This is a genomic window from Vibrio sp. OPT46 (genome assembly GCF_015163535.1).
GTDB lineage: Bacteria > Pseudomonadota > Gammaproteobacteria > Enterobacterales > Vibrionaceae > Vibrio > Vibrio alginolyticus.
Window position 1 is genome coordinate 25419 of record NZ_JADDYG010000842.1, and the last position, 42890, is coordinate 68308.

Here is a 42890-nt window from a genome sequence, read left to right on the forward strand (position 1 = left end):
TATCGGCTTTTAGCGCTTGGAGCTGGATAAAGTTTTTAGCGATGTTATTTCTCTGGTGATAGTCATCACCTACAGCGAGTACCAGATAGTCACCAGCTTTTAAGGTAACTTCACCGAGCTTTCCGGAAACCGTGTGGCCATCGCGTCGGATCGCGACAACTGCAGCGTTGAACATAGCGCGAAAGCCAATTTGTTTTAAGGTCTTATTTACTAAAGCACTTTCAGGGCGTAATACGACCTCTTTGAGATCATGACTTAGTCTTTCGCCTTTATGAGCAAAGAGTGATAAGCCCGGGAAGTGATTCAGTTGAGTTACTTTTCTAATCTCTCCACAGAATAATAGGCGATCATTTTCCTCTATTAACTCATGTGGTGATACTGGTGAAATAGTTCTTCCTTGGCGATGAATCTCGACTAAAAACAGAGAGTTTAGATTTCTCAGCCCGTTGCGCTGAATAGTTTTACCGATAAGTGGGGAGTTTGGTTCTACCTCAGCGTCAATGAAGTATTGAGCTTGAGTATCTGCTCGTTCAATGTTGCTAGGTAGCCAATGGCTAAGTAAAAACAGGGTGAGCCCGCACCCAAGTACAACAATGCTGCCAACAAGTGAAAAATCAAAAAAGGAGAGACTAGGTAGCCCAGCATCGAGCACCATACTATTGACGATTAAATTCGTCGAAGTGCCGATCAGCGTTAGTGTTCCGCCAAGGATGGCAGCAAAAGATAGGGGAAGTAGCAGTTTGCTGGCTGGGTGAAGGGCATTGGCACGTATTGGGGCGATCATGGTAGAGACCACCGCTGTGTTGTTTAGAAATGCTGAAGACAATGTGGTTATCGAGAACAGTCGAACCCAGGTAGATTTATAGCTAGGTTTGATGACTAATTGCGAGATTCTACGAAGTAGTGAGGTCTTTTCTAAAGCTAGCGAGCAGATGATAAGTAGTACCAGCGTAAGTACGCCAGGATTGGCAATACTGCTAATGAGTTGCTCTGTCGATACGGATCTGCTGCTATATAAAACAAGCAAAACTACTCCAAAAACCTTTTCAGGTTTGTTTTGATACCTTGTGACAAGGGCAATTATTGCAATCACAAAAACGGTAATGACAAAGTAGGCTGAATGGGTCTGTGACATTATTTAATTGCTTCAATTGTTTTTTGAGTCGAGTTTAAATAGCCTTGAATAAAATCACTCATTTGCTGAGAGTTACTATGTTGAAAGCGCTCTAGTACTTTACTCGCTAGCTGAGTTTTATCGGTAATGTCTATAATATTCAGAGCAATCATGTCTTCTACAATCGCTTTGAAGTTGAAGTAACTAGGACCTGATATCACTGGAACGTTGAGTGCGACTGGTTCAAGCACATTATGTCCACCAACTTTATCCCCAAGCAAACTCCCAGCCATAAAGCAAACATCACTGGCACCAAGGAGAATCAGCATTTCACCCATAGTATCAGCAAGGTATACCTGTGTATCGGCGTTAACTATTGCAGCATTGGTTCTTCTGGTGCTATTAAAGCCGGAATTTTGGCAAAGCGCAAACACATCATCAAATCGTTCCGGATGGCGAGGAACCAAAATAAGTAATGCATTTGGATGAGATTTTAAAACTTGTCTATGTGCATCTAATACCTGTTCGTCCTCGCCTTTGTGGGTGCTAGCTGCAATCCAAATCGGACGATCGTTTCCAAGTTGGGCTCGAAGCTGCTGTCCTTGCTGTTTCACTTGCTCTGATATTTGAATATCGAACTTAATCGAGCCAGTAACGGATAGTTTCTTTTTCTCAACGCCTAAGCGTTCGAAGCGCTCTGCATCTGAATCCGTTTGGCAGAGTACTTGAGTTAGGCATGGATGAAGCTGGTTAAAAAGCCGCTGTATTTTGGCGTAGTTCTGACACGATTTTTCAGATAGGCGCGCATTCACGACAGTTATAGGGATACCCGCTTTGTGAACATTGTGAAGCGTGTTTGGCCACAGCTCAGTCTCAATGATCAACATCTGTTTTGGCTGCACTGCTTTAAGAAAACCTTTGATAGCGAACCCAAAGTCAATTGGCATATAGCGGTGTTCAATTAAATCACCCAACTTAGCAATCTGTTCAGCTCCCGTACTTGTTGTTGTTGTAACTAGAATAGATTGTTCGGGGTTTTGTTCCTTAAGGGCTTTGATTAAAGGTGTTGCTGCTATGCTTTCACCAACAGATACGGCATGTATCCAAATAGGTTTGTCGTTGCTTTTTAGCTTGGGGGTTATGCCAAAGTGCTCTTTCCAGCGAGAGCCGAACTTAGGCTTATTTGGTTTGCTCTTGTACAAACCAAATAAAAGCAGCGGTGACGCTAGGGCGAGTAGTAAGGTATAAACAATACGAACTAACATGAGCTTATCGTAATGGCGTCAAGTTTTTGGATGCTATCTAGCACTTGCTTAGGCGAAAGTTCTGTCAAGCACTTAAGGTGTTTGTATTGACATTCACGCTGGAAACAAGGGCGACAATCAATATCGGTATGAACAATCTCCACTTTTTCTGCGAGTGGGGGGGTGTACTTCGGTGAAGTTGAGCCATACACGGCAACAACATTACAACCAACCGCAGCTGCCACATGCATTAAGCCTGAGTCATTCGCGACAACTGTCTTGCATGCAGCAAGTAGGTCGACCGCTTCAATTAAGCTGGTTTGTCCTGCTAGAACATGAATGTTCTTATGGAATTGCGTCGGGACAAGTGCGCGGATATTGTTACAAGTCTCTAAGTCCTTTTGAGAACCAAACAACCAGATTTGATGCCCAGATCGAGCCATTTGCGTCGCAACTTCAGCGTAGTGTGTTTCGGGCCATTTTTTGGCAGGACCAAACTCTGCTCCTGGGCACAGTCCAATGGTTGGTTGGTCTTGCGTTAAGTTGAATTTTTGGATCGTGGCTTTTTGCTCTACTTCGTTGATTGCGAGGCGTGGGCGAGGTAAGGTTTCAAGCCCGCCAAGAGAGTTAGAATCCACCATTTCTGCTTTTGGATAAGCTAACGCTACATAGCGCTCTACCATGTACTGAAAAGACTTCATGTTAGGGCGTAAGTCATTCAATAAGCCATAGCGCATTTCTCCTTTCCAGCCAGTACGAAGAGGAATGTTGGCAAACCATGGGATCAGTGCTGATTTCGCTGATTTAGGCAAGATATAGGCGTGGTCATATTGCTTTTCACGTAATGATTTACCAATTTCCCTGCGGCCTAATAAGTTAAACTCACCATGACCGATAGGCATTTCAATCGCTTGGTGGATTTCTGGCATACGCTCAAGAATCGGTTTACACCATCCTGGAGCGATCACGTCAATTTGGCTATCTGGATGGCGTTGCTTTAATACGATATATAACGATTGCGACATTACCATATCGCCGACCCACGCAGGGCCAATGACTAAAATCTTCATGCTTTGTTTTTCCAGTATAGGAATTTCAAAATTGACTCATAAGTTCTAAAAAGTTCAGCGTATATTTTATTCGCAAGAGTCATTTTGGATTTATCTTTTCTTTTACCACCAATCGTCGAAGCAATCTCTGCTCTAGTAAAGAGATCTGGAGACACGCTGTAAACTTGAACACCATGTCTCCATGGTTTTTCCATGTAGTCATCGACTGGTTCAATAAACTCTTGAGCATGCATAACAAACTTTGAGGCTGCTTTAGGTGTAACGATATAAGCGGTGGTACCACAAGTGCCTGCTGAGTATCCCCCTAGCATATGATTATCATCAATCGGTACGATTGGGGTGAATACACGCTTCTGAGTGGCAGACAACTTGATGTAGTCATAATTAGAAGTCAATGGAAGGGTATGTTCGAGTACTTGCTTCAGCCCTTCTACGGGGTCGACGTTGTCTTCTAAGATGACGATCGGTTCATCAAGCTCAACACAGCGAACCCACAACTCGTAATGGCTTGCAAAACAGGCGACTTCACTGGTTTTTAATTGATACCCTTTGCGGCGTAGAGTAATGGTAGGACGACTTTTTTCTGAATGAAGAAAACGGTCAACAGAGCCATCTACTGCATCAAAAAATTCAAACGTAATGTCTTGTTGTTTTAACTTTTCTTCAATACGTTCTCGGCGATCTAGCGATCGAGCCAAGCTTACGACAAATACTTTCACTGCACTTTCCAGTCGCTGTTATATCTTGGTTTAAACAAATTGTAATAGTTATTGCCGTCTTCTTGAGAGTGCAGCAACTGTAGTACCCACATATATTGTTCGGGTTTATCACCGACAAAATATTCAATGGCTTCATTACAGGTACGAGCGTCTTGCTCTTCGCCTTTATCCAGCTCAAACGCTGGTAAAATCTCAATATCAAACGTACCATCTTCAGTGTTCATCGACGCAAATAGAGGCAGTACTTTTGAGCGTGATAGTTTCGCAATTTTGCCTAAACCAGGTAGCGTTGCTTTACGTGTTGCAAAAAAATCCACAAACACACTATGCTCTGGGCCGTGATCTTGATCAGGTAGATAATACCCTACATAGCCATCTCGAATGGATTTCAGAAAAGGCTTAATGCCACCTGAGCGTTCATAAACACGACCACCGTATTGGACCCTTTGCTTGTGCATCAGCCAGTCAGCAACATCATTCTTTTGCTTCTTCGCCATTGCAGAAACTGGCATTCCCATTGAAGCGAGCAAGATAGCAGGCACATCAATAGCCCAAGAGTGGGGAACCATTAAAATTACATTTTCGTTGCTATCAATGTGCTGTCGTAAAATGTCTAGGCCGCGAATTTGGCAACGGTTCTGAAGCCATTTTGGTGAGCGTAAACTTAGTAACCCGAAGCGAAAAAAGAACATGGCCGCTGTGTAGAGTGTTTTTTCTATCAAAGCTTCACGTTCTTGGAACGACTTTTCCGGAAAACACAGCTCAAAGTTAACCCTCGCTCGGTGAGCTGGACCTTTGTGGGATTTACACAGTTTTTTGGCTATGGTTTTCGCCAACCACTTTTGTAAACCCAGTGGCATTAATGATAACGGTAAAAATAAGATAACACCTAACCACGTGCCCCAGTACTTAGGCGACAGAAAGTGGCGCTTAAACTCAGGGTTATATGCTTTGGGGTCGAAGTCATCACGTTTTATTGTCATGGCGTGTCTAGTTACCTATTCGTGTACGGGCGAAGTGGTTTAAATGAGAAAAAGATAGTTAGGAATGATACAGGCTATTGCACTTGAGTAAAGGTGGCAGGTTATGGTTCTACCACCTTGTGGTGCTTAACTGTTTTGGATAGTTAAGTATTCGGCAACGCCTTCTGCAACTGTCTTGAATTCAACATCACAACCTGCGGTGCGCAGTTTGGTCAGATCCGCTTGTGTGAATTCTTGGTAAGCGCCTTTTAGGTGCTCAGGGAATGGGATGGTTTCAATTTGGCCTTTGCCATGATGCTTGATAACTGCTTTTGCTACCTCTTCAAAAGATTCAGCACGGCCAGTACCACAGTTAAAAATGCCTGATACGCCGTTTTCTAAGAACCACAGGTTTACTTTACATACATCACCAACGTAAACGAAGTCGCGTTTGAATGATTCGCTGCCCGCGAACAATTTAGGATTTTCACCTGCGTTAAGTTGGTTGTTTAGGTGGAATGCAACTGATGCCATGCTACCTTTGTGGTCTTCACGTGGGCCATATACGTTGAAGTAGCGGAAGCCGGTGATTTGAGAAAGGGTCTCACCATGTTCTTCAGCATCTTGCCATAGGCGACGAACGTAGTTATCAAACTGCTGTTTCGAGTAACCGTATACATTCAGTGCGCCTTCGTATTCGCGTTCTTCAACGAAAGTCTCTGTATCGCCGTAAGTGGCTGCTGAAGAAGCGTATAGGAATGGAATCTCGCGATCTAAACAGTAATGCAGCAGCTCTTTAGAGTACTCGTAATTGTTTAGCATCATGTACTTACCATCCCACTCAGTCGTTGCAGAGCAAGCACCTTCGTGGAAAATTGCCTCAATCGGACCAAAATCATCGCCCGCCATAATTTGGGTCAGAAAGTCGTCACGATCCATGTAATCTGTGATGTCCAGATCAACTAAGTTCTTAAACTTTTTGCCATTTTTTAGGTTGTCGACAACCAGGATATCGTTAATACCAGCTTCGTTTAGTGCTTTAACAATGTTGCTGCCGATCATGCCAGCGCCACCAGTTACGATGATCATAGAACTTCCACCATAGATTAAAATTTTCTCAGGAATTCTAGCAAGAAACGAAAAGTAGCGCTATTGGAAGCAGGAAGATAGGTTTGAGTCTTCTATGACTTAGTATCTAGATATGAAAAAGGGAGCCTTAGCTCCCTCAAGTAGGCAGTTATTTAGCATTTGACGTATTTGGGCGTTGATACCAAGGGTTACGCTCATCCGTCAGCTCAATCAAGCTGTACTTACGACCTAGCTTCTGACCGCCATCGCGAGTCAATGGTTGCCAGTTAAAGAACGCACGGTTGTTGCTTGGCTTAACGGTCATGATGTCGAATGGAATCGAAATGTAGAAGCCTTTAGTAAAGCTACCTTCACCGAATTCGTCAGCCGACAAATCACTGATTGATGCGAATGCACCTGCAATGACACCACTCTTGAACTGTTTAGATACATTCACTTGTGTACCGATATCACCCGCTAGGAACTGACCAACATCAACTTGAATCATCAAATCTTGTAGGAAATCCCATTGAGGGTAGTAATAACCCGACACAAAACCAGTAAAGCCTTTATCTACAACTTGGAACGGGCGTCCATATTCTGGCACATTTTGCCATTTCTCATCGTAAACACCGAAGTAACTTTGTGGATCACGTTGAGAAATTAAGTTGACGTCAGCGCCAATCGCCCAGTTAGCTCCTTGTGGTCGGTAAAGAAACTCGGTACCCACACCCGCGAACATACTTTCTAGATAACCAGCGTAGAACTGCTGGTCCATGGTATCTGAATACTCTTGGAACCAAGTTAACTGCAGGTTGGACATGGTTACAGCATGTTCATTTTGATAAGCACGGAACATGGTACGTACCCGAGGAATCGAAGTGCCATCCGGTGGGGTTACGTAGTTAAACTTGTCGTAGTTGTTGTACCAATCCCAGTATAGCGAGCCACCAATTTCTAGGTTATCTGTCAGCCAGTAAGAGGCGCTGCCACTTAGACCAACACTGAACAGGTAGAACTCTTCTGGGTTGCCCAAGGTCTGAGCCAGTTTTGGTGAGAAGCCCCAATCAAAGCGCTCAAAACCATCGTAAGCAGGTTTGCCTTGCGGTTTATCACTTGAGGTTGATGTTGCATCTTCGATATTTGGATTGATGTAGTTAACTTCTGCAAAGTCACGGTATTTCTCTTTGGAGATAACCGTTTGATCGCCGATCAGACCACGACTGCGTTCATTGATAGTAAAGGTATCAATGTTGTCTGGCATTTCGTTATAAAGGACTGCCGCCGCTTTTTCATGAGCTTCATTGCGATCACGATACTTTTTCTGCTCGCCGACAACCGAAATGGTATTGTCTTTAACATAGAGTTGGGTATTTTGGTAGCCAGCAATTTTATCCAGCTCCTCGGTAACACGTTCCCAATCTACATCAGACAGTTGCTCTGGTTGCTTGTCTTCAACTTCTGGTGTTGGTGTATCACGCCAGAAAGATGGCATATCATTGAAGTTAGTGTAAAGACTCACGCCAGCAACTAACGTATCTCCGCGCTCGTAGCTCAAGCGCAAATCTGCCATATGTCCTAAACGATATAGAACACCAAAGTTCCAAGGCGTATGAGGTGTCATGTCTACACCACCACGTACCACAGGGAAATCTTCGCTGTAATCGTTGCTGTCGTATTCAAGCTTAAATCGCAGTGGCGCGTGCAAAGTTTGGTACTCGACACCACCAAAGAGTGCAGCAGAACCTTTGAACCAACGTTCAAAATCCACACTACCACCATTACCTTTGTAATCAGAAGGGCGCTCACAGAAACTATCGGACAGCTTACAAGCTGGGTTGCTGATGTTGTCGCGCGTACCTAAGTAGCCCCAGCCCATACCTAAAGTGAAATCAAAGGTACCAAGGTTTGGGTTAGAATAACGTTTTGTCGCAGCAACAAACTCACCATCAAAAAGACCGGTGCCTGCAAAGTCACGCACACCAATCGAAAGCTCTGGCAGGTACTCGGATTCTTCTAACAAGCGAACTTTAAAGTCGATTCCCTTGTCGGTGTACTTGGTATCACCCGAAAAGCTCGGATCGTTACTGTAGAAAAGATCGTTCACCATGGTGTAACGAATGGTCGTTTCTAGCCATGGCATCACTTGCAAAGTCACATTGTAAAATAGGTACTCGTCGCTACCGGTAATAGCAAAGTTAAACTCGCCTTCAGGTGCCATACGACCTGTAGGCATCTGCATTAAGCCGACACCACCAAAGTCCATTTGTGATGGTTGCAATGGCGGCACTTCAAAAGGTATGTCTTGAGCCCACACCAACGCTGGACCCATTAAAGAAAGGGATAAACTGGTTCTGATCAGGTTCATGTTTAGTTCTTCGATGAGGTTGGTTTACGTTGTGCAAGCAGAGCGACAATGTCTTTATCCATTTGTGATTTTTCGAACTCATCAAATGGGATATACACAATGGTAAGTGGCGGCAAGTAATATTGAGTGGTTAACCAACTGCCATGGTGAGGATGAATAACCTTGCCATCCGGGTAAATTAGAATTGGCGGATAGGCGAGCTCACCAATATCACCTGAACGTAGATTATCGACCTGTTCATGCAGAGCGATACCCGCTTGGTTTTCTACCGCGTAGACTTTTTCCAAGTTACCCACATACAACACTTTTTCTTCACGTTTTGGTGCACTTAACGCAAGTTGACCTTGTAAAAGAGGGTTATCAAATTTATCTAGACGGATGCGATCAACATCAATGGCCGACAGCACGCGAGGTGCAAACTGGCTTCGTTGGATAAACTTGTAAAATGGGTGCGCAACTAAATTATGTTGAATCATTTGGTTTAACACCGAATTCTTTAAGGCAGTACTTCTTTGCACTGCTGATTCGGAATTATCAAATAGAGTCACAGCTAAAGGGTATTGCAGGGCGATTTGTTGTTCTTGTGCATGCTTAAGTACGCTCTCTAAACGTGCCGCTTGTTGGAACTGCAATGTTTTGTCCGTTCCGACAAGTTCTATATTGAGCGGTGGTAAGGTGTGATTTTGAGCTTGAACGGTAGTCGGTGTCGCCAGAATCGTTGCCGTTAAACTTAGGCTTAATAAAGATAGCAGTCGCTTATTCATGATTTTCTGTACCCTTTCAGAATCGTCAATTCAACAGGCACCATGTTTGGACCTAAGTGTTGACGTGTTTTCACTACTTCTCCTTTACCGTTTACCCAGTATTGGTTCTCTACAGTTTTTTCTAAGCTGGTAAACGTTACAACCTCGGTATAAACATCAGTAGAGGTAGAAGAAATAGGGGTTATGACGGTTTCTTTACCTTGACGAGAACGTTGGACTTTAGCCGGGAACCCATAACGGTATTTGTCAGCCCAATCGTAAGAAAGAGAATATTGCACAGAGGGCGCTGAGTAGGCAGGAACGTTGCCATAAATACCTGCTAAATTGGTGGTTTGCAAACCAATAGTTTTAACGATATGACCGTTCTCTGTTACTACCATTGCCTTGTCTGCGCTTACCCACTTTAATTGGGTATTACCAGTTAATGGGTTTTGCTCAGCAAAGGCCAACACTACGAAGACCTGTTTTTGGTCACCAATTTTTAAGTAAGCACTGGCATAAGGTACCGCTTCAATCTCTTCTGGCGTTAGTTCAACATCGATGTAGTTACCATAAGCTTCTTGGACGGTAGCGGATACGTCATTGAATTTTTGTGTACAGCCAAAGATTGAGCTCAGTAATGGTAGGGCAATAAGTAAGCGCATCCATTTTTGCGATAGAAGAGTGTTCATCATTCCCTCATTACAAATAAAATCGCCCTGAATAGATCAGGGCGATTGTTTCAATATCTACAACACTAAAAAATTATTTAGTTACTGAAGTAGAAGTAGAAGTAGAAGTAGAAGTAGACGTTGAATCGCTGTCTGACGCTGCAACTGCTACTACAGTTACTGCTGCTGCTGCACCTACTGCTACTGCAGTTGTACCAGTTGCAGATGCTGCTGCTGTACCAGTAGTACCAGCTTCAGTCGCTGCAAATGCAGTTGATGCGCTTAGAGCCATAAGAATAGCTAGAGCTGTGTTCTTCATTATTAATCCTTGTATTTCAGATTTTAAAACATCGATGTTTGGTCTGTTTAGAACATACCATCGTTCATTTTAGTTAAAAAACAATCAGCATGTAAACAGTTTCCTATGTGAATTTGCCTAACGTTAAAGAAAAGTTGTTGCAAGACTGAGAATAGAGAATTGCTTAGGTTTGATAGTTGTACTGAATCAAAATGCGCCTTCGACTGCGTTATTTCCGGTCACCTCTGAATTTACGCAAACGTTCACATTTTTTATTCAATGCATCCGTAGTGGTGTTCTGTTTTAAGCGGCTGGCAGCCAGTGTTTTTCTCATTCGTGAGAATTTACGAACCATAAACGGAAATCTGAGACGTTTTTGCCCCCTTGCCGTTTTGCGCTAATACATGCATAATTTGCCAGCTTTTGTGTTGCGTTTATAAAAGATTGTTTTTTGAACGGTTAGTCGCAAAAGTGAGGCTTAAAAAGAATATTTATATCAATAAACCGAATGGATCGGGAATCAGCGAACAGTGGCTAACGCGTAATGCCGCCGGGCGGTAGCGTGTAAACGCACAAGCGAAATTGACAAAAGTTAACAGACATTCACTGCGCGCGTCGTTCATAATGTGCAGCGGTCAGTCGACACCCAAGGAACACTTACGTGATTAATAAACGACCATGGCTAGGGGCGTTGAGTGCAATCAGCTTAGGCTTGTGCTCATTTTCTGCCTCAGCAGATTTTTATGCTGGTGCGTTAGTAAGTTACTCTAACGCTGAATTTCATCATTCCTCTTCTCCAGTAACCGAGGGAAACCCTTTCCTTCTTCAAGCGCAAGCTGGTTACTTCTTCAATGATTACCTCGCTTTTGAAGCACGTTACGGAACTTCTGTACAACGAGATAGCGGACTTGCACTAGATAGTCTTGCGAGTGGTTTTATTAAGTTGAATATGCCTGTCTCCGAGCGTGTAGCACTTTATGGACTTGCCGGTTATTCTAGTGTCCAGATCGACCAACAAAATGTAGGCTCTAATAAAGATCAAGGTTTTAGCTTTGGCTTGGGTATGCATTATGCTTTGGACAAGCAGAATGCAGTTGTCTTTGAGTTTGTTGATAGCACATCTGAGGACCAGGCACGCTTGAACGCACTTACTCTTGGCTTTCAACACCGATTTTAATTAAAGACCTAGCGCCTAGTTTTGTTGCTAGGATTTTTAACTCCTGACTTTAAATAGCGAATTATCATGCTCAAAGGATATTTCTCGATAGGTGCTTGCATTCTAGCAAGCCTATTTGCGCCGCTTACTAATGCGCAGACTCCAACCCCAGAACAAATTCAGATGTTTCAGAACTTACCAGCAGACCAGCAACAAGCATTAGCGAGTAAGTATGGTATCTCTATTCCTTCCGGCGCTTCTTCTCAGCCAAGTAGTTATCAAAACCCTCAAGTGATTGAGCAACGCCCGGCTGCTAGTAGTGCTATGGAGGCAAAAGCTAACGACTCAGAAGACTCAGAAAAAGGTGAACAAGGTTTAAAGCGTTTTGGTCTAGATTTATTTGCAGGTTCACCGACGACGTTTGCACCAATCAGTGATGTACCTGTGCCTGCTGACTACACGGTAGGAGCTGGTGATGAAATCGTTATCCAACTTTTTGGTAAAGAGAACACAACGCATCGTCTTCGTGTTAATCGTGCAGGCATCATCAACTTCCCTTCCCTTGGTCCTGTTCAAGTGGCCGGCATGACATTCTCTGATGTGCGTGATTCTCTAAACCAGCGAGTAAAAGAGCAAATGATTGGTGTGCGCAGTGACATTTCGCTAGGTGAAATGCGCACCATGCAAGTTTTTGTTATGGGTGATGCCTTCAAGCCAGGAGCTTACACTGTTAGTGCACTAACAACGATCTCTCAAGCCATTTATTACAGTGGTGGTTTTGGTGAGAGTGGCGCATTGCGTAACGTGCAGTTAAAGCGCAATGGTCAGGTGATTCGCAAGCTTGATATGTATGACCTATTGTTGAAAGGCGACGCGCGCAATGATGTTCGACTGTTACCTGGCGATGTCGTCTTCATCGGTGCATTGGGTAACACGATTTCGATTGATGGTGAAGTAAACCGTCCCGCAATCTACGAAATCAAACCAGGTGAAACCTATAAGCAAGCGATTCAAATGGCTGGCGGTTTTACGGCTAACGCTTATAGCGATCAAATCGAAGTGAAGCGTTACGCCACTAAAGGTGCTCGCGATGTATTAACACTGAACTTTAGCCAGTCACATGACCAGCAAACTAAAGTCAAAGATGGTGACGCCGTTAATGTACTGAAGAAGAGTGAAGAACTAACTCGTTACGTGCAAATTGAAGGTGATGTTCGCCATCCCGGCTTTATTGAGTGGAAGAACGGTCTGCGAATCGCAGATTTATTCCAATCTGTTGATACCTCATTTAATTCTACTGCAGATGTAAACTATGCCGTTGTTGTTCGTGAGGTTAACCCACAACGTGACATCGAGGTTTATCAAGTAAATCTTGCGAACGCGATTCTTTCTCCGAGCAGCAAAGATAACCTAAAGCTAAGCTCACGTGACCGAGTGCTGGTATTTAACCGTTTCAACAATGAAGATTTAGATACCCTTGCAGATCAAGATACGGTCACGAAAGCGAAAACGCTTGAGCAAGCACAATTTAAAGCCGAGCTGGATCAACAAAAAGAGCAAGAAGTTATGAGCTCTTCTGTTGCAATATCTTCAGCGACAGGCAATGTGTCGAAGGGGCAATCTTCAACTGAAGAATCAGAACAGCCGAAAATCATATTCCGTGGCAAAGAAATTACCAAAGAAGATTTTGAAGCATTAAAACAAAATACGCGCCGCACGTTACTTGCTCCTGTTCTGCTACAGCTTCAACAGCAATCGCGTTTGGGTTTAGCTCCGCAGATTGCAGAAGTCTTCGGTGAGGTAAAACACCCAGGACGTTACCCAATTACCCCACGTATGACGATTTCTACCTTGATTGAAGCTGCTGGTGGTCTAACTTATGACGCATTCACCATTAACGCCGAGTTAGCTCGTACAGTAATAAACAGTAGAGATGAGCGCGCTTCTATTGATGTTGAGCGTATTGATTTACGCCAAGCTATCAAGGGTAGCTCTGCTGACGATGTCGTTATTGCTGGTCGTGATCGCCTAAACATTCTTGAGAAGCCAAATGTCAAACTGCAAAGCACAGTAACGTTGCAAGGCGAAGTTCGCTTCCCTGGTACTTATACTGTCCGTCAAGGAGAGACCTTAGGCGAGTTACTTGAACGTGCTGGTGGTCTAACCGAATTTGCACATCCGCAAGGGGCTATCTTTACTCGTGAGGCTTTACGCCTTAAAGAGCAAAAGCTATTAAACCAATATGCCGCAGATATGCGAGCAGAAACAGCGAAGAAAACCTTCCGTGCAGACAGCAATATGGCGTCGGTAATCTCAGACCCAGATAAAACATTGAAGTTTGTTGAAGAGGCAAGTCGCAGCAAAGCTCTTGGACGTATGGTAGTACAGCTTAATCGCATTCTTAAAGACGAGCGTTCTGCGGACTTTATGTTAGAAGATGGTGACTTCTTATTTGTACCAACCTTCCGCAATACGGTTTCGATCATGGGTGAAGTTCAAGTTCCAATTACATATCTACTGGATAACAAGCTAGATGTGGATGATTACCTGAACAAAGCTGGTGGCGCGAAAAAACAAGCAGACGAAGACCGTATCTTCGTTGTACGTGCAGACGGCTCGGTTTACAAACCAACGTCAGGTTACTGGTTTGGTAACAACCATGAAGAGCTAAAAGCGGGCGATACTATTGTTGTTCCAATTGATACAGACTACCGCGATGCGTTAAGTACTTGGACGGCTGCAACACAGATTCTTTACCAAACGGGTGTAGCGATCAATGCGTTGAAGTAGAGAGGATGTTTCAACGCGATAATAAAACTCAAAATTATGGCAGCTAGTTAAGTTGCGAAAAGTGTAACTTAACCCACTGTACCATGTCGTTACTTATCCAGTATCAAACTCTAGGCTTTAATGAAACCTAAAGCCTAGAGTTTGGCTACAAGAATTCTAGGACCTTAAATATCAATGGAACCCCAAAAAATTACTGAATATTCTCAATTGACTATACCTCCAGAAGGTGTGGGAAACACTAATGGTGAGTTGAATCTGAATGAGCTACTGAAGGCTATTTGGAGTGGGAAGTGGGTTATTTTACTATCGACACTTATCTTTGCTTTGGGAGCAGTCTTATATTCACTAAGTTTGCCTAATATATATAGAGCTAATGCATTGCTTGCCCCTACAGAAAGTTCCGGTAGTGGCGGACTTTCAAAGATGGCAGGGCAACTTGGAGGGTTAGCTGCTTTAGCTGGTGTAAACCTAGGTGCAAACGAGTCTTCACAAACAGACTTAGCTGTTCAAGTTTTGCAATCTCGTCGATTTGTAGATGCTTTTATCAAAAAGCACGATTTACTTGTACCTTTAATGGCTGCAAAAGACTGGAACTTAAAAAGCAACAAATTGATATTGGATGAGAGAGTATATAACTCTGAAACCCAGCAGTGGTTACGTGAGCCGGAAGGATTAAGGGGAGTGAAACCTAGCTCTCAAGAAGCATTTGACGTGTTCTTGAAAAATGTATTAGTGGTAAACCAAAACAAAGATACTGGTCTATTTAATATTTCGGTAAAATACTACTCTCCTTTTCTCGCTAAACAATGGGTAGATTGGTTGATTGAAGATATTAATGAGGTGATGCGTGAGAGAACGATTAAGGAAACTACACAAAATCTATCATATCTAAATACTCAGCTAGAAAAAACTGCTATTGCTGATATGAGAAGTACGTTCTACAAACTTATAGAAGAACAGACTAAAACTCTAATGTTAGCGGAAGTACAAGAAGAATTTATATTTAAAACAATTGACCCTGCAGTAGTGCCAGAAATTAAAGATTCACCTCAAAGGGCTTTGATCTGTATTCTAATAACAATTATTGGATTTGTACTTGGTCTTGGTATTATATTTGTGAGGTTGTTAATTGCAAAGGATGACATTAATAAAATAAACAACTAGAAAATGTAATTTAACAAATTGGTTTGACTTAATATAAAAAGAGCAGATGTTATGAGAGAGATTTTAAGGGCTTTTAAATATACTTTAAAGTCGATAAGGGTTCATACATATGATTTGATATTATATGTTTCTTCTTCTAATAAGTATCTTAACAATGATAAGTTGACATATATTTATAAACTTAGAAAAGATTTCCACAAAATAGAAAAAGGTCTGACGATGATACCAAGAAGACCTTTCTTTGGCTTCAGAGTTTTAGATAATATAATAGATACTATTGAAAAAATTGATGATAGAAATCATCAAGACGTAATAAGTGCTGTCCATGTGATTGAACATTATATAAGAGAGCATAATAATGACCAAAAATTAATAAAGTACATCGACTTTGTGAGAAAGTTTAATCTTGGGTCTCAGGGTGATAAAGGTGGATATCAAGAAATAAAATTAGAAGAGATATGCACTTCTAATTCGGACTTTAATATATATAAAAATGTAGTGTTAAATAGAAGAACAGTTAGAAGCTTCAGGAAAGAAAAAGTATCACAAATAGATGTGAATGAAGCTGTTAATATAGCTAGACATTCTCCATCCGCATGTAATAGGCAATCGTGGCGAGTTAAAGTCATAGATAGAAAAGAAAAAATAGACGAGATTTTAAAGTTACAAAATGGTAACGACGGTTTTAGAGAGCAAATTTTAAACCTAGCCGTTATAACAGCAGATCTAACATCCTGTATATCACCAGAAGAACGAAAGCAAGTATGGTTTGATAGCGGCCTTTTCTCAATGAATTTTGTTAACTCATTACATGGACTTGGTATTGGTAGTTGTTTCTTGAACTGGTGTGTTGATATAAAAAATGATAAAAAAATAAATAGCTTACTATCACTTGGAAAAGGAGAGGTTGTTACTGTTGTCATAGCATTTGGTTATTACGACGATAGCACTTTAATTTGTACATCTCCAAAGAAAAGCAATGACCAATTAGTTGAGTTTGTTTGTGATTGATATACTTGTACTAATACTGTTTTTTGCAGTCCTATTTTTCTTTTCTAGAACAAAAATATCTTTAATCTATAGTATTGGAGCCGTTCTTTTTTATGGTGGAGTAATTTTACTCTATTTTCATGTGAGTAAGAATGGTGGAAAATTCACTCCTCTTTTTCCTGATGAAAGTACTTATATAAATGGAACTAGCCTTCTTTTATATGCTAAGTTTGTTTCGAGTTTATTTGATGTAACTGGACCTGCTTTTTTCAGGGCTTTGAATTTTTTATCTTATAATATAGCTATGATTATAGTTCTAAATAGGGTGAAAAAAATAGATTATGTCAGTTTGTTTATTGTCTCTTTATTGATTTTTGGTAACTATTGGAACTTCTTTATATTGAAGGAAGGTTTGACTGTATTAGGTATCACATTAATGCTTCTCTCAATTGAGAAACACAAGAAGTTCTTACTATTCATTTCAAGCTTTATATTGGTACTAGCCAGACCTGAAGCTATAGCATTGATAATATATGCCTTTATTTGTTCTCGAGTATATAACACTTCAAAGGCTAAATTTATAATTATTAATGTTATTGCTGCAGCTATAATGATTTACTTTTTTTCGTTAGATATAAGTCAACCTGTAAAACTGAGCTTTATATCAAGGCGAATGGAGGATGTTTATAAAAGTTATGATAAAGAAACACTAGCTGTATCAAATTTGCCGGCTATACAGTTCTTTTTCTCTTCTATATATATCGAAACAGTAGTTGTTAACTTCAAAAGAGCTTTTAGTGTATTCTATAATTCAAAAGGCTTAGCAACGCTATTAGTGTTAATAAATTTTACTGGATTATTTGTTTTCATATTCTCAAAATGGAAAAATAAAGTAAATGTAATCGGATTCTATTTTCTTTTTTGTAATTTAGCGTTAGTACTTTCGCATAACACTTATCGCTATGCCAATGCGATAATTATTCCATATCTATTGATCTACATTTTGGAGAGACACCTTGAAAATACTTATAATGAGAGCAAGTAATACTAAAAACTACGGCTCTTTGATGATGGTTGCTAATTATATCCGAGTATTCAAAAATAAATACCCGAAAAGCACCTTTATTGTTGATAATGTTGAGATTGATGGAGTTGAAAGAATTAAAGCATCTTCTGGTGTAGAAGAAATTGAGAGCTTTCTAGAACTAGGTATTCAATTGAGACCTGACTGCTCAAATGAAAATAGTTTTAATAAACTTATAAAGTATAGTAAATACTCTCTTAGCTTTGGTCGAATGATGAAAGAGATAGGTGTTGATCGCGTTATCCAGCTTGGCGGAGATGATTTTTCTGAGTATTACTCAATAAAAGCCTTATGTATTGAGCTTTTAAAAATAGAAAGCCTTTTAAAAAATAACATCAAAGTCCAACTACTTGGACAAACGATGGGACCATTTTATTCGTGGAGAAAATGGTGGATTAAAAAGCTCTTGAATAAGGTTTCAATTTATTCAAGAGATGAAAATAGTGCTAAGTATCTGATAGAAGAGTTACAACTGGAAAATGTTAAAATTGCGGCAGACTTAGCTTATTTACCATTGTATAAACAAGACACTTCGTATTTTGAAAATTTTCCCGAACATAAACTAGGTAGTTTTAAAGATTACTTTGTTATCGTTCCATCAGGGCTATGGAAGTCTTATACGAGCGATCTTGATTCATATGTTAATTCTTATTTGAGTTTAATTAATCATTTAACCGAACGAGGAGAAAATGTTCTCATTTTATCACATGTTTTAAGTGATACTTCTTCCGATAATAAGATTATAGAAAAAATACAAGAAAGAATTGAACACTCTCCTAAGGTCAAGTTTATTAAAGAAACACTATTACCTGTAGAAGCTAGAGCGCTGATCGCTAAATCAAAATGTGTAGTATCAGGTAGAATGCACGCTTGTGTTTCTGCTTTACAAGTAGGTGTACCTGCCATTCCTCTCTCATATAGTGTAAAGTTTAAGGGAGTTATTGGAGAGCTAAATATTATTGATCGTATCATTGACTCAGTTGGGGATGATTTATGGCGTTTAGACGGTAAAGTTTCACCAATTGTCAATTCAATTTTATCGGAAATTGATAGCTTAGAAAGCACCCATGATAAAACTAGTGTGTTAAGTCAAATCCAAGCGTTAGAACATAAAATATTAACGCAGTTCTAGTAAAGGAGGCCGTAGTTTACGGCCTATTTTATAAATGAAAGCAAGAAACATTTTAACGATAGCTGCAGGTTTGATTTCGAAATTTCTATTGATTATATCTGTTGTTATTATTTCAAGAAATACATCACTGGATTCATTCGGCACCTATGAAATAGCATTGACTTCAATCAACTTACTCTTTCCTTTATTATGTGGAGGTGCAATAGATGGCATATTTCGATTTTGTATAGATAAAGAAGATAAGTCGATAGTTTTTAGTAGGCTATCTCTCTTTGGTCTGGTGTGTTTTTTTGTTCTAGCCCCAATTTCATATTTTGTATTAAGAGTTTATTTTGGGAGCTTATCAATATATTTAATATTACTTGTTTTTTCAAACATTCTTATAGAATTAATCAAACAACTTGAAAAGTCTAATTATAAAGCTTTTGTTGTTACTACGGCGGAGTGTATAAAGAATTTATCTTTCTTAGCGCTTGTTTTTTTATACAGCATGGGGGGGGATAAATTTGGTTTTAAAATTTTAATCTTATATCAACTATTATCTACATTGACTTGTTTATTGTTTTTAGTTATGTATTCCCAAGTTTGGAAGTACATAACTTTTAAGTTAGATGTTATTAAGTTTAATAGAGTGGAGATAAATTATTGTTTATTGATGATGCCAAACACCATTTTATGGTGGGTATTAAATGCTTCAGATAAGTTCATATTAGGTTACTTCATGGGACCTGCATCGGTCGCAATTTATGCTGTTGCTACAAAGTTCCCCTCATTAATTACCGCTCTTAACAGAATTTTTATGCAAATTTGGCATGTTTACGTTGTTGGTAAACAATCAGGAAGTAATAATTCGGGGTGGAAGCCGAATGTTGCGTTGTTAAATGCGGCGTTGGTAATGTTATCTTTGGTTTTTTACTTTTGTTTCGATATTGTTTTCGATTCAAGGTATGATAAAGCGTCCGAATATCTTCAAATTTTACTTATCGGCTCATATTATTCAGTATTGTCTTCTATGATGGGGGGGGTATATATGCGAGAGAAATTAGCCTCTCATGTTTTATTAACCACCCTTATCTCTGCTGTATCTAATATTATTTTGAATTTTATTTTCATACCATACTATGGTGTAATGGCTTGTATAGTATCAACAGTATTCAGTTTGTTTTTATTATTTATCTTGAGGTTGAGATACATTACAAGGAACAAATTAGAAAGTATCGAGTTTTTAAAAAGTCCTATTATTCATGTATGTGTAGTATTCTTCCCGATGTCGTTGATATTTAATATTCATGAAATATCTTTTGTTTTATTTGTTCTATTGTTTTTGATTAATTTCAAGATGTTGAAGGAGAAAATTGCTTGTTAGATATCAGTAATTCCAACACATATTTGGTTTGTGATGTTACCGTCATTATACCTGCCTTTAATGCTGCTAAGTGGATATTAAAAGCACTAGCTAGCATTGAAAATCAGATTTTGAAACCCTCCTCTATTATCATCGTTGATGATGGTTCGACCGACGAAACAAGAAAAATTATCGAATCCTACACAAGTGAAATTACGACTACACTTATCGCTCAGAAAAATAAAGGACCAGCTGCTGCAAGGAACTTAGGAGTTAAGAGCGCCACTACGAAATATGTGGCTTTTTTAGATGCTGATGATGAGTGGGAACTGAACAAACTTGAGACTCAATTTAAATCTATAGATGAAAAATCCTTTTCTACATCAAACTGTTTTTTGATTGATGACAATAGTAAGTTAATTTCCCGTCATATTAATGATTTTGATTATAGTGAGATTTTTCCCTCGATTTTCTTGGGGAAAATATCAATGTTGACACCTGGATTGTTAATTCCTAGAGATGCCTTTATTAAAGTAGGAGGGTTTGATGAAACCCAAAGATATAAAGAAGATCATCTGTTAATATTAGCCTTATTAAGTTCTGGGTTACGAATTAACTACGAAAAAGAGTGTCTTTTTAGTGTGAGAGTCCATGAAGATAGTGGGCGAAATAATTTTGACCCCAAGATAGTTGAGCATTCATTTACGGAATTTAAAAATAAAGCTCTAATTATAAGTCCAAAATTAAAGAAATATGAAAATGAGTTTGATTCGGCACTTTTTTTTATCTTATCCAAAGGATTTTTAGGTAATGATCGCCTTAACTGCTTTAAGTACGCTTGTCGCTCCTTTTCAAGGAAAGTTTCACTTAAAGGCTTTGTTATGATTCTTATCTCGACTTTTCCTGTAAATAAAAAATCTTTAGTGAATTTCAAAAGGAAGATAATGAGCATGAAAAGAGGTTTTAAATGATTTTACTTGCCTATCGAAAATTCATGAAAATATTATTAACTATTTTTTATAAAATTGTCTATTTTAGAAAATTAAAAGTTAATCCTTTTAAATCTTACCTTCATGGATTCATATCGATAAAAAGTGGTAGCTTTTTTGTTAGTAATGGGTTTAGAAATAAAAGAAATGTGAATATATCAATTGATGGTGGAAGCCTAACTTTAGGTAAAAATGTGTTTTTTAATAACGATGTTTCCATTAATTGTCGTGAAATGATAAATATAGGTGACAATTCGTTATTAGGTGAAGGGGTGAAAATATATGACCATGACCATTCAATTTCGGATCCATCTTTATTAATTCGTAATCAAGGCTTCAAAACTAAGCCTGTTAATATTGGGAAAAATGTTTGGCTGGGTTCGAATGTCATTATACTTAAAGGTGTTTCTATCGGTGATAACTCTGTTATAGCTGCCGGATCTATTGTAACTAAAGATATTGATGAAAATTGTATTTATATTCAAAAAAGAAATTCTATAGTGATTAATCGTTATGTGTAGTAAAAAAATACTGTTTTTTGACTCTTATTCTGATGCTTCAGGAGGTGCTCCTAGAAGCATGTTAGATCTTGCGACCCTTTTAAAGAATGAAGGTGACTCTGTTGGCATAATATCTTCAAATAAAGGTTCTTTAGCGGATTTGTCAGAAAAAAATAATATTGACTTCAATTGTATCGGAGTGCCTTCTCCCCTTTTAGTAAGAAGAGGTAATCAAAAGAAAAACATAAAATTCTTATTTCTTTATTTATTGTCATTGATGTTGACCTGGGTTAAATGTTTGATTATTTATCCTAAAATAAAAAATCACATTGTATGTTTTAACGATATTCGTTGTTTTTTATTTTTCCTTCCTATTAGTCTTTTGAGTCGGAATCGTTTAGTTTGGTATGTGCGTATTAATGACCGAGTTAATTTTGTAACACCTTTAGCGATAAGGCTTTCAAAAAAGATTATTTTAATATCATCATCTTGTTATGATATCTTTACGAATGAAGAGTTGACTAAGTATAAACACAAAACGAGTATTGTTCATACTGGATTTTCTATTCCTAAGAATATTTTTTTTGAAAAAAAGAAAAAAATATTGATTGGTTTTGTTGGTGTTCTTTCAAAAAGAAAAAATATCGAGTTGTTAATTGCATCTATTAATTGTTTACCTGTTATTTATCGAAATAAGGTTAAAGTAATTGTAGTAGGCGCATCGAAAAATGATGAAAAAGAGTATGAATTAAGTGTTAAAGACTTAGTCAAGAAGTACTCTTTAGAAGAACAATTTGAATTCGTCGGTCATCAAAATGATGTAGGAAGTTATTATAAACAATTTGACGTTGTCGCTATGACATCCTTTTCCGAAGGTTTACCTAGAACTTTAATTGAAGGGTTATCTCATGGTTGTTATGTTATCAGTACTTTAGTCGATGGTGTTGAGGATATTATAACAAACTCAGAACTTGGTACCATTACTCATGGTTATTGTGAAAAAGATTTCTCAAATGCAATTTGTTTATATGCAGACAATAGGGATAATTTCATTGAACAGAGAGGGTTGAGGGTTGATTATATAAAATCAAACTTCTCAAAAAGTGCATTTTTGAATGGATTTAAATATGTCGTAAAACACATTTGAGTATTAATTGTTTTATCTTTCTATTTTCTTTATGTTTGCATTCTAATGGTTATCAAATGTTTAATGTTGCAATTACTGCTAATACTAGTTGGTATCTTTATAATTTTCGGAAAAACACGATTCTGGCATTGTTAGAAAACGGGTATAATGTAGTCGCTGTTGCTCCAGAAGATTCTTATTCTTCAAAGCTTTCCGAGCTTGGGTGTAAATTTGTTAATATAGATATAGATCAAGGTGGTACTAATCCATTCAGGGATTTAAAAACTCTCTTCCAGTTTTATTATATCTATCAAGCAAATAGTATTGATTGCGTACTTAACTTTACTCCGAAGAATAATATTTATAGTACTTTTTCTGCGTCTTTTTTGAATGTGCCAAGTATAAATAATATTGCAGGACTTGGAGTGTTGTTTATTAACGAAACATTACCATCTAAAATTGCAAGACTTTTATATAAAATTAGTCAAAGAAAAGCATCTAAAATATTTTTCCAAAATGAGGAAGATAGAAAGTTATTCTTGGATAATAATTACGCAAAGGCTTCTGTCACCGAGCGACTTCCTGGTTCTGGAGTTGATTTGTCTCGTTTTAAATATTCCCCATCAGAAAATGACGGAGTTATACGTTTTCTGCTTATAGCTAGAATGCTTTATGATAAAGGTATCGAGCATTATGTGGAGGCAGCACGTCAGTTAAAGCTTATTTATGGAGATTCCGTGGAATTTTGCTTATTAGGTTTTTTAGACGTGAGTAATCCTTCTGCTGTTTCCAAAGAGGAGATGGATTCATGGGTTAATGAAGGAGTTGTTAAGTACCTTGGAACATCTGATAATGTTGAAACCGAAATATCTAAAGTAGATTGTATGGTTTTACCTTCATTTTACAGAGAAGGTGTACCTAAGTCATTACTTGAAGCTGGCGCAATGGGAAAACCTATAGTCACAACTGATAATGTTGGTTGTCGAGAAACAGTCGATAATGGTATAAATGGGTATATTTGTATGCCTAGATCTACTGAAAGTTTAGTAAATTCACTGGAGAAAATAATTAATAAAACCCATGAAGAAAGGCTTTTGATGGGGCGGGCTAGTAGAGATAAAATGTCTAAAGAATTTGATGAAAAGATTGTGGTTGAACAGTACTTAAAAGCTGTCGAAGACTGTTTTTTATCCTGTCAGTCAATGTGAGCGAATTTATATACTTTATCATAAGATTATTTTTAAATAGCCACCTTCGTAAGAGATGGCTATTTAAATTTGCCTCAACTTAAAAATTTGTTGCTTTATTTATATAAAGGATATTATCTCTAGCATCATAATAGTTCATGTTCTTTATTCTGACCTGTCTTTCCTAATTTATTTCTTAATAACCTTGTTATTCTCCATATGTAAGAGAGAATCAGGGCATAAGTAGCAAAGCAACCTATAAATAAACCAAACATAGTTGACTCAGGAATATTGGCGCTTTCCCCATAAATACCAAAAGCAGCAAATATAATTGCTATCGTGCATATTGCAACTAATGTTTGTCGAGAACTTAAGCCAAGACGTTGAAAAATATGATGCAAGTGTTCTCTGTCTGGTTTGAAAGGGGAGTCGCCTCGCCTGATTCTGCGAATCATTATTGCGGTCATGTCCATTAACGGAAGAGCAATTAGCCAAAGTGCTGTTACTGGTCGCATCAAGGGGGTTGACTGGTCAGTCTGACTGACGCCAAGAAGTAGCCAGATAACTGTAAAGCCAATCATCATGCTTCCAGCATCCCCCATAAATATCTTTCGTTCTCGTCCTAAAATACCAAGATTCATGAAAATATAAGGTAACATAGCGACAATAATAACTACGCATAAATACGCTGCGCCGTGCTGACTATCAACCTGTAGTAAATAAGCTAGAGCACCTAAGGTAACTATAGATAGCCCACCCAATAACCCATCAATCCCATCGACCATATTAAATGCATTAATCGCCCCAATTACGGCTGCGATTGTAACGAAACTGCCAAGCCAACCAAGTGAAATTGGTCCTAGTCCAAACATGTCGCCAAGACTATGTAGCTCTAGTCCAGCAACTTTCATCATAACCACAGATAAAACTGCTTGAACCCCCATACGGATCTTAAAGTTAAGATCGAACTTGTCATCAATTGCACCTACTACAGTTAAAGCAGAGATAGATAACAAATACAACCAGCTGTATTCGATAATTTCAGGCTTAAAAGTTAGGTATTGTGCTAAAACCAAGCATATTGATATGCCTCCAACGAGTGGAACGGCACCATTATGCAGTTTTCTTGAGTTGGGTTTGTCTACTAATCCAACTCTTTTTGCTACTTTACGCATAAGGAATAGCGTCGCAAATGATGAGAAAAAAACGAAACTGAGTTCTAAGAACATAAAAAGCCAACTTTATTGTGTATAATCGAGTGATTTTAGCCCAACTTCTAGCTTGGAAAAAGTTGTAATGTAGAAAAACTAAATATTGTTATTGGCTCGTCGCTCTTATGGGGGGGCTAGAACAATAGCGTAATGGTTGTGGGTTTGATATTATCCGGCACAAAAATAAATGAAGGATTAATCCATGAAAATTGCAGTTGCTGGGACCGGCTATGTTGGGCTGTCTAATGCCATGTTGTTAGCTCAAAATCACGAGGTGGTCGCTTTAGATATCATTTCTAAGAAGGTTGATTTACTGAACCAACGTAAGTCACCGATTGTTGATACCGAAATTGAACACTTTTTAGCGCATAAAGAGCTAAATTTTGTTGCAACAACGGATAAGCAGAAAGCTTACCAAAATGCAGAATACGTTGTTATCGCAACCCCTACAGATTATGATCCGCAAACTAATTACTTTAATACATCTTCTGTTGAAGCGGTGATTAAAGATGTTATGTCAATTAACCCTGAAGCAGTGATGGTGATTAAGTCAACTGTTCCTGTTGGCTATACAGCTCGAATCAAAGAAGAGTTGGGGTGTGAGAACGTAATTTTTTCTCCAGAGTTTCTTCGAGAAGGCAAAGCGCTTTATGATAACCTTCACCCATCCCGTATCATTGTGGGTGAACGCAGTGAACGTGCGGAAGAATTTGCTAGCTTGCTAGTGGAAGGGGCAGTAAAAGACGATATTCAAGTTCTTTTTACTGACTCTACAGAAGCTGAAGCAGTAAAACTGTTTTCAAACACCTACCTTGCAATGCGTGTTGCGTACTTTAATGAGCTGGATTCTTACGCAGAAGCTCACGGTTTAGATGCTCGTCAGATCATTGAAGGTGTCGGTTTAGATCCTCGCATTGGTAGTCATTACAACAACCCATCTTTCGGTTACGGCGGCTACTGCTTACCAAAAGATACCAAACAGCTTTTAGCAAACTATCAAGAAGTTCCGAACAATATTATTGGTGCTATCGTTGATGCTAACCGTACGCGAAAAGACTTTATCGCAGATTCAATCATTAGACGTCAGCCAAAAGTAGTAGGCGTGTATCGTTTGATCATGAAAGCTGGCTCAGACAACTTCCGTGCATCTTCAATTCAAGGCATTATGAAGCGTATTAAAGCAAAGGGTATAGAAGTTGTCGTTTATGAACCTGTGCTTCAAGAAGCTGAGTTTTTCCATTCACGTGTTGTGAAAGATCTGAATGAATTCAAAAAATGTTCGGATGTGATTATCTCTAACCGTATGGTCGAAGAGTTAGCAGATGTAGCTGAAAAAGTTTATACACGCGATCTATTTGGTAGTGACTAACCTCACACTTGATTAAGTTAAGCCAGTCTTGTTTGACTGGCTTTTGTTTCTTTAGGAATCGGTTAATTATGAAATACTTAGTAACTGGTGCTGCTGGTTTTATTGGTAGTGCAACAGCAGAGAAGCTAAATGCTGCAGGGCATGAAGTAGTGGGTATCGATAATCTAAATGATTACTACGATGTGAATTTGAAACATGCTCGACTCGCTCGTATTGAAAATCCACTGTTCAAATTTGTAAGTGTGGATATTGCAGATCGTGACGCGATGGAGAGGCTGTTTGCGACTGAGAAGTTTGATCGCGTTATCCATTTGGCTGCCCAAGCTGGAGTACGTTATTCACTAGAAAACCCACATGCTTATGCGGACTCAAACTTAGTTGGGCATCTCAATATTCTTGAGGGATGCCGTCAAAACAAAGTAAGCCATCTGGTATATGCGTCTTCGAGCTCAGTGTATGGGCTTAATGCAAAAGTTCCTTTTGCTACTTCAGATAGTGTTGACCATCCAGTATCACTTTATGCAGCAACGAAAAAGTCTAACGAGTTAATGGCTCATAGCTATTCTCATCTGTATGACATCCCAACAACAGGATTGCGCTTTTTCACAGTGTATGGTTCTTGGGGGCGTCCGGACATGGCCCCATTTATTTTCACTAAGAAAATTCTTGATGGCGATACTATCGATATCAATAATAATGGTGATATGTGGAGAGACTTCACCCATGTAGATGATATTGTTGAAGGTGTAGTTCGTATTGCAGACGTCTTACCAACTCGAAATGAAAGCTGGACTGTAGAATCTGGAACTCCAGCAAGCAGTTCTGCTCCATATTCGGTTTATAACATTGGTCATGGCTCTCCTATCAACTTGATGGACTTCGTTAAAGCGATTGAAGATGAGCTTGGTATAGAAGCGAAGAAAAACTTCCGCGAAATGCAGCCTGGGGATGTTTATCAAACTTATGCTGATACAGAAGATCTATTTACCGCTACTGGTTACAAACCAAGAGTAACAGTTAAAGAAGGCGTTGCAGAGTTTGTTTCTTGGTATAAAGAATTCTATAACAAGTAATACAAAACGAGGCGAAAGCCTCGTTTTTATGTCTAGCTAGGTATAAATCACAATGATTAAAAAATGTCTTTTCCCTGCAGCGGGTTACGGTACTCGTTTTCTACCTGCAACAAAATCTATGCCGAAAGAAATGATGCCGGTAGTTAACAAGCCATTGATTGAATATGGTGTTGAAGAAGCGATTGAAGCTGGCATGAATGGCATGTGCATTGTCACTGGTCGTGGCAAACACTCTTTGATGGACCACTTCGATAAAAACTATGAGTTGGAACATCAAATTTCAGGAACAAGCAAAGAAGCACTGTTGGACGATATCCGTTCTTTGATTGATTCAGCGAGTTACACATATATCCGTCAACGTGAGATGAAAGGTCTTGGGCATGCTATCTTGACTGGTCGTGAGTTGGTGGGTGATGAATCATTTGCTGTTGTACTAGCAGATGACCTCTGTGTGAATGAAGAGCAGGGCGTATTAGCGCAGATGGTTGAGCTGTACAAGCAGTTCCGTTGCTCAATTGTTGCGGTTCAAGAAGTACCAGAAATTGAAACCCATAAATACGGTGTGATCGCAGGTGAGATGATCAAAGATGACATCTTCCGAATCGACAATATGGTAGAAAAGCCAGAACCAGGCACAGCACCAAGTAATTTAGCAATTATTGGTCGCTATATCTTAACGCCAGATATTTTTGAGCTTATCGAAAATACAGAACCAGGCAAAGGTGGAGAAATCCAAATCACTGACGCATTGATGCAACAAGCGCAATCTGGTTGTGTGATTGCTTACAAATTTAAAGGTCAGCGTTTTGACTGCGGCAGTGTAGAAGGTTACATCGAGGCGACAAACTACTGCTACGAGAACCTATACAAAAAAGCGTCTAGTGCTGAGCTTGCTAAAACACCAACCGTAAAGGTTGCTGAACCAGTATAGTTGTTCAGGCTCGCTACCAATGTGCTTTAACATGGCTTTCTGACGTACAAAGCTTAGTTAAAGCACGTTGATATTCAAATTCTTATGCTGTTTTTACTGATTAACAATAAGTAAGAACTAGGTTGTATCGTTCTAATGTCGGCTGATATTAGTTTAATAAACCACCTCAATTCCTTCTGCTTCCAACTTCTCTCCTAACTCTTTTTTTGCTTCTTTCTCTCCATGTATCAAATGCACGGCTTTTGGTTGTGTTGGAATCCCAGTAACAAACTTCAATAAATCGCTTTGGTCTGCATGTGCAGAATATCCAGAGATGGTATGGATCTGCGCGTTGGCTTCGATTGGTTGGTTATCGATATCCACCGTGTGGCTGCCTGATTGGATTTCTTGACCTAAGGTTCCTTGCGCTTGATAGCCCGCAAACAACACATCATTTCTTCCGTCTGGCAAGAGTGCTTTTAAGTAATTGACGATTCTTCCTCCTTCGCACATACCGGATGCCGCGACGACAATTGCAGGCTCATCGGTGGAGGCTAGTCGATTCACTAATGCTTGATGTTCTCGATGGTTTTCTACAGTAATGCATTGTTCAAAAGCGAGGGGATGACGATGATTGTTGAGCTTGTGCTTTGCTTCTTTTCCCCACAGTTTTTTGAAACGGCGGTAGGTCTTCGTGACTCTTTTCGCAAGCGGTGAGTCTAGGATAATTGGCAAAGAAGACGACAAGTCGCGTTGGTGAATCAGCTGTTCAATATCGAATAACAGTTCCTGCGTACGTCCTACGCTGAAAGCTGGGATCAGAATTACACCACCGTCTTGCAGTGCGTGATCGATAATGGCGTTCAAGCGCTCAGTTCGAGTTGCAATGTCTTCATGCTCTTTGTTGCCGTATGTGGACTCGATGAACAAATAGTCGGCACGCTTTGGCGGCTTTGGATCGGGTAAGAGCGGGGTATTGGACGGACCTAGATCGCCGGAAAATACGATGATTTCATGATTGGGGAGTTTGAATTCCACGTAAGCGGAACCAAGAATGTGCCCCGCAGGCTGAAAGCGCAGGTAACATTGTTTACCAAGTGGCAGCCATTGTTGGTAGTCATGGGGTCTTAGCTGTTTTTTAATAACATTGAGGACTTGTTGACGCTGGTGGAAGTTCAAACCCAGTTGCAGCTTTAGTCCGTCTTCTAACATGAGCGGTACCAGTTCGGCTGTTGCTTTGGTGCAGTAGATGGAGCCTTTAAATCCAGCAGCCAGTAACCAAGGTAGGCGTCCGATATGGTCGATATGAGCATGGGTGAGGACTAATGCTTTGATGTGTTTAACCGGAAACTCAATATCCAATGATGCCCTACGGTTGCCAAAATGGATGTCTTTGCCTTGGAAGAGTCCGCAATCGATCAAGATGCTGCCGTGTGGCAGTTGCAATTCATGACAAGAGCCAGTGACGGTATGTTTCCCGCCATGGTGAATCACACTTGCGATGTCTGATATTGGGGTTGTCATGTCGATTGCTCCTCCTTGAACAAGCATAGGTAACTATAAATCCAGAGGGCAGGGTAAGTGAATAGAGTTCGTTGGTTGGATGGAATTAAGTAGGAATAATCGGAAGTGCGATTGGGTTCTTTGTTTTGATGTAAGGCGTTTTTCGTTACTTAACTTTCGGTTTTACACATGTGGTAATTAGATTCCTGATGTCGCTTGGGCTCCTCGGAATGATAGACTGACTAGATCGTAAGCAAACAAAAAGGGATGCGTGATGCATCCCTTTTTGTTTCTGCTTAGTAAAAAGCGAAATTAAGCTTTAGCTGCTGCCGCTGCTTTAGCGATAGCTACGAAGCTCTTAGCGTCTAGAGAAGCGCCGCCAACTAGAGCACCGTCGATGTCAGGTTGTGAGAAGTAAGCTTCTGCGTTTTCTGGTTTAACAGAACCGCCGTATTGGATGATTACTTGTGCTGCAACTGCTTCGTCTTTCGCTGCGATTAGTGCGCGGATAGAAGCGTGGATGCGTTGTGCATCTTCAGCTGTTGCTGCTTTACCAGTACCGATAGCCCAGATTGGTTCGTAAGCGATGATTGCGCCGTTTAGAGCTTCAACACCGTAAGTGTCGATAACTGCGTTGATTTGACGTGCACATACTGCTTCAGTTTCGCCAGCTTCGTTTTGAGCTTCAGATTCACCGATACAGAAAACAGGCGTTAGGCCGTTTTCTTTTAGGAAGTTGAATTTCTTCGCGATAAACTCGTCAGATTCGTTGTGGTATTCACGACGCTCTGAGTGACCGATGATGATGTGAGAAGCACCGAAGTCTTTCAGCATTTCTGGAGACATGTCGCCAGTGAAAGCACCGCTGTTGTTTAGATCAGTGTTTTGTGCACCTAGGATAACTTTGTTACCGCCTTCAGCGATTACGCGCTCTGCTAGATCGATGTAAAGAGCTGGTGGAGCTACTGCTACGTCTACACCTTCAACGCCTTCAAGCTCAGCGTTAATACCTGTTAGTAGCTCAGTTACCATTGCTTTGCTACCGTTTAGTTTCCAGTTACCCATCACTACAGGACGACGCATAGGAATATCTCCCTTATTTTTAATGTAAATAGTCTATTAATGTAAAAAATCTACGTAGGAATATAACAGAATAATGTGAACAGATCATGATTGGCGTCATGTCTTATTCGGCTTTCTTCATCTGGTCGGTGCTGCATTTGTTCTGTTATTTTTGTCAAAAGCAATCGATTGGTGATCGCGTAGACAGAATGATAGTCCATTCCTCGGAAATTGCCGCTTAGATTGGTATTACTACGCGCTGGAATTAATTGTTGTAGAAAGGAATCAAAATGCCAAATCTCGTTTTAGAGTATTCAAACTCGGTGGAGGAACGCGTCAATGTTCAGGGGTTGCTGGAGGATTTACATAAAACGGCGTTAGAAAGTGGCCTTTTTGAACTCGCGTCAGTGAAATCTAGAACGCTCCGGTGCCACAATTGGTTAATAGGAGAGGAGGGTGATAGCCTCGACTTTATCCATATCAACTTTGATTTGTTATCTGGTCGCTCCCAAGAACAAAAGCGAGAACTGTCACGATCCTTGATGGCGACACTTCAAGAGCAAGCCAGTCACGTGCACAGTTTAACGGTCAATATCAGAGACATGGATATAGATAGCTTCCAAAAGGTAGTGAACTAGGTTGCGCTGGATTGCCCGAGAATAGCGAGGGGTTATTGTTACGAATTCTCAGCCTGGCTCTGCTTGTTGTAAGGTCGTTGTGGGCACCCAAGCTATCGGTGTCCTTTCCAAACTATATCGACTGGGCTAATCTATAACCTTTCTACTTTGGGGTAAAATTTGATGTCGACTAAAGAGTTACTGTTTTCTTTTCAAGGACGTATAAACCGTAAAACCTACTGGATTTGGAACGTCATTTACTATGTGTCCATTCTAGGCTTTGGTGCCGGTATCAGCCAACTGCTTCCTACTCTCTCCTATGTGCTTCTTCCTATTTTCTTGGTGGTTCTGTTGATCCCTGATTTGGCGATCACCACCAAGCGTTGGCACGACCGCAACAAATCGATCTATTGGCTAGCACTGAATATTCCGTTGATTATCGGACGAATTGCCACGCCAATGACCAGCCCTGCCGCGCAAGAGCCGTCGACCCCACAGATGTTCGTTGCTTCCATTTCTCTGATTTGTGGTTTATGGATTCTAATTGAATGTGGTTTCTTAAAGGGAACATCAGGACCAAACCAATATGGCCCTGAGCCGGAGTAATCGCCTCAAGTATCGTGCGTGCTGAAAGTAGATTCTTGGTCTCGCTGAGGCTCGCTAGAATGACGAATTCTTTTGATTTAGAGGCTGTTAAACTCACCGTCATTCTGAACTGCGAGGGACGAGCGTGATTCAGAATCTATCGTCCGCTTGAGCAGTGTTTAAGCTGAGCGGAAAAGAATAGGAGCTTGCTGTTACTAGATTCTTAGTCTCGCTGAGGCTCGCTAGCATGACGAACTCTTTTGATGTAGAGGCTATTAAAGCCACCGTCATTCTGAACAGCGAGGAACGAGGTGATTCAGAATCTATCATCCGGTTGAGCAGTGGCTAAGCTGAGTGTGAAAGAGTAGGAGTTTGCTGTTACCAGATCCTTAGTCTCGCTAAGGCTCGCTAGAATGACGAACTCTTTTGATTTAGAGGCTGTCAAACTCACCGTCATTCTGAACTACGAGGGACGAGCGTGATTCAGAATCTATCGTCCGGTTGAGCAGTGGTTAAGCTGAGCGGGAAAGAATAGGAGCTTGCTGTTACTAGATTCTTAGTCTCGCTAAGGCTCGCTAGAATGACGATCCTTTTTGGTTTGGAGGCTGTTAAAGTCATCGTCATTCTGAACTGCGAGGGACGAGCGTGATTCAGAATCTATCGTCCGCTTGACGGGAAAGAATAGGAGCTTGCTGTTACTAGACTCTTAGTCTCGCTGAGGCTCGCTAGAATGACGAACTCTTTTGATATGGAGACTGTTAAAGCCATCATCATTCTGAGCTGCGAGGAATGAGCGTGATCCAGAATCTATCGTCCGGTTGAGCAGTGGTTAAGCTGAGTGTGAAAGAGTAGGAGCTTGCTGATACCAGATTCTTAGTTTCGCTACAGCTCGATTGAGTGACGAGCTCCTTTGATTTAGAGTCTGTGAAAGCCATCGTCATTCTGAATAACGAAGCACGAGTGTGATTCAGAATCTACGCACAGAGCGCTCCGAGTTTGAACTGAGCGATTGAATTACAATGGAAAAGTAACAGCGAATAATGAAGGAGAATGAATCATCGATAAGACACCTTGCGTTTATATCCTAACGTCAAATAACAACGCTGTTCTCTACATAGGTGTTACCAGTCAGCTGCCCCAAAGAATATGGCAACATAAAAATGGAGTAGTGGAAGGATTTACTAAGAAATACAACGTTCATAAGCTCGTTTACTTTGAGTTATTCGACGATATCGCTAATGCTATAAACCGAGAAAAGCAGCTCAAGCAGTGGAAGCGTGAGTGGAAGTTAGCCTTGGTAAGAGAAACGAACCCTAACTTTCTCGATCTATCTACTGAGTATCAGTAAAAATCATCCCTATCTTTAAACGCATTTAAGCTAACCACATCCGCTTTTTGTGTCGGTGCCGCTTCCCCTTCTAGCGCTGCTTTGAACTTTACGACCTGTTTTTGCAACTCGTTCATCAATACCACATTGGTGTGATGAGGGTTTTTACACGTGCTGATGACTCTATCAATGTGGCTTTGTTGAGCCCACAATCTTTCTTTCATATCTTCTGATGCGCTTTCGATCATCTCTTTCGCCATCTCATGACGAAATTGCTCAAAAGCTTCTGGGTCTCGCTCTGCCATTCGAACCATTTCATCGAATGGAGGAAGCGTTTGGGGTGGGATATGACGTAGAGTAGACATCGATGCTCTCCAAATCCTTATGGAAATTGCCTTTAGTTACTAAAAGCCTATACCACTAGAAAGAGGAGAGAGGATGAATTCTTCAGCCGTCTCACTTATAAGAGAAGCTTTCAAGCTTGAGATTGAATAAGTGCGGCATGTCGATGTTTGGTTGTGGTGGTTACTGCAGTTGTTGGATGCGGTAAACGCAGCGTCTTTGGCCACTAATGATGTGTTCGGTACGCTCTACTTTGGTGTCACGTCCAAGTAAAGACTGAAAGACACTTAATTCTGATTGGCACAAGCTTGGGCAGCGAGTTGCGGCTTTACAAATCGGACAGTGATTTTCGATCAAGATGAATCCGTTCTCATCTTTCTCGAGCTCTGCCATATAGCCTTCTTGCTCTCTTAATGTGACGAGTGTTTCTAGTTTGCTTTGCAGAGAGTCGCATTGCTCAAGATGCTGACGATAACTTTGTAACGTGAGTTTTTCCCTCTCTGATGTGACTTTTTCCAGTCCATCTTTGCCAAAGATATGTTCGACAGCTTCTATAAACTGAATGGTCAACTCACCGTGACGGTCAGCAAATTGCTCATGACCTTTTTGAGTGAGAGACCAATGACGAGCAGGGCGACCAACTTTTACTTTTACGTCATGGATAGACAGGATGCCATCATCTTCTAAACTCTGCAGGTGCTGACGCGCCCCCATGGTTGTCATACCTAGCTCAGAAGAGAGTTGTTTTGCAGTGACGGAGCCATCACGCTTAACGATTTGCAATATCCTATCTACGGTCTTCATATACCCACCATTTATACGTCAGTACATATTATGCGCGATAGGGTTAGTAAAGAAAAGTGTTGACTTAATTTGAGTGTGGCTTTGTAGGGGCTATGTTCATATGAGCCAAGATATGTCGTCATTCAGAACAGCGAGAAACGAGGTGATTCAGAATCTATCGTCCGGTTGAGCAGTGGTTAAGGTGACCAGGAAAGAATAGGAGCTTGTTACCACTAGATTCTTAGTCTCGCTGGAACTGGCTAGAATGACGAGTTCTTTTGATTTAGAGCTTATTAAAGTCACCGTAATTCTGAACAACGAGGAACGAGTGTAATTCAGAACCTACTGTCCGGCTGTGCAGTGGCTAAGTTGAGCGGGAAAGAAGCGGAGTTTGCTGTTACCAGATTCTTAGTCTCGCTGGAGCTCGCTAGAATGACGAGTTTTTTCGATTTAGAGCTTGCTATGGTAGCGGTCATTCTGAACAGCGAGGAACGAGGTGATTCAGAATCTATCTTCCGGTTGAGCAGTGGTTAAGGTGACCAGCAAAGAATAGGAGCCTGCTGTTACCAGATTCTTAGTCTCGCTGGAGCTGGCTAGAATGACGAGTTCTTTTGATTTAGAGCTTATTAAAGTCACCGTCATTCTGAACAACGAGGAACGAATGTGATTCAGAATCTATTGCCCGTTGTGCGGAAAGAAAGGCTCAAACTCAGACTGAGCGAGAGCCTCGAGAAATGCTTAAAGAATAATATCACGCACTTCTGGATCTTTACGATCTAAGTAGTGAGTCGATTTGATGCGGCGAATAGTTCGGCATCGACCGCGTACGAGCAGCGTTTCTGTGGTTGCAATATTGCCTTGACGAGAGATACCTTCCAGCAAGTCACCTTTAGTGATGCCTGTAGCTGAAAATACCACATTGTCGCTACGAGCCATGTCTTCCATTTTGAGGACAACATTCGCTTTTACGCCCATTTCATCGCAGCGTTTTAGTTCATCTACACCGTAAATGCGGTTTTCTTCAGTATCGCCTTTTACCTCATGACGAGGAAGCAGGCGACCGTGCATGTCACCGTCTAGCGCTCGAATTACCGCTGCTGATACAACCCCTTCTGGCGCACCGCCAATACAGTACATCATGTCCACTTCACTGTCTGGCATACAAGTTAGAATAGAGGCAGCGACGTCACCATCAGGCACCGCAAAAACACGTACGCCCATTGCTTGCATTTCTGCAATAACGTCATTGTGGCGAGGTTTCGCAAGGGTAATAACGACTAGGGTATCAAGTGGCTTGTTCAGGGCTTTTGCTACGTTCTCTAGGTTTTCTTTTAACGGCTTTTCTAAGTCAATTACGCCTTTTGCACCAGGGCCAACAACCAGTTTTTCCATGTACATATCTGGCGCTTTAAGAAAGCTGCCTTTCTCACCTGCGGCAAGTACGGCTAGTGCGTTCGATTGTCCCATTGCCGTCATACGCGTCCCTTCAATCGGGTCGACTGCAATATCTACTTCATCACCACCAATACCCACTTGCTCACCAATGTACAGCATTGGCGCATCATCGATTTCACCCTCACCAATGACAATTTCACCACTGATATCTGTTTTGTTCAGTAGCGTGCGCATAACTTCAACAGCTGCGCCATCGGCTGCGTTTTTATCGCCACGGCCAAGCCATTTGTAACCAGCCAGAGCTGCACCTTCAGTCACACGGGAAAATGCCATTGCTAAATCGCGTTTCATGATGTCTCCAAGTAAGCAAGAGGGAAGAAGAATTTGCGCGGCGATTCTATCACAAGGTCGAGTAAACGTTTGCCTTTTTGCGAGGCTTTTACTTTATCTAACTTGAATTTGATCAATACTTAGGGCGATTTTCAGCGTAGCGAGACGCAAAATCCTTGCTCAAAAATGCTTCGGCGACAAGAAAAGTCAGCGTTTAGTGAGATTGCGCTGATTTTTTGACCGAATGATGCAAAATATCGAATATAGTGAGTGTTTCTCATCGCGACGCTGAGTAGAATGAACCTTATATAGGTTAGGTGTGCATCAATCTCGCACATCGTCCCAACGGAATAACATAGGTAGGCCAAGATGTCTTTTGAAGTACTAGAACAACTAGAATCTAAAATTCAAACTGCAGTTGACACAATCACTCTTCTTCAGATGGAAGTCGAAGAGCTGAAAGAAGATAAAGCTAAACTTGCGGAAGAAGCGAACGAGCTTCGCTCTCAACGTGAAGAGCTAGAGCAAAAAGCACAACAAGCACAGCAAGAGCACGCACAATGGCAAGAGCGCATTCGTGCACTACTTGGCAAAATGGACGAAGTGGAATAATTCGGCTTCTTCATTCCAAATTAAAAACACCCGCGTTAAGCGGGTGTTTGTGTTTTAGGGAAGTAGAAAATGTTAAGACAAGGCTAGGCGCTAAGAGCCAAGAGAAGACCCTATAACTTAGGCGCCTAAGACTCGCTATGCTTCTTCATCCAACTCTAAATCAATATTCAATGGTTCAGGCGACAGGATAATTCCGGTGCTATCAGCATAAATATAATCTTCAGGTAAGAAGCTGACGCCGCCAAAGTTGACTGGTACATCCAATTCGCCAATACCTTGACTTGTCGCTCCAACAGGAATAGAAGCGAGGGCTTGAATGCCTAAGTTCATATCTTCAAGTTCATCTACTTCACGAACACAGCCGTAAACGACAATGCCTTCCCACTCGTTTTCTTCCGCAATGGTTGCGATTTCTGCATCGATAAGGGCTTTACGTAGGGAACCGCCACCGTCAATTAACAAAACGCGACCAAGTCCATCTTGCTCTAATGTCTCGCGGATCAACGAATTATCTTCAAAACACTTGATGGTGGTGATTTGCCCGGCAAATGAAGCGCGACCGCCAAAGTTACTGAACATTGGTTCAACCACATCTACCTGATCGAGGTAGATATCACAGAGTGCTGAGGTATTGTATTCCATAGCGTACCTTTCTAAACAGAAATTGGTTGTCTTTGAGTATATCTAGGCATTAAGTCAATGCAATGACAATCCTTTTTTAACTTACTAGAGTTTGAGCTACCACAATTGTTGCAAACAAAACGTTGGTGACTAGAGAGCATTTCACGATGACTGGCATCATTGGTGCTATTTGAGCAGGCTTTTGTGTATGCCAAACCGCTTTACCATGATCGGCCACGAAATAAATACTAAGTAAGAATGGCAAGCTAATCCAAACGGGTTTGTCTTGAATTAACAAGTAAGCCGCAAAGGCAAGGATAGCTCCGCCAAGTAAAATAAAGTGGTACTGTTTGGCTTTACGTTGACCTAAGCGTACCGCCACCGTGCGTTTACCACACTCTCGGTCGTTCTCTATATCACGCATATTGTTGATATTGAGTACTGCAACGGCGAGTAAACCGCAGCCTAAAGCAGGTAAGAATAGCGTGGTGTCTACGTGACCGGTATGCAAGAAGTAGGTACCGGATACGCCGAGTAAACCAAAAAACAAGAACACTGATATATCGCCAAGCCCCACGTAACCGTATGGTTTGCTACCCATGGTATAAGCAATGGCGGCGAGAATGGCCAAAATTCCCAGCCCGATAAAAGTAACAATGCTTTCCAGTGAACTTAGTGAATAGAAAACCAACACCAAGCCTGAAATGGCGGTCAGAACGATGTTAAAGATAATCGCTTGTTTCATCTGTTTAGCACTTACCGCGCCTGACTGCATCGCTCGTAATGGGCCGAGGCGTTTGTCGTTATCTGTACCTTGAACGGCATCGCCATAGTCGTTTGCCAGGTTGGACAGAATTTGCAGCAATGTCGCGGTTACGAAAGCCATGATGGCAATCGTCAGTGAGAAATGACCCGCCGAGTAGGCGAGTACGCTACCTGTTAAGATAGAGACCAATGCCAGAGGTAATGTTTTTGGACGAGCGGCTTCAAGCCAGATCTGTAGAGATTGTTTCATGGAAATTTCGTGCTAGTAACCAATGTGCCCAGTATAAGCACAAAGAGGCAGATACGCTATTGACCTAAAACAACTCAACTAGAAGTCAAAGGGTGATTCAGAATCTATCATCCGGTTGTGCAGTGGTGAAGGTGAGTGGGAAAGAAAGGCGTCTGCTGTTAGCAGATTCTTAGTCTCGCTTAAGCTCGCTAGAATGACGAGAGCTTTTGATCTAGATGTTGTCTAAGTCACCGTCATTCTGAACAGCGAGGAACGAGTGTGATTCAGAATCTATCATCCGATTGTGAAGTGTTGTGGTGAGAGAGAAAGAATAGGCGTTTGCTGTTAGCAGATTCTTAGTCTCGCTTAAGCTCGCTAGAATGACGAGAGCTTTTGATCTAGATGTTGTCTAAGTCACCGTCATTCTGAACAGCGAGGAACGAGTGTGATTCAGAATCTATCATCCGATTGTGAAGTGTTACGGTGAGAGAGAAAGAATAGGCGTCTGCTGTTACTAGATTCTTAGTCTCGCTTGAGCTCGCTAGAATGACGAGATCTTTTTTGATTTAGGTGTTGTCACAGTAACCGTCATTCTGAACAGCGAGGAACGAGGTGATTCAGAATCTATCGTCCCAATAGTGCCGTGGTTAAGGTGAGTTGGAAAGAATAGGCGTCTGCTGTTAGCAGATTCTTAGTCTCACTTGAGCTCGCTAGAATGACGAGAACTTTTGATTTAGGTGTTGTCACAGTGGCCGTCATTCTATACAAAAAGCCCAGAAACAAGGTTCTGGGCTTTGGTAAAATAGATTGCGATTAAAGAATAAAGCGGCTTAGATCTTCATCTTCAATTGTGTCGCCTAAGCGTGCTTTCACATAAGCGGAATCAATAACGAATTTAGCGCCAGATTGCTCCGCTGCGTCGTAAGAGATTTCATCCATTAAGCGTTCCATAACGGTGTGTAAGCGACGAGCACCGATGTTTTCTGTGCTTTCGTTGACCGTCCATGCAGCTTCCGCGATTTGCGTGATACCGTCTTCTGTGAATTCGATGTCCACATCTTCCGTTTTCATCAACGCAACGTACTGCTCTGTTAGAGAGGCTTTTGGTTCTGTCAGAATGCGTTTGAAGTCGTTGCTGCTTAGTGCTTCTAGCTCAACGCGAATTGGTAGACGACCTTGCAATTCTGGGATCAAGTCAGATGGTTTTGCCACTTGGAATGCACCAGATGCAACAAACAGAATGTGGTCTGTTTTTACCATGCCGTGCTTGGTTGATACCGTGCTGCCTTCAATCAATGGAAGTAGGTCGCGCTGAACACCTTCGCGTGAAACGTCTGGGCCTGAGCTCTCGCCGCGTTTACAGATCTTGTCGATCTCATCGATAAATACGATGCCGTTGTTTTCAACGTTGAAAATCGCTGCTTCTTTTAGCTCTTCTTGGTTTACCAGTTTCGCCGCTTCTTCTTCCGCTAACGCTTTCATTGCGTCTTTGATTTTCAGCTTACGTTTTTTCTTAGTGTCGCCTGCCAGGTTTTGGAACATGCCTTGCAGCTGGTTAGTCATCTCTTCCATACCAGGAGGCGCCATGATCTCTACGCCCATCTGCGGTGCGGCTACGTCGATTTCAATTTCTTTATCGTCTAGTTGGCCTTCACGCAGTTTCTTACGGAAGATCTGGCGAGTGTGAGAAGACTCTTCCGTTTGCTCTGCTTGACCCCAACTATCACGTGCTGGTGGCAGTAGCGCATCAAGAATACGTTCTTCCGCTTGCTCTTCTGCGCGGAATTTCACTTTCTCCATCGCTTGTTGATGCGTCATTTTCACAGCGACATCTGTTAGGTCACGGATGATGGTTTCAACTTCTTTACCAACGTAACCCACTTCGGTGAATTTTGTCGCTTCAACTTTGATGAAAGGGGCATTTGCCAGTTTTGCGAGGCGTCGTGCGATTTCAGTCTTACCAACACCAGTAGGACCAATCATCAAGATGTTTTTTGGCGTCACTTCGGCACGCAAGCTTTCTTCAAGCTGCATGCGGCGCCAGCGGTTACGAAGTGCAATCGCAACCGAACGCTTGGCTTTTTCTTGACCGATAATGTGGCGGTTCAATTCATGAACGATTTCGCGAGGCGTCATTTCAGACATATTCTTTCCTTACTTCGTTACGATTACGCGGTTGGTTTTTCAGGCTCTACTGTTGAGTCTAGCTCTTCTACCGTGTGGTGATGGTTAGTGAAGACACAAATATCACCCGCGATATTGAGAGCTTTTTCCGCGATCTCACGAGCATCTAGATCTGTGTTTTCTAGTAGGGCGGTTGCGGCAGCTTGTGCGTAAGCACCACCAGAGCCAATCGCAATCAGGTCATGTTCTGGCTGTACGACATCACCATTACCGGTAATGATTAACGATGCGGTTTCGTCGGCAACGGCAAGTAAGGCTTCGAGCTTGCGCAAAGCACGATCGCTACGCCAGTCTTTAGCTAGCTCAACTGCCGCTTTGGTTAGGTGACCTTGGTGCATTTGCAGTTTGCTTTCGAAGCGCTCAAAAAGGGTGAAGGCATCCGCAGTACCGCCGGCAAAGCCCGCTAGTACTTGGTTGTTGTACAGGCGGCGAACTTTGCGCGCATTACCTTTCATTACGGTATTGCCTAGAGATACTTGGCCATCACCCGCGATGACGACTTTATTATTTCGACGTACAGATACAATGGTAGTCACAGTCGACCTCTTGATTATTTCTCTTTGGATTTAATTCAGTATATGGGGGAGGAGAAATGGGGATTCAAGGGGGCAAAAAGAAAGGCCCTAGGATCTTAGCTCCTAGGGCCTGAGTTTAAAGATTTTCTTTCCAAATCGCACACGGCTCGATTTTCGCGCGTTGCAGTTTATGACGGTCACGTTCTGCATCACGTTTGAACTTATACGGACCTAGCACCACGCGATACCATGAACTGCCTTCTTTCTTACGAATCTTGCTCGACATCCCTTGGAACGCGATTGCAAGCTTACGCTCTTCGGCTTGTGCCTGGGTTTTGTACGCGCCACACTGCATGATGTAAGGAATTTTAGAAACTTCAATTTCTTTGGCCACAACTTCAACTTCACGTTTCGGTAGTGACTCAACATATTCCCATTTTTCTTCTGGTGGTGGCGGCAAGTCTTTTTTCGGCTTTGGTTTGCTTACAGTGGTTGTTGGCTGCTTCACGACTGGTTGTTTAGGTTCTGGGTCACTACTCAAAAGGTAAAGACCATAGCCAAAACCGCCCACGAGCAAGATAGCGAGCAGGCCACTGCGCCAAGGTTTTTTTCTTTTCGGCGGCTGTTTTTTTGTCGACTTTTTTGGGGCGCCTCGCCCTCGTCTTACATAATCTCTATTTGCCACGGTTATTTCTGGTCATCAAGGATTCTTGCAAATATGTTAATCCAGAACGAGTTGAGAAAACACCCTATTGATAGAATCTTGATAGCTAAAGCGCGACAACGCCCGAGTGTAGGAGTGTGTTTCCGTTCTCACTTACATTTATTCAGGGATACACAAAAAGCAGGAGGGGTAAATAAAAAAGCGGCGCCTTAGCACCGCTTTGGGGATGAATACCTAATCTTTAGGTTAAGGGCGCTGTGGTGGCGCTGCACTTCCACGAATGACGAGATTAGTTTCAAGCAGACGCGAGCCTGAATGCACGTCGTGGCCTTTTAACATCTCGAGCATCATTAGCATCGCTTGTCGACCAATCTCATAGCGAGGTTGAGAGATGGTGGTCAACGGTGGATCGCAGTACTGAGCGAAGTTAATGTCATCAAAGCCCACAACAGAGAGATCTTGCGGTACTCGTAAGCCAAGCTTTTTCGCTTCTTGAATTGCGCCGATGGCCATTGTGTCACAGTGACAGAAAATAGCCGTTGGTGGTTCTGGCAATTCGAGCAGTTTACGAACGGCTTTTGCTCCGCCATCAAAAGAGAACTCAGTAATGACACTATATTGTGGATCTTTATTGATGCCGGCACGGCGCAGGGCTTGTTGGTAGCCTTGCTGGCGGAACTGACACAATATTGCTGTATCTGGTCCAGAGATTTGAGCAATGCGTTTATGACCTAATTGAGTCAGGTAGTTCACCGCTTCAAATGCTGAGGTCAGGTTATCAATATGTACTGTCGGAAGCTCGAGCTCTGGCGCAAATTCACACGCCATTACCATCGGAGGTAAGTTCTTTTGCTCTGGCTTACTGACATCGAATGGTAGATCTGTACCAAGCAGTAGCATTCCATCTGCCTGCTTAGTAAATACGAGGTTTACGAAAGAGCTTTCGCGTTTCTTCTGTTGTCCGCTATCGCCCAGCAGGACTAGATAGCCATGTTCCATGGCTGCATCTTCAATACCGCGAATAATTTCAGAAAAATAAGGATCACAGATGTCGGGAACGATAGTAACAATGG

40 protein-coding genes are annotated in these 42890 nt (G+C 41.3%); 18 read left to right on the forward strand and 22 right to left on the reverse strand.

The features are described 5' to 3' along the window. The 10 genes from IQR33_RS34865 to IQR33_RS29430 form a co-directional block, all read right to left on the reverse strand. A partial coding sequence (locus IQR33_RS34865) for an SLC13 family permease (RefSeq protein WP_228014218.1) occupies window positions 1-1135 on the reverse strand: 1135 nt, incomplete at its 3' end. Continuing rightward, on the reverse strand, window positions 1135-2379 hold the full coding sequence (waaA, locus tag IQR33_RS29390) for a lipid IV(A) 3-deoxy-D-manno-octulosonic acid transferase (protein WP_053808650.1): 1245 nt from the start codon (window positions 2377-2379) through the stop codon (window positions 1135-1137). The genes waaA and IQR33_RS34865, both read right to left, overlap by 1 nt. Further along, window positions 2373-3428, reverse strand: a complete 1056-nt coding sequence (gene waaF, locus IQR33_RS29395; protein ID WP_017820719.1) for a lipopolysaccharide heptosyltransferase II — start codon at window positions 3426-3428, stop codon at window positions 2373-2375. Before waaF ends, waaA begins: the two co-directional genes overlap by 7 nt. After that, a complete protein-coding gene (locus tag IQR33_RS29400; RefSeq protein WP_005379459.1) occupies window positions 3425-4147 on the reverse strand; it encodes a glycosyltransferase family 25 protein in 723 nt (240 codons plus the stop codon). The genes waaF and IQR33_RS29400 overlap by 4 nt, the downstream gene beginning before the upstream one ends. After that, window positions 4144-5130, reverse strand: a complete 987-nt coding sequence (gene lpxM, locus IQR33_RS29405; protein ID WP_193837509.1) for a lauroyl-Kdo(2)-lipid IV(A) myristoyltransferase — start codon at window positions 5128-5130, stop codon at window positions 4144-4146. Before lpxM ends, IQR33_RS29400 begins: the two co-directional genes overlap by 4 nt. Before the next feature lie 126 nt (window positions 5131-5256). Beyond that, entirely contained in the window at window positions 5257-6198 is a 942-nt protein-coding gene (rfaD, locus tag IQR33_RS29410) for an ADP-glyceromanno-heptose 6-epimerase (protein ID WP_005379462.1), read from the reverse strand. A 148-nt stretch (window positions 6199-6346) separates the two neighbouring features. Further along, on the reverse strand, window positions 6347-8545 hold the full coding sequence (locus IQR33_RS29415) for a YjbH domain-containing protein (RefSeq protein WP_193837510.1): 2199 nt from the start codon (window positions 8543-8545) through the stop codon (window positions 6347-6349). 2 nt (window positions 8546-8547) lie between these two features. Continuing rightward, window positions 8548-9309 carry a capsule biosynthesis GfcC family protein gene (locus IQR33_RS29420; RefSeq protein ID WP_193837511.1) on the reverse strand — a complete coding sequence of 254 codons (762 nt, stop codon included), beginning with the start codon at window positions 9307-9309 and terminating at the stop codon, window positions 8548-8550. Further along, window positions 9306-9980, reverse strand: coding sequence for a YjbF family lipoprotein (locus IQR33_RS29425; protein ID WP_193837512.1), 675 nt, complete (start codon window positions 9978-9980; stop codon window positions 9306-9308). Before IQR33_RS29425 ends, IQR33_RS29420 begins: the two co-directional genes overlap by 4 nt. A gap of 73 nt (window positions 9981-10053) precedes the next feature. Beyond that, entirely contained in the window at window positions 10054-10278 is a 225-nt protein-coding gene (locus tag IQR33_RS29430) for a hypothetical protein (RefSeq protein WP_020904330.1), read from the reverse strand. Between the two features lie 640 nt (window positions 10279-10918). On the opposite strand from IQR33_RS29430, the gene IQR33_RS29435 reads away from it, so the two are divergent. From IQR33_RS29435 to IQR33_RS29485, 11 genes are all read left to right on the forward strand, one after another. Further along, entirely contained in the window at window positions 10919-11434 is a 516-nt protein-coding gene (locus tag IQR33_RS29435; protein WP_017634964.1) for a porin family protein, read from the forward strand. A gap of 66 nt (window positions 11435-11500) precedes the next feature. Next, window positions 11501-14203, forward strand: coding sequence for an SLBB domain-containing protein (locus tag IQR33_RS29440; protein WP_193837513.1), 2703 nt, complete (start codon window positions 11501-11503; stop codon window positions 14201-14203). A 174-nt stretch (window positions 14204-14377) separates the two neighbouring features. Next, window positions 14378-15367 carry a Wzz/FepE/Etk N-terminal domain-containing protein gene (locus IQR33_RS29445; protein ID WP_193837514.1) on the forward strand — a complete coding sequence of 330 codons (990 nt, stop codon included), beginning with the start codon at window positions 14378-14380 and terminating at the stop codon, window positions 15365-15367. Between the two features lie 51 nt (window positions 15368-15418). Further along, window positions 15419-16378, forward strand: coding sequence for a nitroreductase family protein (locus IQR33_RS29450; protein ID WP_193837515.1), 960 nt, complete (start codon window positions 15419-15421; stop codon window positions 16376-16378). Then, window positions 16371-17402, forward strand: a complete 1032-nt coding sequence (locus IQR33_RS29455) for a hypothetical protein (RefSeq protein ID WP_193837516.1) — start codon at window positions 16371-16373, stop codon at window positions 17400-17402. Before IQR33_RS29450 ends, IQR33_RS29455 begins: the two co-directional genes overlap by 8 nt. After that, window positions 17374-18573 carry a polysaccharide pyruvyl transferase family protein gene (locus IQR33_RS29460; protein WP_193837517.1) on the forward strand — a complete coding sequence of 400 codons (1200 nt, stop codon included), beginning with the start codon at window positions 17374-17376 and terminating at the stop codon, window positions 18571-18573. Before IQR33_RS29455 ends, IQR33_RS29460 begins: the two co-directional genes overlap by 29 nt. A gap of 34 nt (window positions 18574-18607) precedes the next feature. Beyond that, on the forward strand, window positions 18608-19939 hold the full coding sequence (locus tag IQR33_RS29465) for a lipopolysaccharide biosynthesis protein (protein ID WP_193837518.1): 1332 nt from the start codon (window positions 18608-18610) through the stop codon (window positions 19937-19939). Next, complete coding sequence (locus IQR33_RS29470; RefSeq protein WP_193837519.1) at window positions 19933-20889, forward strand: glycosyltransferase family 2 protein; 957 nt, start codon at window positions 19933-19935, stop codon at window positions 20887-20889. The genes IQR33_RS29465 and IQR33_RS29470 overlap by 7 nt, the downstream gene beginning before the upstream one ends. Then, window positions 20886-21428: an acyltransferase gene (locus IQR33_RS29475; RefSeq protein ID WP_193837520.1), complete on the forward strand. Its 543-nt coding sequence runs from the start codon at window positions 20886-20888 to the stop codon at window positions 21426-21428. Before IQR33_RS29470 ends, IQR33_RS29475 begins: the two co-directional genes overlap by 4 nt. After that, the gene (locus IQR33_RS29480; RefSeq protein WP_193837521.1) at window positions 21421-22554 is read left to right on the forward strand and encodes a glycosyltransferase family 4 protein; all 1134 of its coding nucleotides are present in this window, start codon (window positions 21421-21423) and stop codon (window positions 22552-22554) included. Before IQR33_RS29475 ends, IQR33_RS29480 begins: the two co-directional genes overlap by 8 nt. Before the next feature lie 56 nt (window positions 22555-22610). Continuing rightward, complete coding sequence (locus tag IQR33_RS29485) at window positions 22611-23741, forward strand: glycosyltransferase family 4 protein (protein ID WP_193837522.1); 1131 nt, start codon at window positions 22611-22613, stop codon at window positions 23739-23741. A 125-nt stretch (window positions 23742-23866) separates the two neighbouring features. Here IQR33_RS29485 and wecA read toward each other — a convergent pair whose 3' ends face one another. Continuing rightward, the gene (gene wecA, locus IQR33_RS29490) at window positions 23867-24949 is read right to left on the reverse strand and encodes a UDP-N-acetylglucosamine--undecaprenyl-phosphate N-acetylglucosaminephosphotransferase (protein ID WP_193837523.1); all 1083 of its coding nucleotides are present in this window, start codon (window positions 24947-24949) and stop codon (window positions 23867-23869) included. A gap of 184 nt (window positions 24950-25133) precedes the next feature. Between wecA and IQR33_RS29495 the strand changes: the two genes are divergently transcribed. From IQR33_RS29495 to galU, 3 genes are all read left to right on the forward strand, one after another. Further along, window positions 25134-26300, forward strand: coding sequence for a nucleotide sugar dehydrogenase (locus IQR33_RS29495; RefSeq protein ID WP_193837524.1), 1167 nt, complete (start codon window positions 25134-25136; stop codon window positions 26298-26300). Window positions 26301-26368: 68 nt separating this feature from the next. Continuing rightward, entirely contained in the window at window positions 26369-27373 is a 1005-nt protein-coding gene (locus tag IQR33_RS29500; RefSeq protein ID WP_193837525.1) for an NAD-dependent epimerase, read from the forward strand. A gap of 52 nt (window positions 27374-27425) precedes the next feature. Next, window positions 27426-28304 (forward strand): UTP--glucose-1-phosphate uridylyltransferase GalU, encoded by an 879-nt coding sequence (galU, locus tag IQR33_RS29505; RefSeq protein WP_193837526.1) that lies wholly within the window; start codon window positions 27426-27428, stop codon window positions 28302-28304. 153 nt (window positions 28305-28457) lie between these two features. Here the strand turns inward: galU and IQR33_RS29510 are convergent, their stop codons facing one another. Both IQR33_RS29510 and tpiA read right to left on the reverse strand, forming a co-directional pair. After that, complete coding sequence (locus tag IQR33_RS29510; RefSeq protein ID WP_193837527.1) at window positions 28458-29807, reverse strand: MBL fold metallo-hydrolase RNA specificity domain-containing protein; 1350 nt, start codon at window positions 29805-29807, stop codon at window positions 28458-28460. A gap of 291 nt (window positions 29808-30098) precedes the next feature. After that, entirely contained in the window at window positions 30099-30869 is a 771-nt protein-coding gene (gene tpiA / locus IQR33_RS29515) for a triose-phosphate isomerase (RefSeq protein WP_005428123.1), read from the reverse strand. 269 nt (window positions 30870-31138) lie between these two features. Between tpiA and IQR33_RS29520 the strand changes: the two genes are divergently transcribed. The 3 genes from IQR33_RS29520 (at window position 31139) to IQR33_RS29530 (ending at window position 33398) form a co-directional block, all read left to right on the forward strand. After that, entirely contained in the window at window positions 31139-31486 is a 348-nt protein-coding gene (locus IQR33_RS29520) for a 5-carboxymethyl-2-hydroxymuconate Delta-isomerase (RefSeq protein WP_053303354.1), read from the forward strand. 162 nt (window positions 31487-31648) lie between these two features. Next, window positions 31649-32071 carry a DUF805 domain-containing protein gene (locus IQR33_RS29525; RefSeq protein ID WP_005384868.1) on the forward strand — a complete coding sequence of 141 codons (423 nt, stop codon included), beginning with the start codon at window positions 31649-31651 and terminating at the stop codon, window positions 32069-32071. A gap of 1060 nt (window positions 32072-33131) precedes the next feature. After that, the gene (locus tag IQR33_RS29530; RefSeq protein ID WP_372081343.1) at window positions 33132-33398 is read left to right on the forward strand and encodes a GIY-YIG nuclease family protein; all 267 of its coding nucleotides are present in this window, start codon (window positions 33132-33134) and stop codon (window positions 33396-33398) included. On the opposite strand, the gene IQR33_RS29535 is transcribed toward IQR33_RS29530, so the two are convergent. The 3 genes from IQR33_RS29535 to glpX all read right to left on the reverse strand — a co-directional run bounded on the left by IQR33_RS29535 (window position 33392) and on the right by glpX (window position 36248). Continuing rightward, complete coding sequence (locus IQR33_RS29535) at window positions 33392-33742, reverse strand: DUF3135 domain-containing protein (protein ID WP_176311254.1); 351 nt, start codon at window positions 33740-33742, stop codon at window positions 33392-33394. The genes IQR33_RS29530 and IQR33_RS29535 overlap by 7 nt on opposite strands. A 160-nt stretch (window positions 33743-33902) precedes the next feature. Next, window positions 33903-34523 (reverse strand): helix-turn-helix transcriptional regulator, encoded by a 621-nt coding sequence (locus IQR33_RS29540; RefSeq protein WP_005379532.1) that lies wholly within the window; start codon window positions 34521-34523, stop codon window positions 33903-33905. A 717-nt stretch (window positions 34524-35240) separates the two neighbouring features. Continuing rightward, window positions 35241-36248, reverse strand: a complete 1008-nt coding sequence (gene glpX / locus IQR33_RS29545) for a class II fructose-bisphosphatase (RefSeq protein WP_193837528.1) — start codon at window positions 36246-36248, stop codon at window positions 35241-35243. Between the two features lie 348 nt (window positions 36249-36596). Here glpX and zapB point away from each other — a divergent pair, with 348 nt between their 5' ends. Beyond that, entirely contained in the window at window positions 36597-36839 is a 243-nt protein-coding gene (gene zapB, locus IQR33_RS29550; RefSeq protein WP_005379536.1) for a cell division protein ZapB, read from the forward strand. A gap of 135 nt (window positions 36840-36974) precedes the next feature. On the opposite strand, the gene rraA is transcribed toward zapB, so the two are convergent. From rraA to cytR, 6 genes are all read right to left on the reverse strand, one after another. Beyond that, window positions 36975-37481, reverse strand: a complete 507-nt coding sequence (gene rraA, locus IQR33_RS29555) for a ribonuclease E activity regulator RraA (RefSeq protein WP_005379537.1) — start codon at window positions 37479-37481, stop codon at window positions 36975-36977. A gap of 76 nt (window positions 37482-37557) precedes the next feature. After that, on the reverse strand, window positions 37558-38475 hold the full coding sequence (locus IQR33_RS29560; protein WP_005383178.1) for a 1,4-dihydroxy-2-naphthoate polyprenyltransferase: 918 nt from the start codon (window positions 38473-38475) through the stop codon (window positions 37558-37560). Between the two features lie 792 nt (window positions 38476-39267). Then, the gene (gene hslU, locus IQR33_RS29565; protein WP_025768349.1) at window positions 39268-40599 is read right to left on the reverse strand and encodes an HslU--HslV peptidase ATPase subunit; all 1332 of its coding nucleotides are present in this window, start codon (window positions 40597-40599) and stop codon (window positions 39268-39270) included. A 23-nt stretch (window positions 40600-40622) separates the two neighbouring features. Beyond that, window positions 40623-41174 carry an ATP-dependent protease subunit HslV gene (gene hslV / locus IQR33_RS29570; protein WP_005383176.1) on the reverse strand — a complete coding sequence of 184 codons (552 nt, stop codon included), beginning with the start codon at window positions 41172-41174 and terminating at the stop codon, window positions 40623-40625. Window positions 41175-41289: 115 nt separating this feature from the next. Then, window positions 41290-41838, reverse strand: coding sequence for a cell division protein FtsN (ftsN, locus tag IQR33_RS29575; RefSeq protein ID WP_047101882.1), 549 nt, complete (start codon window positions 41836-41838; stop codon window positions 41290-41292). A gap of 225 nt (window positions 41839-42063) precedes the next feature. Further along, window positions 42064-42890, reverse strand: an 827-nt coding sequence (cytR, locus tag IQR33_RS29580) for a DNA-binding transcriptional regulator CytR (RefSeq protein ID WP_228014219.1), incomplete at its 5' end; no start/stop codon positions are given.

Excerpts from the sequence above, each read along its gene's own strand:
- waaA (WP_053808650.1), bottom strand. The coding sequence starts at position 2,379 with ATGTTAGTTCGTATTGTTTATACCTTACTACTCGCCCTAGCGTCACCG.
- waaF (WP_017820719.1), bottom strand. The coding sequence starts at position 3,428 with ATGAAGATTTTAGTCATTGGCCCTGCGTGGGTCGGCGATATGGTAATG.
- lpxM (WP_193837509.1), bottom strand. The coding sequence starts at position 5,130 with ATGACAATAAAACGTGATGACTTCGACCCCAAAGCATATAACCCTGAG.
- rfaD (WP_005379462.1), bottom strand. The coding sequence starts at position 6,198 with ATGATCATCGTAACTGGTGGCGCTGGCATGATCGGCAGCAACATTGTT.
- IQR33_RS29415 (WP_193837510.1), bottom strand. The coding sequence starts at position 8,545 with ATGAACCTGATCAGAACCAGTTTATCCCTTTCTTTAATGGGTCCAGCG.
- IQR33_RS29420 (WP_193837511.1), bottom strand. The coding sequence starts at position 9,309 with ATGAATAAGCGACTGCTATCTTTATTAAGCCTAAGTTTAACGGCAACG.
- IQR33_RS29425 (WP_193837512.1), bottom strand. The coding sequence starts at position 9,980 with ATGAACACTCTTCTATCGCAAAAATGGATGCGCTTACTTATTGCCCTA.
- IQR33_RS29430 (WP_020904330.1), bottom strand. The coding sequence starts at position 10,278 with ATGAAGAACACAGCTCTAGCTATTCTTATGGCTCTAAGCGCATCAACT.
- IQR33_RS29440 (WP_193837513.1), top strand. The coding sequence starts at position 11,501 with ATGCTCAAAGGATATTTCTCGATAGGTGCTTGCATTCTAGCAAGCCTA.
- IQR33_RS29445 (WP_193837514.1), top strand. The coding sequence starts at position 14,378 with ATGGAACCCCAAAAAATTACTGAATATTCTCAATTGACTATACCTCCA.
- IQR33_RS29450 (WP_193837515.1), top strand. The coding sequence starts at position 15,419 with ATGAGAGAGATTTTAAGGGCTTTTAAATATACTTTAAAGTCGATAAGG.
- IQR33_RS29465 (WP_193837518.1), top strand. The coding sequence starts at position 18,608 with ATGAAAGCAAGAAACATTTTAACGATAGCTGCAGGTTTGATTTCGAAA.
- IQR33_RS29475 (WP_193837520.1), top strand. The coding sequence starts at position 20,886 with ATGATTTTACTTGCCTATCGAAAATTCATGAAAATATTATTAACTATT.
- IQR33_RS29480 (WP_193837521.1), top strand. The coding sequence starts at position 21,421 with ATGTGTAGTAAAAAAATACTGTTTTTTGACTCTTATTCTGATGCTTCA.
- IQR33_RS29485 (WP_193837522.1), top strand. The coding sequence starts at position 22,611 with ATGTTTAATGTTGCAATTACTGCTAATACTAGTTGGTATCTTTATAAT.
- wecA (WP_193837523.1), bottom strand. The coding sequence starts at position 24,949 with ATGTTCTTAGAACTCAGTTTCGTTTTTTTCTCATCATTTGCGACGCTA.
- IQR33_RS29495 (WP_193837524.1), top strand. The coding sequence starts at position 25,134 with ATGAAAATTGCAGTTGCTGGGACCGGCTATGTTGGGCTGTCTAATGCC.
- IQR33_RS29500 (WP_193837525.1), top strand. The coding sequence starts at position 26,369 with ATGAAATACTTAGTAACTGGTGCTGCTGGTTTTATTGGTAGTGCAACA.
- galU (WP_193837526.1), top strand. The coding sequence starts at position 27,426 with ATGATTAAAAAATGTCTTTTCCCTGCAGCGGGTTACGGTACTCGTTTT.
- IQR33_RS29510 (WP_193837527.1), bottom strand. The coding sequence starts at position 29,807 with ATGACAACCCCAATATCAGACATCGCAAGTGTGATTCACCATGGCGGG.
- tpiA (WP_005428123.1), bottom strand. The coding sequence starts at position 30,869 with ATGCGTCGTCCTGTAGTGATGGGTAACTGGAAACTAAACGGTAGCAAA.
- IQR33_RS29520 (WP_053303354.1), top strand. The coding sequence starts at position 31,139 with ATGCCAAATCTCGTTTTAGAGTATTCAAACTCGGTGGAGGAACGCGTC.
- IQR33_RS29525 (WP_005384868.1), top strand. The coding sequence starts at position 31,649 with ATGTCGACTAAAGAGTTACTGTTTTCTTTTCAAGGACGTATAAACCGT.
- IQR33_RS29535 (WP_176311254.1), bottom strand. The coding sequence starts at position 33,742 with ATGTCTACTCTACGTCATATCCCACCCCAAACGCTTCCTCCATTCGAT.
- IQR33_RS29540 (WP_005379532.1), bottom strand. The coding sequence starts at position 34,523 with ATGAAGACCGTAGATAGGATATTGCAAATCGTTAAGCGTGATGGCTCC.
- glpX (WP_193837528.1), bottom strand. The coding sequence starts at position 36,248 with ATGAAACGCGATTTAGCAATGGCATTTTCCCGTGTGACTGAAGGTGCA.
- zapB (WP_005379536.1), top strand. The coding sequence starts at position 36,597 with ATGTCTTTTGAAGTACTAGAACAACTAGAATCTAAAATTCAAACTGCA.
- rraA (WP_005379537.1), bottom strand. The coding sequence starts at position 37,481 with ATGGAATACAATACCTCAGCACTCTGTGATATCTACCTCGATCAGGTA.
- IQR33_RS29560 (WP_005383178.1), bottom strand. The coding sequence starts at position 38,475 with ATGAAACAATCTCTACAGATCTGGCTTGAAGCCGCTCGTCCAAAAACA.
- hslU (WP_025768349.1), bottom strand. The coding sequence starts at position 40,599 with ATGTCTGAAATGACGCCTCGCGAAATCGTTCATGAATTGAACCGCCAC.